This window comes from Fuscovulum ytuae, assembly GCF_029953595.1.
GTDB classification, from domain to species: Bacteria; Pseudomonadota; Alphaproteobacteria; order Rhodobacterales; family Rhodobacteraceae; genus Paragemmobacter; species Paragemmobacter ytuae.
Genome location: NZ_CP124535.1, coordinates 677,837 through 733,888, shown reverse-complemented (window position 1 = coordinate 733,888; position 56,052 = coordinate 677,837). Strand labels below are relative to the sequence as shown.

Below are 56,052 nucleotides of genomic sequence, written 5' to 3'. Positions count from 1 at the left end.
AGCGCGAACCGGGGATTTGGGTCGATTGCGTTGCCTTTTCGATGCTGCACCAGGAATGGAAAGCCCTGACATGACGCTGCGCCCTGCTTTGCCTGCCGATTTCGCCTTTATCCGCGCGCTGGCGCAGCGGCCGGATTACGGCATCTACATCACCGATGAGGATGAGGCACGGCTTGCCTTTTATGCCAGTGATCCGGGGCATCGGCTGCTGATCTGGGAAGAGGATGGCGCGCGGGCGGGCTTTGCGCTGTTTGCCGAGGTGGGTGAGCCATCCGGGGCGGTGGAGTTGCGCAGGCTGGCCTTGGATGTGGCGGGCGGTGGGCGTGGCCTTGGTTTCGTGCGGGCGCTGACTGATTACGGGTTTGCGGTCTTGGGCGCGCGGCGCGTCTGGTTGGATGCGAGCGGTGAAAATCTGCGGGCGCAGAAGATTTATGAACGGGCGGGCTATCGGCTAGAGGGGCGGCTTCGGGATCATTGGTGGCGCCCGATGCTGGGGCGGACTGTGGACCTGATGCTGTATGGAATGCTGCGGGCGGAATGGGAAACCCTTCCATCCCCTGCCCCACTTGCGGCCCCACGACCTTAGGCATACATCTTTGGTCAGGAATACCGGGGAATGACCATGGCGATTACGGCGCAGGATATCGAGAAGCTGATCCGCGAAAGCTTTCCACAGGCGAAGATCACGGTGCAGGGCGATGATGGGCAGCATTTCGCCGCCGAGGTGATTGACGCAAGTTTCAAGGGCATGAACCGGGTGCAACAGCAGCGGGCGGTCTATGCCGCGCTGAAGGGCAAGATGGATGGCGCGCATGGGGAACTCCATGCGCTGGCGCTGACGACCAAGGCGCCGGATTGAGAGGAACGGAAGAATGAGCGCGCAGGACCAGATCCGCGAGACGATCGAAAAGAATGACGTGGTGCTTTTCATGAAAGGCACCAAGATGATGCCGCAATGCGGGTTTTCGTCCCGCGTGGCGGGGGTTCTGAATTACATGGGCGTGACCTTCGCCGATGTGAACGTGCTGGCCGATCCCGATATCCGGCAGGGCATCAAGGATTTCAGCGACTGGCCGACGATCCCGCAGCTTTACGTGAAGGGCGAATTCGTGGGCGGCTGCGATATCGTGACCGAGATGACGCTGTCGGGCGAGTTGGACGCGCTGTTCGATCAGAAGGGCGTGACCTATGACAAGGACGCGGCGAACAAGATCCGCGAGGCGAATGCCTGAAGGGGTGTTCGTTTGAGGAAGGGCCCGCCATTGGCGGGCCTTCTTTGTTTCAGAGCCCGGTTACCATCAAGTCGAAAGCACGGATGATGCGATCGCGTTCGTGCGACAGGTTGGCGACGAAGGTTCCAAGCTCTCCCAAAGTCAAGGTGGCGACGACATGGGGGGCGAGACGAAGACGGATGTCACCCACCGTCAAAATCGGCGACAGAGCGGGCAAAGCAGGCACGACGGCCCCTTCGGGGATGGCAAGGCAAACGGCACGGGTGTTCAGCGCATCCAGCAAATCCGATTGAAGTACGACCACATAGTCCCCTTCGGCCATGCGATAGAGGTCATATTGTTCGGCCATCAGAATTTCCTGAAGCGGGCAAGCGGCACGCCGTTCTCTTCGATCCACTTGTTGTAAGCCGCGATGTCGGCGGCGTTGTCTTCCTTCCAGCGGCGGCTGCGTTCCGCGCGGACCTGCGCGCGGATACCTTCCTCGGCGGCGCGTGAGATGTTGAGGCCGAGCGCGCGGGCTTCGTCCAGAAGGGCGGCATCAAGGGTCATCGATGTGGCGCGGCGCGTGGTGGACATGGGTTGCTCCTTTTCCGGCCCGCACCATACCGCAAAACATACCGCTATTGAAGCGGTATGGCGTCAGCCGCTGGCCTGCGCTTCTTCCACCCTTTGGGCCAGCGCTTCGGCCTGCGCGGCGATCTCGGCCAAAGTCTCGCTGACTTGCGGTGGGATCACCGGAACCTCGACCCGGGTATCCGGCCGCGCTTCAAGTTCCGCGATGCGGGCCTTGAGGGTGCGAATCTCATCTTCGACCGCCGCCGTCTTGTCGGCCAGCATCAGCCCCGCCATCAGCAGCATCTTTGCCTCGGGCAAGCGGCCCATTGCGGCCACGATCGGCTGCGCCTCGGCATCCAGCATGGCGGCGGCGGTGCGGAGGAAATGTTCCTCGCCTTCCTGACAGGCGACGGGGAAGGACCGGCCGCCAATGGTGACGTGAAGTTCAGGCATCGGCACGCTCTTCGGTGATAAGGGGGGTCAGTTCGGAAAGAATCTCGTCCATCTCGGCCACCTCGGACAGGCGGGCGACGCGGATCGATTCCAATTCGGCCATCATGGCGCGGTTGATCTGATCGGGATCGGCAAGATTGGCCACCTGCGCACGGCGCAGGCCGCGCAGGTTTTCGCGCAACTGCACGACAGTCTTGCGCATGCGCTGCATTTCAAGGCCCTGCACATCCAATTGCGCGGTCATCTTGTCGATCCGTGCGTAAAGGGCTGCGACATCGGGGGGAAGGTCGGCAATCGCTGGGGGTGCGTCTTCCAATTCGGCAATCCGCGCGCGCAGACTGGCCGAAAGGTTGCGTTCGGCGTCCAATTCGGCCTCCAGTTCGGCGATGCGCTGGGCGGCGCCATCGTCAGACCCCAGAGCGGCCCCGTCTGGCGCCCCGTCTGGCGCCCCTTCCGCCGTCCCCGACGGGATGGCCTGCCGCGACAGCGCCTCGACCCCTTCGCCGATCCGTTGCAACGCGGCGGCGATGCGGCGTTCCAGCTCGGTCAAATCCTGCATGGGGTGCCTTTCTGTCCTGCGATAGAATTCTTCTGTTTTTGGCCGTCGGTCGGACCGATCAAGGCATCCACTTCGAATCGCCCTGCCCCGATCCTGCCTACGAGTGTAGCGCAAGAATAAGGCGCAACTCACGCCTTTGCACCCAAGGGCTTGCGCGGATTGCTTGATCTTGCCCGAGATGCGCCCTAGAGCGGGGCCAAACGAACGAAACCCATGACAGGACCACGGCCTTGGACATTCAGACGCTCCGCGCCCGCCACCCGGACCATTGGATGCGCGCCTGCGCGATCCGCACCCTGACGCTTGACGCAGTGGCAGCTGCCAATTCAGGCCATTCGGGGATGCCGATGGGCATGGCCGATGTGGCCACGGTGCTGTTTGAAAAGCATCTGAACTTTGATCCCGCCGCCCCGCGCTGGCCGAACCGCGACCGCTTTATCCTGTCGGCGGGCCACGGGTCGATGCTGATCTATTCGCTGCTGTACCTTACCGGCTATGCCGACATGACGCTGGAGCAGATCCGGAACTTCCGCCAATGGGGGGCCATTACCGCCGGACACCCGGAATTCGGCCATGTGGCAGGGGTGGAAACCACCACTGGGCCGCTCGGTCAGGGGATCGCCAATGCCGTGGGCTTTGCCATGGCCGAGGAAAACCTGCGCGCGCGCTGGGGGGCGAAGGTCGTCGATCACCACACCTATGTGATCGCGGGCGACGGCTGCCTGATGGAGGGCGTGAGCCAAGAGGCCATCGCCCTGGCGGGCAAGCAGAAATTGTCGCGGCTGATCGTGCTGTGGGATGACAACGGGATCACCATCGACGGCAAGGTTTCCATTGCCGATGTGACGGATCAAAAGGCGCGTTTCGCGGCCTCGGGCTGGAATGTGCTGTCCTGCGACGGGCATGACCCCGAGGATATCGACCGTGCGCTGGTGGCCGCGAAGGCATCCGACAAGCCCACGATGATCGCCTGCAAAACGCATATCGCGCTGGGCCATGCGGCACAGGACACGTCAAAGGGCCATGGCGCCCTGACGGATGCAGGCCAGATGGCGGCGGCGAAAGAGGCCTATGGCTGGACCCATGGGCCGTTCGAGATCCCTGCCGACATCAAAAAGGCGTGGGAAGCGAAGGGCGCCCGTGGCGCGGCAGCCCATGCCGAATGGCAGGCGCGTTTCGCGGCGCTGTCGGCGGCGAAACAGGCCGAATTCACGCGCATCTTCGCAGGCGAAGCACCGGCCAAGCTTGGTTCCGTGATCCGGGGCCTGAAGAAGGCGGCGGTCGAGACGATGCCGAAGCTTGCCACCCGTGCGGCATCGGAAAAGGTGCTGGCGGCGGTCAACCCGGTGATGACGGAAACCATCGGGGGATCGGCGGACCTTACGGGATCGAACAACACCAAGACCGCCGATCTGGGCGTTTTCACGCCCGAAGATCGCAAGGGCCGTTACGTCTATTACGGCATCCGCGAACATGGGATGGCGGCGGCGATGAATGGCATGGCGCTGCATGGCGGCGTGCGGCCCTATGGCGGCACCTTCATGTGCTTTACCGACTACGCGCGGCCGTCGATGCGGCTTTCGGCGCTGATGGGGCTGCCGGTCGTCTATGTGATGACGCATGACTCCATCGGTCTGGGCGAGGATGGGCCGACCCACCAACCGGTTGAACATCTGGCCATGAGCCGGGCCACGCCCAACACCCTTGTGATCCGTCCCGCCGATTTGGTGGAAACGGCAGAGGCGTGGGAAGTGGCACTGACCCAGAAGTCGACGCCCACCGTGCTGGCGCTGTCGCGGCAAAACCTGCCTGCGGTGCGCAAGGCGCATGTGAACCAGAACCTCGTGGCCAAAGGGGCCTATGTTCTGGCCGAAGCCACGGGCAAGCGGCAGGTGATCCTGATGGCCACCGGGTCCGAGGTGGAGATCGCGCTGAAGGCGCGCGATGCGCTGGAGGCTGAAGGGATCGGCACGCGGGTCGTGTCCATGCCGTCGATGGAGCTGTTTGCCCAGCAGGACGAGGCATACCGCAAGCGCGTGCTGCCCGGTGGCCCGGTGCGCGTGGCGATCGAGGCGGGCGTGCGTCAGGGCTGGGACCGCTGGCTTCTGGGCGAACGCGGGAAAGAAGCGAAGGCGGGCTTTGTGGGCATGTCCTCCTTCGGTGCCTCGGCCCCGATGGAACGGCTGTATAAGGAATTCGGGATTACGGCAGAACATGCCGTGGCGGTGGCGAAGTCGCTGCTCTGATCAAGAACCTTCGAAAAGATTTGGGCCGCGCCTAGGGCGCGGCCTTTTTCTTTCCGGTGATGGCGGTGATGGCCGGCCCGATGATCCGGGTCGCAATCGGGATCAGGATCACACCAAGGATAAGGCCGAAAATTCCGTCAAAGAAGGCGGTCACCAGCCATGCGACGAACCCCTGCGCCATGTTCAGGGCCGTGGCCGCGGCCTCGGCCAGATGGTGGATCGTCTCATAGGGCCAAGGCCAAAGATGCGTCACCTCCAGCCCATGGGTGACGATATTGCCGCCCACCCACAGCATGGCGGCAGTCCCGATCAGGGACAGCGCCGACATGAGTTTCGGCATCGCCTGCACCAGCCCGCGCCCCAGTGCGCGCCCTGCCCCGGTTCGGCCCGTGGCGGCCATGTGGAGCCCCACATCATCCATCTTCACGATCAGGGCCACCGCGCCATAGACGGCGACAGTGATCAGGGCCCCAACCACGGCCAGCGTGATGGCCTGCATCACAAAACTTGGGCTTTCGATGGTGGCGAGCGCGATGGTCATGATCTCGGCCGAGAGGATGAAGTCGGTCTTGATCGCGCCTGCGACCTTTTCTTCTTCCAGATGCGCGGGATCGGCGGTGTCGAAATCCTGTTCGACCACGTGATCGGCGTGGGGCGCAAGCGCGTGAACCACCTTTTCCGCCCCTTCGAAACAAAGATAGGCCCCACCCAGCATCAAAAGCGGCGTGATGGCCACGGGAAGGAAGTGGTCCAATGCCAGAAGCGCGGGCAGAAGCAGGATCAGTTTGTTCCGCATCGACCCGACCGCGATACGCCAGATCATCGGCAATTCGCGGTCGGCGGAAAAGCCGTGGACATATTTCGGCGTCACGGCGGCATCGTCGATCACCACGCCTGCGGCCTTTGTCCCCGCCTTGGTGGCGGCAGCGGCGATATCATCGACCGAGGCGGCGGCAAGTTTCGCGATGGCGGCCACGTCATCCAGCAGGGCGAGCAATCCGCTCATGCGTTATTTCCCCTTGTCCCTTTCGACGTTCCTACCCCGTGGCGCGGCTTTTGGCAAAGCCCTCAGATTGTTAGCGCAAACCTTGGATGTTTGCGGTAACATGTTGATTTTATGTCGGTTTCAGGCTTTTCGACTCTGCCCGCCTTCGCTATGCGAAATGGCATTCCACGGTATGCAGCGACAGGGAGCGGCACAGATGACCATCACCATCGGCATCAACGGGTTCGGACGGATCGGGCGCTGCACCTTGGCCCATATCGCGGAAAGCAACCGTAACGACGTGCAGGTGGTGGCGATCAATGCCACCGGGCCGATCGAAACAAATGCCCATCTTCTGAAATACGACTCGGTTCATGGGCGGTTCCCCGGCACGGTGAAGGTGTCGGATGGGATGCTCGATCTGGGGCGCGGGCCGATCCGGGTGATGTCGACCTACAATCCGGGCGAGTTGGATTGGGAAGGCGTGGATGTCGTGCTGGAATGCACAGGCCAGTTCAATGATCGCGACAAGGCGGCGGTCCATCTGGGGCGCGGGGCCAAGCGGGTGCTGGTGAGTGCGCCTGCCAAACGGGCCGACAAGACGGTTGTCTATGGTGTGAACCACCGCGCGCTGACAGCCGAGCATCTGGTCGTGTCGAACGGGTCTTGCACCACGAACTGCCTTGCCCCCTTGGCCAAGGTTCTGAATGACGCGATCGGGATCGAGTCGGGCATCATGACGACGATCCATTCCTATACCGGCGATCAACCGACGCTGGATCGGCGGCACAAGGACCTGTATCGCGCGCGCGCTGCGGCCATGGCGATGATCCCCACCAGCACGGGCGCGGCCAAAGCTTTGGGCGAAGTGCTGCCAGAGCTTGCGGGCAAGCTGGATGGCAGCGCGATCCGGGTGCCGACCCCGAATGTCAGCGCGGTGGATCTGACCTTTGTGGCGGGCAAGACGGTGACAGCGCAGGACGTGAACGACATCGTCCGCGAGGCGGCGGCGGGCTATATGGGCATGGTCTTGGCCTATGATCCGGAACCCAAGGTGTCCATCGACTTCAACCACACGCCACAATCGTCTATCTTTGCCCCGGACCAGACCAAGGTGGTCGGTGGCCGCACGGTGCGCGTGCTGGCCTGGTATGACAACGAGTGGGGCTTCTCCTGCCGGATGGCCGATGTGGCCGGGGTGATGGGGCGGCTCCTCCACTGATGGAGGGGTCGTGACAGACCGTATCGCGCTGTTCCTTGGGGTCGCCCTGATCGGGTTGATCATGGCCGATCTGACCGCCAATGGCGGCGAGGCTTTGCTTTTTCTGATGAGAAAGTTCTTCGAGTTCATCGAATTCTTGGCATTCTGGCGCTGAGCGCGCGCGAGTCGGGTTGAATTCTTGCCCGTTCTGCGGATGTTAGCGCTATCGGCGCGGCGGATTCGCCGCCCCCATCCATTTGGAGGAATTGCCATGACCGTCAAAGTCGCCATCAACGGGTTCGGCCGGATCGGCCGCAACGTGCTGCGCGGGATCATCGAGTCGGGTCGTACCGATATCGAAGTCGTGGCGATCAACGATCTGGGTCCGGTCGAGACGAATGCCCATCTCTTGCGCTTTGATTCGGTTCATGGGCGCTTTCCGGCGCAGGTGACCACGGGCGAGGACTGGATTGATGTCGGTCGCGGGCCGATGAAGGTGACCGCCATCAAGAACCCCGCCGATCTGCCTTGGGGCCATGTGGATATCGTGATGGAATGCACCGGCATCTTCACGAGCAAGGAGAAATGCCTTGCCCATCTGGAAAACGGATCAAAGCGGGTCCTGATCTCGGCCCCCGGCGATGGGGCGGACAAGACCATCGTCTATGGCGTGAACCATCACACGCTGACCAAGGATGACGTGGTCGTTTCAAACGCCTCTTGCACCACCAACTGCCTGTCGCCGGTGGCCAAGGTGTTGAACGAGGTGGTGGGGATCGAAAAGGGGATGATGACCACCATCCATTCCTATACCGGCGATCAGCCGACCTTGGACACGATGCACAAGGACCTGTATCGCGCCCGCGCGGCGGCCCTGTCGATGATCCCGACCAGCACGGGCGCGGCAAAGGCCGTGGGTCTGGTTCTGCCAGAGTTGAAGGGCAAGCTGGACGGTTTCGCGATCCGGGTGCCGACGCCCAATGTTTCGGTCGTTGACCTGAAATTTATCGCCAAGCGCGCGACCAGCGTGGAAGAGATCAACGCCGCGATCAAGGCGGCGGCGGATGGGCCGATGAAGGGCATTCTGGGCTATACGGAGTTCAAGAATGTCTCGTCGGACTTCAACCATGATCCGCATTCGTCGGTCTTCCATATGGACCAGACGAAGGTGATGGATGGGACCTTCGTGTCGATCCTGTCTTGGTATGACAATGAATGGGGTTTCTCGAACCGCATGGCCGATACCGCCGTTGCGATGGGCAAGTTGATCTGATTTCGCGCCTTTCGAGCCTATGTTGCAGGCCGGTCATGCAATGTGACCGGCCTTCGCTTTTGTTGCAGCCCTAACGGGTTATCCTTTCTTCATGGATTTGATTGTTGTCATCGCGATTCTGAGCGGGCTGTTTCTTGCCATCGCTCTGGCGGAGCCGCTTTCCACGCGGCTGCGGCTGCCTGTGCCGGTGATCCTTGTGGCGCTGGGCATGGCGATCGGGGGCGGTGCGGCATGGTTCTGGCGCACCGAGATGACCGATGCGCTGAACCCCGTGGCGCTGGCGATCCTGAGCCTGCCGATTTCGTCCGAGGTGTTCATCTATGTGCTGCTGCCCATCCTGCTGTTTCAGGTGTCGCTGACCTTGAACCTGCGGCGGCTGATGGATGACTGGGTGCCGGTCCTGTCCTTGGCGGTCATCGCCGTCTTCGTGGCGACGGTGGTGATTGCGGCGGCCTTGATGCCCTTTGCCAGCCTGCCCCTGATGGCCTGCCTTCTGCTGGGGTCCATCGTATCGACAACCGATCCCTCGGCGGTGGTCAGCATCTTTCGCGCAACCCCTGCCCCGCAGCGTCTGGCACGGATCGTGGAAGGCGAAAGCCTGCTGAACGACGCCGCCGCCATCGCGCTTTTTTCGGTGTTCCTGTCGGCCTTGGCGATGCGAGAGACGGCGCCCGAACCCGTGGCGGTGCTGGCGCAGTTGCCATGGGTGATCGGGGCGGGGGCCGTGGTGGGATGGTTTCTGGCCCGCGCGGCGATGTGGGCGATGGCGGCGATGAACGCTTGGCCCTTGGCGCAATTGTCGGTGAGTTTCGCCCTGCCCTTCGCCACATTCCTGATCGTGGACCGCATGCTGGAAGCATCGGGCGTGGTGGCGGCGGTCGTGGCGGGGATGACGGTGAATTTTCTTGCGCCGGGGCGGCTGTCGCCCCCCGCGTTGGCCTTCTTGCGCGAGGCGTGGAACCTTTTGGCCTATTGGGCGGGCGGGATGATCTTCGTTTTGGCCGCGCTTCTGGTGCCATCGGCGCTGGAACAGGCGCGGGCCGAGGATTTTCTTCTGGTCGCCGTGGTCGTCGTCGCGGCCTTTGCCGCGCGGGCGGTGATCCTGTGGGGTCTGTTGCCCCTGCTGTCCTTGGCGCGGGTGTCGCCCAAGGTGGAAGGACCGTACCGCATCGCCATCCTTTGGGGCGGGTTGCGCGGGGCGGTGACGCTGGCCCTTGCCTTGGCGGTGACGGAAAACCCGTCCATCCCGTTTGAGATCAAGCGGCAGGTCGGCATCGTGGCGACGGGCTTTGCGCTGTTTACCCTGTTGGTGCAGGGCACGACTTTGCGCCTGATGATCAGCTGGTTGGGGCTGGATCGTTTGTCGCCGCTGGACCGCGCGCTGTCGGAACAGGTGGTGGCGGTGGCCTTGCAGGATGTGCGCGAAACGGTCGCCGAAACGGTGCGCGGCTTTGACCTGACGCCCGCCATCATCCGCGAAGAGGCCGTGCGTTTCGGCGAAAGGCTGAACCAAGCGGTGGATGCGGCGGATGAGGCGAAGGATATCCTCGACAAGGACCGGGTCACGCTGGGCATGGTGGCGCTGGCGGGGCATGAGCGGGATCTTCTGCTAGATGCGTTCCGCGACGGTTTCATCTCGGCCCGCACGGCGGAACGCATGCTGGCCGATGCCGACCGCTTGATCGAGGTGACGCGCACGGCGGGCCGCGCGGGCTATCGCGCGCAGGTCCGGCGCAGCCTGCGGCGGGGGCGGTGGCTGGATCTGGCGGATTGGGCGCATAGCCGGTTCCGATGGCGCGCGGGTCTGCAAAGCCTGATCGCGGATCGCTTCGAATTTCTGGTGGCGCATCAGCAGATGATGCGCTTTCTGCGCAGCTTCGTGGACAAACGCATCCTGCGCATTCACGGGCGGCGGGTGGCTGCGCTGCTGCAAGACTTGCTGGGCTGGCGGATGGAGGAAGCGGGGCGCGAATTGGAAGGGTTGCGCATCCAGTTTCCCGGCTATGCCGAAGAGGTGGAACGGCAGTTGATCCGCCGTATCGCCTTGCGACGGGAAGAGGTGGAATATGAACAATATGTGCAGGACGGTCTGATCGGGCCGGAACTGCATCTGGCCTTGCAACAGCGCCTTGCCAAGGCGCGGGCGACCCTGTCCGTGCGGCCCAAGCTGGACCTGCGGGGGCAGCGGATCGACATCATCCGGGGCTTTGGCCTGTTCTCGGCGCTGGATGAAGGGTCGCTCAGGCAATTGGCGCGGCGGATGAAACCTGTCTACGCCTCACCCGGCGATGTGCTGGTGAAGAAAGAGGATTTGCCGGATCGCGTCTGGTTCGTCGCGCGCGGGGCGGTCGAGGCCGAGGTGGCAGGAAACCGCGTTCTCTTGGGACAGGGAGAGATGTTCGGCCATCTGTCCGTGTTGCAGAAAAGGCCGCGGCGGGCCACGGTGCGCGCGCTGTCGCATACCATGCTCCTGACCCTGCAAGAGGCAGAGTTCGTGACCCTGATGGCACAGGTGCCCGCCTTGGCCGAGGCGGTGCGGGCCAGCGCTGAGAAGCGGGGGCTGGAGGTGGCGCTGCCTGCCCCGTCAGGGCCGCAGGCAGCCCGCCACCTGATCGCAAGGCTGCGCGCAGGGTTGCGTCCGGCGGAGTAGCTATGCATCTTATGCATGACGGCAAGTCCGGCTTGGCGGTTGTTAGCGGTAACGGAAAGGGCCATTTTCACAGCATGCCGAAGGGATAACCGAGAAGCCCTTGGCAGGTTCGTGAAAGGAACAAGAGATGAAACTGATCGAAACGCTGAAGTCGGCCGCCGCCAACCGCGCGCTCTATCGCCGGACCCGCGACGAGATCGCCCAGATGCCGCGCGATGTGGCGCTGGACCTTGGGATTTACCCCGAAGATGCGCATCGCATCGCCTGGGCCGCAGTCTACGGCAAGTAGGGCCTACGCCAAATCACTCTGTCGCTGGGGGCCATCACGGCCCCCTTTTGATTCACTGATAGCGTGCCTTCAGCGCGGCCTCGACCGGGGGGGTGACGAATTTGGAAACATCCCCACCCAAACGGGCGATTTCCTTGACGAGTTTTGACGCGATGGCCTGACGGCGGGCATCGGCCATCATGAAAACCGTCTCGATACTGGCATCCAGCGCCCGATTCATGCCGACCATCTGGAATTCATATTCGAAATCCGCCACCGCGCGCAGGCCGCGCACAATGACGGTTGCCCCCACATCGCGGGCGCAATCGATGAGAAGGTTCTCGAAGGGGTGAACAACGATCTCTCCCCCAGTCTTGGCCTGAATGGCGGCACATTCCGCCTGCACCATGGCGACCCGCTCTTCGAGCGAAAACAGCGGCCCCTTGTCCCGGTTGATCGCAACACCGATCACCAGACGATCCACAAGTGCCATGGCACGCTGGATGATATCGACATGGCCCAGCGTGATGGGGTCAAAGGTGCCCGGGTAAAGGCCGATACGCATGGGTCCACTCCCCCCTCTTTCGCGGTGGAAGCACGCAACATTATTGCGCGGTTGAGTGCAAGACCCAAAGCGCCGCAGGGTTGACCAAGGTCAGAACCCCTTGATCATGCCTTCCAGCGCGTCCTTTTCCATGGCGAGTTCGGTGAGCCGCGCCTTGACCACATCGCCGATCGAAATCAGGCCGATCATCTGATTGCCATCCATCACCGGCATATGGCGGAAACGGCCATCGGTCATCTTTTGCAGCACCTCATCGGCGCTGTCATCGCGGCGGCATCCGACGATATTGGCGGTCATCACGCTGTCCACCGTTTCGGCCATGCAGGCCGGGCCACGGCGGCCAAGTTCCCGCACGATATCGCGTTCCGACACAATGCCCGACACCCGCTTGCCATCCGGTGAAACGATCAAGGCACCGATCCGGCGCGTCGAAAGCGTTTCGGCGGCCTTGGCGACAGACGTTCCCGGCGGCACGGTGACGACGCCATCATCGGCCTTGGTTTTCAGGATTTGGCTGACAAGCATGGGGTCCTCCCTCCCTAGTTGTCATTTTGATGGTGCGCGCGGTCGCGGCGTCTGTCAACGAAAGCCTGCGGCTTTACAGATCTCAGAAGGCGCAACATTCTTGGTGGCAGTGATTGGTGGAGGGTGACATGCGGTTCTTGGCCGTTCTTGTGGGACTGCTTGGTGCGGTTCCGGCTGTGGCGGATGAGATCACGGCCGCGACTCGGGCCTATGGGCGGATCGTGGCCTTTCCGATGCCCGCCGATTTTGTCGCGGTCTATGAGGCGGAAGAGGACGGCAGCTATCTTCTGGAACTGGTCCCGTCAGGCGAAGGGGTGGAGGATTGGTCGCAGATGATCACCCTTTCGGCGGCCGAAGGCTTGGCGCCACGGATCGGTGATCCGCTGGATATGGCATCGATGATCGGGGGTGGGTTCCGGGATGCCTGCCCCGAAACCTTCTGGGGTTCGGATGAAGGCGCGCAAGAGGTGGACGGGGCGGATGCCGCGCATCTGGTGGCCTTTTCCTGCGGGGACTCTGGGGGTGGGCAGGCCGAAACTGCCTTGATCCTTGTGGCGCTGTCGGGTGACGACCTCTTTACCCTGCAATGGGCGGCCCGCGGCCCCAGATCAAGCGCGCAGGTCTTGCCCGACACGGGTGATTGGCGCCCAAGGGGCGAGGCGCTGTTGCGCCTGCGCCTCTGCCCGGTGATTGAGGGTGAGGAACCGCCCTACCCGTCCTGCGTGGAATAGGCCTCAAGCCGCGCCACTTCGCGCCGAAGGCCCTGCGCCAATAGATCGGCAAAGCGGTTCAGGCGGGCCACGCGCCCGTCATCGGCATGGCGGATCAACCAGAAACTGCGAATCAGGGACAGTTGTTCAGGGATCACCCGCACCAGTTCCGGCGCGGCGGGAAGGGCGAAATCATGTACCACGCCGACCCCTGCCCCCGCGCGCAGCCAATTCAGTTGAACCGAGACAGAGTTCGACGCCAAGGCCACCGCCCCTGCCCCCAATTCGGCCAGGTAGTCCAGTTCCTTATCGTGGATCATATCGGGGATATAGCCGACAAGGCGGTGATGGCGCAGGTCTTGCGGCGCGGTCAGGGGCGCTGTGCGCGACAGGTAATCGGGATGGGCGGCCAGATGCAGGCGGTAATCCGTCAGTTTCTGCACCGTCAGGCGGCCTGCCGTCGGGCGGCTGACCGCGATGGCAAGGTCGGCCTCGCGCTTTGAAAGGTTAAAGACGCGGGGAAGCGCGACGATCTGCACCTCTAGCCCCGGATTGGCGTCGCAGATTTGGGCCAGAACCTGCGGCAGCAGGTAATTGGCGCAGCCATCAGGCGCGCCGATGCGAATCTGGCCCGACAGACCCTCGGGGCCGGAAAGCGCCTCGCGCGCGCCATCCAGCGCGGTTTCGGCGCGTTCGGCATGGGGCAGAAGGCGGGTGCCCTCTTCGGTCAGGGCATAGCCTTGCGGGGATTTGGCGAAAAGCCGCGCCCCCATCGCCTCTTCCAACCGCGCGATGCGACGGCCCACGGTGGCGGCGTCGATCTTCAGCCTTTTACCCGCGCCCGACAGGCTTTCGCTGCGGGCAACGGCAAGGAAGATACGCAGGTCGTCCCAATCCATCCGCGCCCATCCTGCATTTTTGCAAAGCCTCTTTGAATTCTTTCCTCTGTTTGCGGCATTTCCGCAAGGCTATTCTCGGCACCAGCAAATGAGGGAGACTCCCATGAAAGAGATCGGTCACTGGATCAACGGCAAGCATGTGGCGGGCACGTCGGGGCGTTTTGCCGATGTCTTCAACCCGGCCACGGGCGAGGTTCAGGCGCGCGTCGCGCTGGCCAGCAAGGCCGAACTGGATGCTGCATCGGCGGATGCGGCGCAGGCGCAGGTGAAATGGGGCGCGACCAACCCGCAGCGCCGCGCGCGGGTGATGATGGAATTCGTCCGCCTTCTGAACCGCGATATGGACAAGCTTGCCGCCGCACTGTCGAGCGAGCATGGCAAGACCATCCCCGACGCCAAGGGCGATATCCAGCGCGGGCTTGAGGTGATGGAATTCTGCATCGGTGCGCCGCATCTGTTGAAGGGCGAATTCACCGATAGCGCCGGTCCGGGCATCGACATGTATTCCATGCGCCAGCCGATCGGCGTGGCGGCGGGGATCACGCCCTTCAACTTTCCGGCCATGATCCCAATGTGGAAGATGGGGCCTGCGCTCGCGTGCGGGAATGCCTTCATCCTGAAGCCGTCCGAGCGTGACCCTTCGGTTCCCCTGATGCTGGCGGAACTGATGCAGGAGGCGGGGCTTCCTGATGGCGTGCTGCAAGTCATCAATGGCGACAAGGAAGCGGTGGATGCCATCCTCGACTCGCCCGTCATCGCGGGGATCGGCTTTGTCGGCTCTACCCCCATTGCGGAATATATCTATGGGCGCGGCTGTTCCAACGGCAAGCGCGTGCAATGCTTTGGCGGTGCCAAGAACCACATGATCATCATGCCGGATGCCGACATGGATCAGGCCGCAGATGCCTTGGTCGGCGCAGGCTATGGCGCGGCGGGCGAACGCTGCATGGCGATCTCGGTCGCGGTTCCGGTGGGCGATGCGACAGCGGATGCACTGATCGAAAAGCTGATCCCGCGGATCGAGAAGTTGAAGGTCGGCCCCTATACCGCTGGCAATGATGTGGATTACGGCCCCGTGGTGACGGCGGCGGCGAAGGCCAATATCCTGCGTCTGGTCGAAAGTGGCGTGGCGCAGGGCGCGAAACTGGTGGTCGATGGCCGGAACTTCAAGCTGCAGGGCTATGAGGATGGCTTCTTCGTCGGCCCCCATCTCTTTGACCATGTCACCCGCGACATGGACATCTACCGCAAAGAGATTTTCGGGCCTGTCCTGTCCACCGTCCGCGCCAAGACCTATGAAGAGGCCTTGGCCTATGCGATGGACCACGAATATGGCAACGGCACCGCGATCTTTACCCGTGACGGCGACACGGCGCGCGATTTCGCGGCGCGGGTCAATGTGGGGATGATCGGGATCAACGTGCCGATCCCGGTGCCGCTGGCCTATCATACCTTCGGCGGCTGGAAGAAATCGGCCTTCGGTGATCTGAACCAGCATGGCCCGGATGCCTTCCGCTTCTACACGCGGACGAAGACCATCACCTCGCGCTGGCCGTCGGGGATCAAGGAAGGCGCGGCCTTCAACTTCAAGCAGATGGATTGATCGCCGGACCTTTCGGCAAGGATGGGCCGCCCTTGGGGCGGCCCTTTTCTTTTGGCCTTGATCGGGGCATCGGCGGGCTGTTTTCTACCCCCAAGTGGTGGTGGAGGCGGTATGGATTGGATGTCGGAGATTGGGGCGATCCTGCCTGAAACGCGGGCGGAACTGGCCGCCCTGCAACGGCGTGGCTTGCCAAGGGGGTTGGATCTATTTGCGCCGGGGGATCGGGCACAGGGCTTTCCACTGGTCCTGTCTGGGCGGGTCGAGGTGTTTTTGACCGGGCCTTCGGGGCGCGAGATCCTCCTTTACGCCGTGGAGCGGGGGCAAAGCTGCATCCAGACGACGCTGGGCCTTTTGGGGGATGAACCCTATTCCGGCACCGCCGCCACGGTCAGCGACGCAGAGGTGGTGACCATCCCGAAACCCCTTTTCCTGCGGCTGATGGATCGTGATCCAGCCTTTCGCGGCTTTGTGCTGCGGTCTTTCGGGCAGCGGATGGCAGATCTCACGCGGTTGTTGGAAGCAGTGGCCTTTGGCCGGGTCGAAGCGCGGCTGGCGGGCGCGCTCCTCGATCTGGCAGAGGCGGGGGTGGTGCGGGCCACGCAATCCGAAATTGCCGCCCGGATCGGTTCAGCGCGCGAGGTGGTGTCGCGCAAGCTGGATGCCTTTGGCAAATCGGGCTGGGTGGCCACGGACCGGGGCGAGGTGCATCTGCGTGACCTCGCCGCCCTGCGGCGGGCGGCGGGGCGGTGACCGGGGCATTTGCCCCGTTTTCGCAATTGCCCGCAGGGCGCGTGACAAGATCACAGACAAGACATGCGCGATTCGCTATGTTTATATCCATGCCCCGGAGAAACCGGGCCAAGGACAGAAAGGGAACCAAGATGTTCAAGAAAAATGTCGGTGGAATTGATCGCGTGTTGCGGATCGTCGTCGGCCTTGCGCTGCTGGCCGGGTTCTTCCTGAATGCCGATGGGGCCTATCGCTGGGCCTATCTGATCGGGATCGTGCCGCTGGCAACGGGGCTGATTTCCTCTTGCCCGCTTTATTCCATTCTGGGTCTGTCGACCTGCCCGATGAAGAAGGCCTGACCCTTCGGAAAGAAGCGCCGCCCCCCAGGGCGGCGCTTTTCATTCTGCGGCCACGCGACGGGGTTTCAGCATGTCGCGCAGGTAACGACCTGTATGGCTGCGTTCGACCTTTGCCACCTCTTCCGGCGTGCCGGTCGCCACGATCTCTCCCCCGCCATCGCCGCCTTCGGGGCCAATGTCGATGATCCAATCGGCGGTCTTGATGACATCAAGGTTGTGTTCGATGACCACGACCGTATTGCCCTGATCCACCAATTCATGCAGCACTTCCAAGAGCTTGCGCACATCTTCGAAGTGCAGCCCCGTGGTCGGTTCATCAAGGATGTAAAGCGTGCGCCCCGTCGCGCGGCGCGACAGTTCCTTGGACAGTTTCACCCGCTGCGCCTCACCGCCTGACAGCGTGGTGGCCTGCTGGCCCACCTTGATATAGCCAAGCCCCACCTGGCACAGCGCATCCATCTTTTCGCGGATGGCGGGAACGGCTTGGAAAAACCCCTGCGCATCTTCGCATGTCATATCAAGAACGTCCGATATGCTTTTGTTCTTGAACTTTATTTCCAACGTTTCGCGATTATAGCGCTGGCCCTTGCAGGTTTCGCAGGTGACATAGACATCGGGCAGGAAATGCATCTCGATCTTGATGACGCCATCGCCCTGACAAGCCTCACACCGCCCGCCTTTCACATTGAAACTGAACCGCCCCGGTTGATAGCCGCGCGCCTTGGATTCCGGCAGACCTGCAAACCAATCGCGGATGGGGGTGAACGCGCCGGTATAGGTGGCGGGGTTCGATCGCGGCGTGCGTCCGATGGGGCGCTGGTCGATATCGATGACCTTGTCGAGATGTTCGAACCCCTTGATCGTCTCGCAAGGCGCGGGTGTTTCCCGTGCGCCGTTCAAGCGCATGGCGGCCGTCTTGAACAGGGTTTCGATGGTCAGCGTCGACTTGCCCCCACCCGACACACCCGTGACGCAGACGAATTTGCCCAACGGGAAGTCGACCGTGACGTTCTTGAGGTTGTTCCCAGAAGCCCCGACAACGGTAAGCTTTTTCCCGCTGCCGCTGCGCCGCGTTTTTGGCACCGCAATCTCGCGCTGCCCCGAGAGATATTGCCCAGTCAGACTGACAGGATCGGCGGCCACCTGCTGCGGTGTGCCATGGCTGACCACACGGCCGCCATGCACGCCTGCGCCGGGGCCGATGTCAAAGACATAATCCGCCTCGCGGATCGCGTCTTCGTCATGTTCCACCACCAGCACCGTGTTGCCCTGATCCCGCAGGTTTTTCAGCGTGGTCAGAAGCCTGTCATTGTCGCGTTGGTGCAACCCGATGGAGGGTTCGTCGAGAACATAAAGAACCCCCGTCAACCCCGACCCGATCTGCGACGCCAGACGGATACGCTGTGATTCACCCCCAGAAAGGGTGCCCGCATTGCGACTAAGCGTCAGATAATTAAGGCCCACATTCACAAGGAATCCAAGGCGTTCGCGGATTTCCTTAAGAATGGCGCGGGCGATTTCGTTCTTTTGATTGGTCAGGTGATCCGGCACCGTGCCGATCCAGGCATAGGCCTCTTTGATCGACATGCGGACGACCTCGCCCACATGCAGCCCCGCGATTTTCACGGCCAGCGCCTCAGGCTTCAGACGATAGCCATGACAGGTGCCGCAATTGCGGTTGTTCTGATAGCGCTCGAATTCCTCGCGCACCCAAGCGCTATCGGTTTCGCGATAACGGCGTTCCATGTTCGGGATGACGCCCTCAAAGACGCGGGACACTTCGTAGATGCGGCCGCCTTCATCATAGCGGAAGCGGATCTCCTCATCCCCGGACCCATAAAGGAACAGCTGCTGCACATGCGCAGGCAGGTCTTTCCATTTCTTCTTCGGGTCGAATTCGTAATGTTTGGCAAGAGCTTGGATCGTCTGCGTGAAGTAGGGGCTTTTTGATTTCGCCCAAGGGGCCAGCGCCCCCTGCATCAGGTTCAGCCCCTGATCGGGCACCACCAGACGGTCGTCGAAGAACAGTTCCACCCCCAACCCGTCGCAGGCCGGGCACGCCCCGAAGGGCGCGTTAAAGGAAAAGAGGCGCGGTTCAATCTCGGGGATGGTAAAGCCCGACACCGGGCAGGCGAAGTTTTCCGAATAGGTGATGCGTTCGGGATCGCCTTCGGTCGGCGCGGTTTCAAGGATCGCGATACCATCGGCAAGGTCCAGCGCGGTGCGGAAACTGTCGGCAAGCCGCGTTTCGATCCCTTCGCGCACCACGATCCGGTCCACCACCACGTCGATATCGTGGCGGAATTTCTTGTCGAGCGTGGGCGGTTCTTCAAGTTCATAGAATTGCCCATCGACCTTGACGCGCTGAAACCCCTGTTTGCGCAGGTCGATGAACTCTTTCTTATACTCCCCCTTCCGGTCCCGAACGATCGGGGCCAACAGATAGGCGCGCGTGCCCTCTGCCATGGCCATGACGGCATCCACCATGTCCTGCACCTGCATCGCGGTGATGGGCAGCCCCGTGGCCGGGCTATAGGGCGTGCCGACGCGGGCGAACAGCAGGCGGAGGTAGTCATAGATCTCTGTCACCGTGCCAACGGTAGAGCGCGGGTTCTTCGACGTGGTCTTCTGTTCAATGGAAATGGCCGGAGACAGGCCCGAAATATGATCGACATCGGGTTTCCCCATCATGTCGAGGAATTGCCGCGCATAGGCCGAAAGCGATTCCACATAGCGGCGCTGCCCTTCGGCATAGATCGTGTCGAAGGCGAGCGAGGACTTGCCAGACCCGGAAAGGCCGGTGATCACCACAAGCTGATCGCGCGGGATGTCAAGGTCGACCCCCTTCAGATTGTGCTCGCGCGCGCCGCGCACTTCGATGAACTTCTGTTCGGCCATGGCCATTCCCCCGGACGGATGGGCCAGAGATAGGGCATCGCGGCCGAGTCTCCAATCCAAAAATGTGAACAATGGGTGAACATGCGGGGCGGAAGAGCAATGTTTGCAGCATGCACCTCAGGGCCGCCAGAACACCCTTTACATATTCTATTTTTCGCATATGTATGGACGCAGATTTCTTCTGCGAAAGGTGCAGCGATGATCGCGATCACGTCGGTTCCACAGGCCATCGACCTTGCGAAGGCCGGTCAATTGATCCTCCTCGACGTGCGCGAGGCGGGTGAGGTTTCTGCCTCGGGCACGGCCAAAGGGGCGGTCCATATTCCGCTGGGCCTTTTGCCGATCAAGGCCGATCCCCGTTCCCCGGATTATGACAAGCGTTTGGCGGGCAAACCCATCGCCGTCTTCTGCGCGGCAGGGGCGCGTGCGGGCCGTGCCGTGGGCCTGTTGGAGCAATATGGGCATGAGGCCGTGAATATCGGCGGTTTCGGCGATTGGTGCGGCTGCGGCGGCGAAGTGCAGCGTCACGCCTGACGGGCGCGACGCCGGGCCTGGATGCCATGGGCCGCAATACCGCAGAGGCAAAGCGGCAGGCAAAAGGCAATCAAGCCCATGGGCCCCATCGCGCCGATCATCAGGGCCAGCACCGGCGTGCCCGTCGTGGTGCCGACATTCCCAAGTTGCGCCACCGCCCCGGAGGCGCGGGCGCGATCCTCGGCCCCTTGGTTCAGTTCGGGGATGGAGGCAAAGCTGGCCCCCTGCACGATCCCCATCGCCCCGGCAAGGCCGAAGGCCGCCACAAGGGCAAGCCCCCCCTGCCCCCAACCACCCCAAAGAACCAGCGTCGCCAGAACGCCAAGCGCATATCCCGTCTGCACCATCTGCACCGCCGTCAGATAGCGCAACCCCCAGACACCCAGCGTCAATGAAACCACGATGGAAAAAATCGGCATCCCGGCGGCAACGAGGGCACGTTCCCCTTCCGGGAAAAGCGGCGGCAAGAGCGTAAGGACCGCCACATACAGCGCCGTGTAAAACACAAAGCCAAGCGCGGGCGCCGCGATGCGCGGCGAGGCATAGATGGCCAGATGCTGCGCGATCAGGCCGTTGCCCATGGTCAGGCTTGGCGCGGGCGGATCAGGGGGCAACAAGGCCCGCAGGATAAGGGCCAGCGCCGCCATCCATGCGGCATGGGTCAGGAAAAGCGGGACAATGCTGCCTTGGGCCAGCAAGGGCGGGCCGAACAGGGCCAGAAGGGCATAGGTCACGCCGAAAAAGCTGCTCCACAGCGTCATGGCAAAGCCTTGGTAACGCGGTGCGGCAAGGCCTGCGATCATCGTGGGGCCAACGACGACGATGGACAGGTGCGAGATGCCCTCGAAAACGCGGGTAACGATCAGCGCGGCATAGGGCAAAGGCAGCACCTGCAAGGCCGAGACCCCCGCACCAAGGGCCAGCGCCGCAACAATCGCCCGACGCGGGCCAATGCGTGCCACCAAAAGCCCCGCCGTGGTGCCGAAGATCAACCCCACGATCCCGACGATCGACACGATCAACCCGATCCCCGCCGCCCCATAATCGGGATAGCGCGCAGCCATCAGGTCGAAAGACACGGACAGTTTGCCGAATTGCGCGGCAGACCCAAGCCCGGCGAGCCAAAGGGCAAACACCGTCACCACAGCCCGCATACCCTGCCCCTTCATCTTGGCAAAAATACTCTCGGGGGGAAGGGTCGCGCAGCGGCCCGTGGGGGGCAGACAGCCCCCCTGCCCCGGCCCGTCCGGGTGCCGCCTCAGAAGTGCAGCGCGCGGCCGTAGGCGTCAAGCACCGCTTCGTGCATCATCTCGGACAGGGTCGGATGCGGGAAGACGGTGTTCATCAGGTCTTCCTCGGTGGTTTCCAGCGATCGGCCCACGACATAGCCCTGAATAAGCTCGGTCACCTCGGCCCCCACCATATGCGCGCCCAAAAGCTCGCCTGTCTTGGCGTCGAAGACGGTCTTGATCATGCCTTCGGATTCACCAAGGGCGATGGCCTTGCCATTGCCGATAAAGGGGAAACGGCCAACCTTGATGTCATAGCCCGCCTCTTTCGCCTTCGCCTCGGTCAGGCCGACGCTGGCCACCTGCGGGTGGCAATAGGTGCAACCCGCGATGGAATTGGGCTTGATCGGATGCGGATGGCCACCCGCAATCAACTCGGCCACCATGACGCCCTCATGGCTGGCCTTATGGGCAAGCCAAGGTGCCCCGGCGATGTCGCCAATCGCGTAAAGCCCATCCACCCCGGTGCGGCAATATTCATCGGTCACCACATGGGTGCGGTCGATTTTCACACCCAGCGCCTCAAGCCCCAGATTTTCGACATTCCCGACGATGCCCACGGCGGAAATCACCGTGTCGAATTCATGGGTTTCGATCTTGCCGCCCATTTCGATATGGGCGGTGACACCCACGCCCGGCTTGCGGTCAAGCTTTTTGACCCCCGCCTTTTCAAGGATTTTCATCCCCTGCTTGACGAATTGCTTCTTGGCGAAGGCGCTGATCTCGGCATCTTCCACCGGAAGGATGCGGTCCATCACCTCTACCACCGTCGTATCGGCACCCAGCGTGTTGAAGAAGCTGGCGAATTCGATGCCGATTGCACCTGATCCGATCACCAGCAGCTTTTTGGGCATGCGTTTGGGTTGCAGCGCGTGCTTATAGGTCCAGACCAGATCGCCATCCGCCTCAAGCCCCGGCAATTCGCGCGCACGCGCCCCGGTGGCAAGGATGATATGCGGCGCGGTCAGGTCTTCGGCACCCTTATCCGTTTTGACCGTCACCTTGCCCTTGCCGGTGACGGTGGCCTGCCCCATCACGACGGCAATCTTGTTCTTCTTCATCAGATGGCCGATGCCAGAAGACAGTTGTTTCGCCACCCCGCGTGAACGGGCGACGACGGCGGGCAGATCATAGCCGATGCCGTCTGCCTTCAGGCCGAATTCCTTGGCGCGATGCATGAGGTGGAACACCTCGGCCGACCGCAGCAGCGCCTTTGTCGGGATGCAGCCCCAGTTCAGGCAGATGCCGCCCAGATGTTCGCGTTCCACGATCACGACCTTCAGGCCAAGTTGTGCCGCGCGGATTGCAGCGACATAGCCACCCGGACCGGCACCGATCACGATCACATCATAGGCTGCGGCCATCGGATTTCCTCCCTCACAGAAATTGGTTTGGCCTTAAACTATTTTCCGCACCCAAGCAACGAAGGCAGCGCCGGGGGCCTATGCGCCTGATGCATGGCTGTCCATGCCATCCTTCATGCGGCGCACTTCGGCACCATAGCCGCCGGAATCCAGCCAATCCTGTTCTTCCGGCGTGCTGAAACGCCCCATGGTCTGATTGCGGCCCGGAAAACGGCCAAAGCGCGCGATCACATATTGATGCACGCGGGCATGCAGCGCCATGTCAGGGTCGGACGGAAGGCGTTCTTCCATCAGTTTCACGGCAAGCGATTGATCGACGGGGTCTTCGGAATGCTCAAAAGGCATATAGAAGAATTGCCGCTCCGGTTCTGGTGCCCCCATGTCCCAACCCATTTCGACAGCGCGGCGCGCGGCGGCAAGGGCGCGGGAATCGGTGGCAAAACTCGCCGCCTTGCCGCGAAACATGTTGCGCGGCAATTGATCTGTCAGGATCACGAAGGCCAGCGTCGGGGCGGTGCCGTCGATCCAATGATCAAGATGGCCATTGCGGGCCGCCTGCCAAAGGTCCTCGAACCGCTCGCGGCAGATCGTATCGATCTCATCCCCGCCGGCATACCAGCCCTCTGGGCCAATCTCCCCCAGCCAGAAATCGAGCAGTTCGACCGGGTCCGACATGGGGTTTCCTTCCCTGTTCAAGTCGCAACCGTCGCAGGTATAGGAGGCGGGCGCAACTGCGCATCCTCCACCGTCGGTTGTTTCAGAGATCCTTTTCGATAACGGCTGTTGCCGCCACCGAAGAGGCCGTCGGAACGATGAAGGGCGACGGCGCGGTGCTTTCCGGCGCGGCGCGGCGCGTCATCCGCCAGACGGCATAACCCGTCAGCCCGGCAAACAGCACCGAGATGAACAGAAAGAACCCGCCCGGCCCCACCTGCTGCATCAACCAACCCGTGACCAGCGGGCCGAAAATCGCACCAAAGCCGTTCAGAAAGATCATCCCGGCGCTGGCAGCGGCCATGTCGTCCTTCGACAGGAAGTCGTTGGTATAGGCAATCAGCAGCGCATAGACCGGGTTGGTGATGCCCCCCAGCATGAGCGCCGCGCCCAGATAGGCATAGAAGGGCAGATCAAACAGCCCCGCCAACAGCATCGAAACCGCAGCGATCCCCGAAAGCGAGGTGATCAGAAGGCGGCGATCCATCCGGTCCGACAGCCAACCAATCGGGTATTGCAGCACAAGGCCGCCCACATAAAGCGCGCCGACGAAGATAGAGATTTCGCGGACCGAAAGCCCCTCCATCGCGCCCCAAACAGAGGCCATCCCGAACATCGCCGAGAACACGCCCCCGGTCAAAAGCATCCCCGCACATCCCAAGGGCGAAATGCGGAAAAGCTCGCGGAAGGACAGCGGCTTGGTGGATTCGAACATGGGCGCAGGCGTGGGAGCCAGAAGGATCGGCATGAAGGCCAGCGACACAAGGACAGACGGGATCACGAACAGAACGAAGCCCGACGGATCGCCCACGTTCAGGATGGCCTGACTGGCGATGATCCCCACCATCTGCACGATCATATAGGCCGAAAGCGCCTGCCCCCGGGTTTCGTTCGTGGCGGCGTTGTTCAGCCAGCTTTCGGCGGTGATATAGATGCCCGAAAAGCAAAACCCGATCAGGACGCGCAGCGCCGTCCACACAATCCAATCCGCCGCCACCGGATACACCACCAGCACCGCCGAAATCAGCGAGCCAAGCGCCGCGAAGACACGGACATGCCCCACCTTGCGGATCAAGGAAGGGGCCACTTTCGACCCGACAAGGAAGCCCGCGAAATAGGCCGACATGACGATGGAAATCTCGTAAGTCGAAAACCCCTCAATCGCCCCCCGGATGCCCAGAAGGGTGCCTTGGATGCCGTTCCCCACCATCAAGAGCATCACGCCCAGAAGCAGCGGCCAAGAGGTAGTGATGACGGGGATCATGGGGCGGCACCGGACAAGCTGACATCCAAAAGCATAGCACCCGCACCGCAAAACCAAGGAAGGAATACGACGCGGGCTATCACGCGCCCGTCAGGGGATCAGCAGCGAAGAATCGCCATAACTGAAAAACCGATAGCGGCTTTCCACGGCATGGGCATAGATGCGCCGGATGCGCTCTGGCCCCATCAGGGCAGAGACCAGCATCATCAGCGTGCTCTTGGGCAGATGGAAATTGGTCATCAGGGCATCGGTCACCCGGAAGCGGTAACCGGGATAGATGAAGATATCGGTCGGCCCCGTCCATGGCTGCATCGCGCCATCCTCGCGCGCCGCGGATTCGATCAGGCGCAGCGCGGTTGTCCCCACCGGGATAATGCGCCCCCCGGCCTGTTTCGTGGCATTGATCTCGGCCGCCGCGCCGGGGGTGATCTGGCCCCATTCGGCATGCATCTTGTGGGTCGTCACGTCATCGACCTTGACCGGAAGAAAGGTTCCCGCCCCGACATGCAGGGTGACTTCGGTGAAATCCACGCCCATCGCGGCCAGTGACCGCAAAAGCGGTTCGTCAAAATGCAAGGATGCCGTAGGGGCCGCCACAGCCCCGGCATGGCGGGCAAAGACCGTCTGGTAATCCGTGGCATCCTGCGCGTCGGGCGCGCGCTTTGCCGCGATATAGGGCGGCAAGGGCATGGCCCCCGCCTCGGCCAAAGCGGCATCAAAATCGTCGCCCGTCAGGTTGAAGGTCAGGCGCAGGTCGGTTTCGCCCTTTTCGGCCACCGTGGCAGAAAGACGGTCGGAAAAGACGATGACCTCTCCTTCATTTACCTTGCGCAGGGGTTTGGCCAGCGCGCGCCACCCCTCGGCGGCGGGTTCAAGAAGCGTGATCTCCACCTTGGCCACCGCATCGCCGCGCGTCCGGTGGCCCGTCAGACGGGCGGGAATGACCTTGGTATTGTTCAGGATCAGCCGGTCACCGGGGCGAAAAATGGACGGCAGGTCATAGACATGGCGATCCGCGATCGTGTCGCCTTCGGCCAGCAACAGGCGCGCATGGGTGCGCGGACGTGCAGGCCGGGTCGCGATCAGCTCTTCCGGCAGGTGAAAATCGAAATCCGAAAGTTTCATCCGTCAGGGTTTCCAAGTCTGGGCGGGTCACCGCGGAAAAGCTCGCGGAACATCCCCGGTGTGAGGATCGACAGCGGATTGACCGACACCTGCGCCCGATCTGCCGTTCCACGCAACTCGTAGTTGAAACCGAAAAGCCCTTCGCCGCGCCGGGTCAGCACCGATCCGATGCCGTTAAGCATGTAGATGGGCGACACCACCCCTTGCAAGGCCAGTTCCCGATTTGCCGTGCCATAGACCCCGGCCATCGTCACACCAAGCGATGCCCCGACCGCCGACCCGCGCCGAATCTCAACCGCTGCAGGGGTCAGCAGGAAATCCGCCTGCGCTTCGGAAAAGAGAAGCCCTTCGCCATTCAGCTGTTCAATGATCCCAACGACAGAGACCGCATTCAAAAGTTCAGCAAGAATCGGTGCATCCACGACGCGGATACCGCCAATCTCGGCCCGGCCATCATAGCGGCCATCGGTGCCACGTGGGCGCAGCATCAGGTCAAGTTGCCCGCCCCGCGCCGATGCGAAAACCCCCGCCGAGGCCAGAACGCCCCCGGCATTTTCCGACCGGATGCGAAAGGCGCTGCCATTCGCACTGGGAACGACGGTTCCCGTAACGGCAGCCCCATCATTCACCAGCGCCGAAAACCGCCCGCTAAAGCCCCCGCGCGACGTGAACTCGCCACGAAAGCGCGTCAGGGTAATCGAATCCGTCACCTGCAAGCGTTGCAGATTGAAGACCAGCGGAAGATCAGGGGTGGCCCCCCCGCCAGCGCCGGTATCTTCGGGTTTGCGGCGCAGGTCGGCCCGGCCGTCAAGCACGGTCACGGCCACCGACCGTCCGGCCCCACGACCGGCAACCTCGACCACCCCATCCAACCAGTCATCCAATTGGACGCGGTCAAACCGTGCGACGGAAAGCCCCCCCTGCGGCGTCAGGGTGATGCTGCCCTCGGCCACGAGGCCGGGTGCCGTTATCGACAGCCGATCCACGCGGGCGGGGCGGGCTAGCGTGGCCTGAAGGTCCAACCGCCCGGTCTGAGCGGGGGATTTGCGCCACCCCGTCCCCGGCAAGGACAGGGTCAGACGCGACAGATCGGACACCAACGTGAGGCGCGGCGCTTCGCCCTTGGGCAGCGATATGGTCACCATGGCCTGCCCGGTGCCAGAGGCAAGCGCCTCGGGCAGGCCAAGGTTGAACTCCTCAATCGTCGCCCGCGACAGTTCGACCGTGCCTTCGATGCTGGCGGGCGGGCCATCCGCGCCGAATGGTTGCAGGAAGGTGACGTCAAAGGGCACTTTGCCCACCTGCCCCGGCCCCGACACACGCAGCCCGCGCGGATCGGCCGAAAGCGAAAGGAAAGGCGCAGTGACAGTCTTGTCGACGATCAGCTTGTCCGAAGCGAAGTCGCGCACCTCGCCATTGACGCGAAAGGACACATCCCCCGCCTGAATCTTCGGCAGCAAGGGGAAACGCAGCGTCGCATCCAGCATCGCCTGCCCCTGCCCCAGATCGACCGGACGCCCCGCCTTCGTCAGAAACCCGAAAGGCGGTTCGTCCAAGAGCGACAAGGCGGCGGTCAAGGTGGAAGAGGTGCGCAGGATCACCTCGGCCTGCGCTGGCCGCTTGGTGATGTCGAGCACGGAAAAGACCGAACCCGCCATGTCGATCACCCCACCCAGCGGGGGCGTGACCGACCCACGGCTGACAACCATGGTATAGGTCTGGCCTTCGATCGTGGCATAGCCATCGGCGTCGCGGATGGGCGGCAGGGTGCGGATGAATCGCACATCGGCGGCGCGGAAATCATAGCCCATCGACAGGATCGGTTCCTTGCCCGGCGCGATGCGCAGCGCCCCCTTCACATCCGTCAACGTGCCTTCCAGCACGTTCTGTTCCAGCCAGTTGCGCGTGTTGACCACCAGATTGACCGGCCACAGGGCAAGCAGATCGGCATGACCGATCCGGTCCAGCGCAAGGTCAACAGCCGCGGTCCAGCCCCCGGCATCCGCCCCGATCATGCCCCGCGCCGAAAGGCGGCGATCCGCCTCGACCAGCGCGACCTGACCGATATCGATGCGGAACGGGTTAAGCGACAAACGCAGATCGATGGCCCCTTCGGTGAAACGCACGGGCTGCTTGAACAGCCCCGCCGGATCGACCTGCATGCCGTCGATATGGATTTGGGTCAGAAAACTGTCTGGCAGGCGGGTGCCCAAGGGGCCGGTCAGGATCGTTCCCGCCGCATCGGTGAGATAGCTGTGCCCTGTGGCCGCCAATCGCAACGTGGTGCTTTCCACGTCAAAGCGCGTCAGGTTGACCCGACCGCGCGCCGGATCATAGGCGATCTGCATCCCTGCCCGGTCAAAGGCGATGGGAACCGACGCCTCGGTCGGCCGCAGCGCACCTGCCCCGATATCAAGCTTTGCCTCAAGCGCGGTGATGCCGGGCGCGGTCAATGTGGCGGCAAGACTGCCGGATATCGCCGCATCGATCACCGCAAGGGGGGCGAGCGGCGGCAGAAGCGCCGCAAGATCCCCCGAAGGCACACGGTCCACCGTGGCGGACAGCCGCGCCTCGGCCGCGCCCTTGCGCGCGATGGCCGTCACCTGCGCCTGTGCCGGATTGCCATCCTGACCCAGCAGCGTGACACCAATCTCGGCCCGCAATTCATCCGCCCGATTGTCGATCCTGAAGCGGCCATCGCCCAGGTTCCAGACATGGCCACTGGGAAGGTCGGTAAAGGTAAGGGTCAGGGCATCCGCCTCGATCCCGCGCAGGCTGGCAAGGGCCGGGTCCGACAGCAGCGTATCTAGGCCTGCAAAAACCTCGGCCAAACCGGCGAATTCGGGCGTGGTGTCGCCGCCCAGCGACAGATCAAGCGATCCATCGGCCCGGCGGGTCAGCGACAGATTGGCCCCGATAACCGTCAGACGAAGGGGGCGCAGCTCGCCTTGCAAAAGCGCCGCGCCATCCAGCCTGATCCGCGCCTCGGGCAAAACAAGAAGCGGTGCGCCATGACGATGCAACAGCCGCGCATCTTCGATGGCCAATTGCGGAATGCCGTCCTTGTCAAAGCCGATTTGAACCCCGCCTATAGCCAGCGCAATACCGGGCTGCGTCTGGGACAGCCCGGCATTTAGCCGCGCCTCTGCTTCGGCCACCATCCAGATGGGCAGGCGCAGTTTGCCCCCGGTCACATAAATCGCGCCGCCAAGGCCCGCGAAGATGACGAAAAGAAAGGACAAGAGGGCGATAAGACCCGTGCGCCGTCTGCGGGGCCGCTTCACGGAGGCCGGGGCAGCGGATATGCCGCTGTCCCCATCCGCCTTGGGCGGGATCCCGCTTTCGCTTGCGCCTTCCGTCACTCTTGCCCCGATTCCACGCTTTCCGGCGCAAAGCCCTGATGTCGCCGGGATTGCCTTTATCTTCCCCCGAAGGCAACTAGAACGCAAAGGGTTGATCTTCAAAAGGCAAGGAGCCGCACATGATTGCCGAAGGCGCAAACGCCCCCGATTTCACCCTGCCGCGCGACGGCGGCACGACCGTTACCCTGTCAAGTTTCCGCCCCGGGAAGGTGGTTCTCTATTTCTACCCCAAGGATGACACCCCCGGCTGCACGCTGGAAGCGCAGGATTTCACCGCCCGTCTGGCTGAATTCACCGCCGCAGACACCACCGTGATCGGCGTCAGCAAGGACAGCGTGAAAGCGCATGACAAGTTCTGCAAAAAGCACGGGCTAGGCGTGATCCTCGCCTCTGACGAGGCGGGGCATACCTGCGAAGACTACGGCGTCTGGGTCGAGAAAAGCATGTATGGCAAAACCTATATGGGCGTGGAACGCACCACCGTCCTGATCGACGGCGCGGGCAAGGTGGCGCGGGTCTGGAACAAGGTCTCTGTCAAGGGCCATGCCGATGAGGTGCTCGCGACGGCCAAGGCGCTGTGATGCAGACACTGGCCGAAATGGCGGTGGAGGTTCTGACCACCGCCGATGGGCGCGCGAAGACCGCGCTGGGACGTCGCCATGCCGCCGCCTGGTTCGCCGCGCGGGCGGCGGGGTCGCCTTTGCCCATTGGGCGGGCCGATCCTCCCTTGCGCCCCTCCCGGCCAGACAAGCCCGATCTTCTGCCGCCGCGCGACGTGCCGCGGCGGCGGCCGGGAACGCCCGCCGGGCGTATCGCGCTCCTCCATGCGGTGGGGCATATCGAACTTAACGCTGTCGATCTGCATTGGGACATCATCGCCCGCTTCACCGACCATCCGATGCCCTTGGGGTTCTATGACGACTGGGTGAAAGCGGCGGATGAAGAGGCCAAGCATTTCAACCTGATCTGCGATTGCCTTGAGGCGATGGGCAGCCATTACGGCGCGCTTCCCGCCCATGCGGGCATGTGGCGTGCGGCCGAAGACACCGCGGGCGATCTTTTGGGACGTCTGGCGGTGGTGCCGATGGTGCTCGAGGCGCGGGGGCTGGATGTCACCCCCGGCATGATCGACATCTTCCGCAAGGCGGGCGAGGATGGCCCCATCGCCGCGCTTGAAACGATCTATGCCGAAGAGGTTGGCCATGTCGCCTATGGGTCGAAATGGTTCAACTGGCTGTGCGGGCGTCAGGGGCTGGACCCGAAAGAGGTCTTCCACGATCTGGTGCGCACCTATTTCCACAGCACGTTGAAACCCCCTTTCAACGAAGAAAAGCGGGCCGAGGCGGGCTTGCCGCCCGATTTCTATTGGCCCCTGACCGAGGATGCGGCGATCTGACGGCACGGCTTTGCCGGGTTTATCGGCAGGATTTTGCCGACGATGCGCAGAAATCCGGCAGGCTAGACGGGGCTGTGGTCATATCGGTTGCGGGGGTGGCGGCGGCTGGCTAACAACGTCCCATCTCCGCTTGGGAGCCTTTCGCCCGTCCCCTTTAGCAACGTACGGAACCCTGCCAAGTGCTGACGCGTGTCGCCTACCGGATCAACGCTACCCTAGAGCGTTACATTCCTGAACAACGCCTCTTTCTGAAATCCGATGCCGAAACGCGATTCATCCGCCTAAGGCCAACGACCCAGCTGATCGCCATGACGGGCGGGGCCATGTTCGTGGCTTGGACCATCGTTGCGACCGCCGTCCTGATGATGGATTCCATCGGTGCCGGGTCGTCGCGCGAACAATCGCAGCGCCAGCAAGCGATGTATGAAGAACGGCTGAACGCCCTATCGGCAGACCGTGACCTGCGCGCCGAAGAGGCGGCACGGGCGCAAGAACGGTTCAACCTCGCGCTGGCGCAGGTGGCGCAGATGCAATCGCGGCTGCTGGCCTCTGAAGATCGGCGGCGGGAACTTGAAACGGGCATCGACGTCATTCAATCCACCCTTCGGCGCACGATTCTGGAACGCGACGAAGCCCGCGCGCAGGCCGACGAGGCCAGCCTTGCCTTGGCCGCCAGCACAGGGTCGGCCCGGACAGATGAAGGGCGGGAAAAGGATGTTGCCGATACACTCGCCATCCTGACCGATGCCTTGGGATCAGCGGCACAGGAACGCGACCTGATGGAAGCCGCCGCCGAGAAATCGGCCGAACGCGTGGAAAGCGTCATCGCCGAAAAGCGCGCGATCGAACGCCAGAATGACGAGATTTTCGCCAAGCTCGAAGAGGCGGTCACCGTATCGGTCGAACCGCTGGATAACATGTTCCGCGATGCGGGTCTGTCGCCCGACGATCTGCTAAGCGCGGTGCGGAAGGGCTATTCCGGCACCGGTGGGCCCTTGTCGCCCATTTCCATGTCCACCTCTGGTGCGCGTGTCACGCCCGAGGCCGCGCGGGCCAATGCCATCCTGCAAGGCCTTGACCGGATGAACATGTATCGCATCGCGGCCTTCAAGACGCCCTTCGCCATGCCCGTGAGCACGCCCGTCCGCTTCACCAGCGGTTTCGGCGGCCGGAACGACCCTTTTGGTCGCGGCTGGCGGCGGCATGAAGGGCAGGATCTGGCCGGCGCCTATGGCAGCCCCATCCTTGCCACAGCCGATGGCGTCGTCACCTTTGCCGGCTGGGAATCCGGCTATGGTCGACTGGTCAAGATCCGGCATGAGTTCGGGATCGAAACCCGCTACGCCCATATGTCGCAAATCCGCGTAGACGTGGGCGATCGGGTATCGCGCGGCGACAGGATCGGTGATATGGGCAATTCAGGACGCTCGACCGGGACGCATCTTCATTATGAGATCCGGATCGGCGGCGAAGCAATCAACCCGATGACCTTCATAAAGGCAGCGCGAGATGTTTTCTAAGAGCCGAATCAATGAGCCGGGCCCCAAGCAGGCCGAGGCAGAAAAGCCCAAGGCACCGGAGGCCAGCAGCGTGACCAAACCCAGCAGCGATTTCGTCCCGTCTTCCCCCAAGGGCAAGGCTTCGGCCTCGGTCCTGTCGTCGGACCTGACGGTCGTGGGCAATCTGCGCACCACGGGCGATATTCAGGTCGAAGGTACGGTCGAAGGTGACATCCGCGCCCATCTTCTGACCGTCGGCGAAAGCGCCACCATCCGGGGTGAGATCGTGGCCGATGACATCGTGGTCAATGGCCGGGTGATCGGGCGGGTGCGCGGCCTGAAGGTCCGCCTCACCTCGACCGCGCGGGTCGAAGGCGACATCATCCACAAGACCATCGCCATCGAAAGCGGCGCGCATTTCGAAGGATCGGTGCAGCGTCAGGAAGACCCGCTGGCGCAAGGCCGCACCACCCCTGCCCCGACCGCTGCGGCACCCGCCGCAGCCCCGACGCCAAAGCCTGACGAGCTGTGATCTGACAGCAGTTGAAATATCAGGGCGCCCATCGCGGGCGCCCTTTTTCATTCACTGCCAGGTCACCGTGCGACGATAAAGATGCCATGTCGCATGGCCAAGCACGGGCAAGGCGATGAAAAGGCCGAAAAACCCCGGCAGCATCGCGACGAATAGGATCGTCGCGATAAAGGCCCCCCAGCCCAGCATCACCACCGGATTGTCACGCACCAAGGCGAAAGAGGTCAGCATCGCCGTCATGAAATCCACCTCCCGATCCAGAAGCATCGGCAGGCTGACCACGGTCAATGCATAAAGCACCGTGGCAAAGACCGCCCCGACCACCGTTCCGAAGGCCAGCATCGCCAAACCCTCAGGCGTCAGGAAAATCGCGATGGAGGATGACACATTCACCATCGTCGTCTTGCCCAGAAACAGCGCAAAGATCATGTGCGACAGGAAATTCCAGAACAGGAAAAACACCACGATCACCGCCGCCATGGACGGAATCTGGCGATCCTTCTGCCGCATGATCGCGCCAAGGATGGCGGCGAAATCCATTCCCTCGCCCGCCTCGCGCCGACGGCTGATCTCGTAAAATCCGCAGGCGATGAAAGGGCCAAGAATGGGAAAGCCCGCCGCTGCGGGCAAGGTCCACCAGACCTGCCCCTTGATCGTGAAGGCCAAGATCAAAAGCCAACCACCTGCCACATAGACAGCCGCAAAAAAGGCCCCATAAAGCGGCTGCGCGATGAAATCGCGCCACCCCTCGCGCAGCGCAAAGCGCAGGTCGCTGATATCAGGTTCAAGGAGTTCCGGCAGCGCCGCGGGCGGCGTGCCTGTCTGATCGGTCATCGTTCCCTCCCGTTTTGAGACAAGGCTAGCCCTGTCGGCACGGGGGTTCAAAGATGTTTTTTCCGGGAAGGATTATTCGTCGGCATTCGCCTCGGCGCGCGACTTGCCCGCGACATCCATCGCCAGCGTCGCCGCCATGAAGCGGTCAAGGTCGCCATCCAGCACCCCTTGCGTGTCCGAGGTTTCCACCCCCGTCCGCAAATCCTTCACCATCTGATAGGGTTGCAGAACATAGGACCGGATCTGGTTGCCCCAGCCCGCCTCGCCTTTGGCGGCGTGCTGGGCGTTGATCTCGGCGTTCCGGCGATCCAACTCCATCTGATAAAGCCGCGATTTCAGCGCGTTCATCGCAATCTCGCGGTTCTGGTGCTGCGACTTCATCGAAGAGGTCACGACGATGCCGGTGGGCAGGTGCGTGATCCGCACGGCCGAGTCGGTGGTGTTCACGTGCTGCCCGCCCGCGCCCGACGACCGATAGGTGTCGATCCGGATCTCGCTTTCGGGGACGACGATTTCGATATTCTCATCCACCACGGGATAGACCCAGACGGAACAGAAAGACGTGTGCCGCCGTGCGGCGGAATCGTAGGGCGAGATGCGAACCAGTCGATGCACGCCCGATTCCGATTTCAGCCAGCCATAGGCGTTCTGCCCCGAAATCTTATAGGCGGCAGAGCGGATGCCTGCCTCTTCGCCCGCGGTTTCGGATTGGAGTTCGACCTTGTAGCCCTTCTTCTCTGCCCAGCGGACATACATCCGCGCCAGCATCGAGGCCCAGTCGCAGCTTTCGGTGCCACCCGCACCCGCGTTGATTTCAAGGAAGGTGTCGTTGCCATCCGCTTCGCCATCCAGCAACGCTTCAAGTTCCTTCGCCGCCGCCACTTCGACCAGCGACTTAAGGGCGGCCTCGGCCTCGGTGACGATCTCCTGATCCCCCTCGGCCTCGCCCAGTTCGATCAGTTCGACATTGTCACGCAGCCCGCTGTCGATCATGCGATAGGTCGACACGGCATCCAGCAATGCTTGCCGCTCCCGCATCAGTTTCTGCGCCTTGGCAGGATCATTCCACAGATCCGGCGCCTCGATCATGGCGTCGAATTCTTCCAACCGATGGGGGGCGGTTTCCCAATCCATCCGTTGCGCAAGCAGTTTCAGCGATTTGGTGATCGCATCGACATTGTTCTGCGTTTCGGCGCGCATTTGCGGTCGTTCCTGTGGTGGTTATGGGGGCGGGTGATAGCCTGAGGCGGTGTCGCGGGCAAGGGTGCGGGCGCGGGTCCGCGCCCTGCCCCGCCACTAATAAAGGCCGCCGGAACTGAGCGTGCCGAAATCGGCCTTTTCCGGCAGGATGGCGGTTTCGCCTGTTGATGTGGTGACGGTGGTTTCGCCGCCACCATCGGTTTCCCCATAGGCGAACAGCGGCAGGTTCGACCCCATGGCAAAGCCGCCATCCACCATCATGTCCAGACCGATGATCCCATCTACGCCCTCGCGGAAATATTCCACCTGCACATTGGCGCCCGAAGCATCATTGGGCAGCATCGCGCCGGTGAAGCGGTCGATCTTCACCCAGCGCCCGCCTTCGGGGACGCGGAATTCCGTGCCGCCGAATTTGGCCACGGCTTGCTGCATGAATTCTTGGAACACGGGCGCGCACATACCGCCGCCCGATGCCCCGGACCCAAGGCTGCGCGGCTGGTCAAAGCCCATATAGCAGCCCGCCACGATGTTTGAGGTATAGCCGATGAACCAGACATCCTTGGCATCATTGGTGGTGCCGGTCTTGCCCGCCACAGGCACGGGCAGGTTGACGGCACGCGCCGCCGTCCCGCGCGTGACCACGCCCTCCATCATCGAGGTCAGCTGATAGGCCGTGATCGCATCCATCACCCGCTCGCGCTGCGACCGGATCGTGACACCCGCGCCGGGATCAAGGCTGGCAAGGCGGCAATCGATGCAATCGCGCTGGTCATGGCGATAGATGGTGCGGCCAAACCGATCCTGCACCCGGTCAACCAGCGTGGGTTCCACCCGCTCACCACCATTCGCGAACATCGCATAGGCGGCCACCATCTTGAACAGCGTGGTTTCCTGCGCGCCCAGCGAATTGGCAAGGAAGGGCCGCATCGGATCATAGACGCCAAAGCGTTCGGCATAGCGCGCAACCGTCTCCATCCCGATTTCCTGCGCGATCCGCACCGTCATCAGGTTCCGCGACTGCTCGATCCCCGTGCGCACCGGGGTCGGGCCGTAGAATTTGTTCGACGCGTTCTTCGGCGTCCAAAGGCCCTGCGCCGTCTCCACCTCAATCGGGGCGTCGACGACGATCGTGCCGGGGGTAAACCCGCCATCAAGGGCGGCGGCATAGACAAAGGGCTTGAAGCTGGAACCGGGCTGCCGGGTCGCCTGCGTGGCGCGGTTGAAGACCGAGTCCTGATAGGAAAAGCCGCCCTGCATCGCGATGACACGGCCGGTGAAGACGTCCATCGCCATGAACCCGCCCTGCACCTCCGGCACCTGCCGCAGCGACCAGCGCACAAAGCTGCCATCGCTGTCCGACGTGACGGGGCGCACCAGCACCACATCCCCCACCTCAACCAGATCGCCCGCCCGCCGCGCCTTGGGGCCAAGCGAGCCATCGGCATTGCGCTTGCGCGCCCAAGTCACATCTTCGGCGGGAATCCAATGGCCATCGGCATCGTCTTCCACACCTTCAATGCCGATGCGGGCGTCATTATCGCCCACCTGCAGCACCACCGCCGGGGACCATGTCGCGATATCGCGCGGCACGTCCACATCGGCCAAGGCGCTGCGCCAATCCGACAGGCCCTCTGCCGGGATCGTCTTGCCCGTCCCGCGCCAGATGCCCAAGCCACGGTCATAGCGTTCCAACCCATCCCGCAGGGCTTTGGCCGCCACGGCCTGCAATTCGGGGTCAACCGTGGCACGGATCGACAGACCGCCGCCGAAGAACTCTGCCTCACCGAAGGTCGAAGACAATTGCCGCCGAATCTCGTCGGTGAAATAGCTGCGCGGCGGTAGCGCCTCGCGGAAGGCGGCAAAGTCGCCGTTCTGCACGGTCAGAAGCGGCGTTTCCGCCTCGGCCCGCGCTTCGGCGCGCGTGATATAGCCATCCTCCGCCATGCGGTTCAGCACATAAGACCGCCGCTCCATCGCGCGGTCCTTGTTGCGGACGGGGTGCATTTCCGACGGGGCCTTGGGCAAGGTGGCCAGATAGGCCGCCTCTCCCGCCGTCAGGGCCGACAGCGGCTTGTTGAAATAGGTCTGGGCAGCCGCCGCCACGCCATAGCTGTTCTGGCCAAGGAAAATCTCGTTCAGGTAAAGCTCAAGGATCTTGTCCTTGGACAGCGTTTCCTCAAGCCGGGTGGCAAGGATGATCTCCTTGATCTTGCGTTCCCCCGTCCGGTCACCCGACAGCAGGAAGTTCTTCATCACCTGCTGCGTGATGGTCGAGGCCCCGCGCAGCTCTTGCCCGCGCGTCAGGATCGCGTCCCGAAAAGCCGCCGCCATGCCGGTGACGTCATAGCCGTGATGGGCGTAGAAATTCTTGTCCTCCGCCGCGATGAAGGCATGTTTCACAAGATCGGGAATATCCTCGATCGGAACGAAAAGACGGCGCTCCTGCGCGAATTCATCGATGATCTTGCCTTCGCCGGAATAGATGCGGCTGATCGTCGGGGGCGTGTATTGGGCAAGGCTCTCATGGCTCGGCAGGTCGCGGGAATACATGTAGAAAATCGCGCCAATGGTCAGGGCGCCGAACAGAACGCCCAGCGTGACCGCGGTAAAGATACCGCCGAAGAAACTGCCGATAAAACGAAGCACGCGCCTGCCCTGCCCAATGGAATACCCGGCTTTATACACGGCCCAAGGGGGCAAGGTCAAAACGATGGCGTGAACGCGGTGGCAATCCGCGCAGAACCGCCGGGAAACGGGGCGTCACTCGGCCCGGCGCAGATCGGCGATGGCGGCATCCTCGGCCGCCCAAGCGTGCAAGGCATCGCGTATGGCCAGCGCCATCGTCGCGCGCCAGTCGGGATCGATCAGTCGTTCCAGATCAGACGCTGACGACAGAAATCCCAGTTCCAGCAAAATCGAAGGGATATCGGGCGATTTCAGGACCGAAAACCCCGCCGATTGGATCGGATGGCGGTGCATCTTCAGGCCGGACCCTGCAATCGACTCGCGCAGTTTCAGGGCCAAGCGGTCCGTCCGGGGGCGGGTTTCCGTGCGGGCCATATCCATCAGCACGGTTGCCACAAGATCATCCTGCTCTGTCAGGTCGATGCCTGACAAAAGATCATCGCGGTCATGCCGTTCGGCCAAGGCGCGGGCGGCCTCGTCGCTGGCCTCTTCGGCAAGCGTATAGACCGTGGCCCCCACGGCCTCACCCTCGGCCAAGGCATCGGCATGCAGCGACAGGAACACATGCGCATTGGCGGCGCGGGCGATGGAGATGCGGGTTTCCAGCGGCACGAAGACATCCTCATCCCGCGTCATCACCACATTGAACCCGCCATCGCGGACCAGAAGTTCCTTCAATTCCCGCGCGAAAGTCAGCATCAATTCCGCCTCGGTATGGCCGTCCCGTTCCGCACCGGGGTCGATGCCGCCATGACCGGGATCAAGGACCACCGTCAGCGGGCCATTCCCACGCCCAAGGGGCGGCGGAAGGGCGGCAGGCTCTGGCAGCGCCCATTCGGGCGGTTCAGGTTGCCGCGCCTGCGCCGCAAAATCGGCAGGGGTCGAGGGGATCAGGCGAAGCCGCACCTTGGCCTGCGCGCCCGCCTCCGTATCGGTTTCCATGGCAGCACTGGCCACCGTCAAGGGGGCAGACAATTGCAGCACAAGCCGCGACCAGCCCGCGCGAAAGCTGCCCGCGCGCAGACCTTCCACCCGGATGCTGCTTTGCTGCATCTCGCCGATCCCTGTCCAATCCACCTCACGGAAATCAAGGATCAGGCGGCGGGGATCATCGGCAAAGCGCAGACGCCACGGCACAGGTTGGCTTAGCGCGAGGGTTATGGTGACGGCCTCGCCCTCATCCTGGATCTGCGAGGCAGCGACATCTAGCCGGGCCAGCGCAGAAAGGTCTTGCGCCGAGGCGGGGCCGAAAACGGCAGAAACCAGCATGACCAAGGCCACCAGAAACGCGCGCATCACCCCTCCTCACTGAGCAGGGGGAATATCACGGGTTGAGCCGGGCTTGTAAACTCACCCTTTGGTGGGCCGGGTGGCCATATAGGCCTGCAAGCGACGCAGGCCTTCGGTGATATCGGCCGTGGCGCGGGCATAGGAAAAGCGCAAGGTCCGCCGCCCGCGATGGGGATCGAAGTCAAGGCCCGGCGTCACGGCGACGCCCGCCTCCTGCAACAGTTCGGCGGCAAAGGCGAGGCTGTCTTCGGTCAGGTCCGACACATCGGCATAGATGTAGAACGCCCCATCGGGTGGCGCGATGCGGGTGAAGCCGGCCTTGGGCAGGCCTTCCAACATCAGGCGGCGGTTTTCGGCATAGGCCGTGCGGTTCGCCTCCAACTCCTCTGTCGCGTCAAGGGCGGCAAGGGCGGCGATCTGGCTGGCATGGGGTGGGCAGATGAACAGGTTCTGCGCCAGCCGTTCCACCGTGCGGATATGCGCCTCTGGCACCACCATCCAGCCGATCCGCCAGCCCGTCATCGAAAAGTATTTGGAGAAAGAGTTGATCACATAGACCTCATCCGACACCTCCAGCGCGGAAGTGGCGGGGTCGCCATAATGCAGCCCGTGATAAATCTCGTCCGAAATGAAGGCGATGTCACGGGCAGCGGAAGCCTGCATCAGGGCCGCCAGATGGGTCCGTGACAGCATGGTGCCCGATGGGTTGCCCGGCGATGCCACGATCAAGCCTTGCAAATCATGCCCCTCCAGATCGGCGGGAACGGGTTGCAGGCGGTTCGCTTCCGCCGTGGGTAGCCCAACAGGTTCCAAGGACAGCGCGCGCAGGATTTGGCGATAGCTGGGATAGCCGGGTTCCCCCAGACCCACACGATCCCCCGCATCAAAAAGCGCCGTGAAGGCCAGAACGAAAGCGCCAGAGGAGCCGGCAGTCACGATGACCCGATCGGGGTTCAGATCAACGCCATACCAGCGACGATAAAGCCCCGCGATCCCCGCCCGCAGCTCAGGCAACCCAAGCGCGACGGTATAGCCAAGCGCATCCCCTTCCATCGCCCGCGCCAGCGCCTTGCGCGCAAGGGCCGGGGCCGGGGTGCCGGGTTGGCCCACCTCCATATGGATGATGGACCGCCCCGCCGCCTCCAACTTGCGCGCGGCCTCGACCACATCCATCACGATGAAGGGATCGACCTGCCCACGCCTTGAATTCCGCATACCCGCCCCCTTAAGGTGTCGCCCATGCTCTGTCGCCTCTGGCAACGGAGGTCAAGCCAATGCCGTCATGGCCATCAACGGAGCCGTCCATGCGCCGCCTTCTTGCCGGAACCGCCCTCGCCCTCGCCACAGCCCTTCCCGCCGCCGCCGAAATGACCGCGGCCGAGCGTGAGGCATTCCGGGCCGAGGTGCGGGCCTATCTTCTGGAAAACCCCGAAGTTCTGATCGAGGCGATGAACGAGTTGGAAATGCGCCAGCAACTCGCCGAGGCAGAGCGGGACAAAGCCATGCTGGCCGAACAATCGGCGGCGATCTTCAACGATCCGGCGTCATGGGTGGGCGGGAACCCCGATGGCGATATCACAGTGGTGGAATTCATCGATTACCGCTGCGGCTATTGCCGCAAGGCCTGGCAAGAGGTGGATGATCTGGTCGAGATCGACGGCAATATCCGCTTTGTCCTGAAGGAATTCCCGATCCTTGGCGAACAGTCGGTGCTCTCATCGCGCTTTGCCATCGCCGTGCTGCAACTGCATGGCGGCGAAGCCTACAAAAAGGCGCATGACGCGCTGTTGTCCCTGCGGTCCGACACCACGCCCGAGGCGCTGGTGCGCGTGGCCGAAGACTTGGGGCTAGAGGCGCAACCGATCCTCGAACGGATGCAAACGGCCGAGGTGACGAAGGTCATCGAAGACAACCACCGTCTGGCACAGACCATGGACATCAGCGGCACGCCCACCTTCGTCGTGGGCGGCACGATGGTGCGGGGCTATGTGCCGCTGGAAGGGATGCAGCAGATCGTGGCCGAACAGCGCGCCGCGCAAGAGGGCTGATCGCCCCCTCCCCTATTCGGCCGCTTCGGTGGCCTTTTCGGCGGCCTCAATCTCGGCCGCCTTTTTTTCCACCAATTCAACGATGTGATCGATCATCTGATCGTTGGTCATCTTATGGCTTTGCTTTCCGGCCAGATAGACCATGCCCGACCCCGCCCCGCCGCCCGTGAACCCGATATCGGTCATCAGCGCCTCACCCGGACCATTCACCACGCAGCCGATGATCGACAGCGACAGCGACGTGGTCACATGGGCCAACCGATCCTCCAGCGCCGCCACCGTCTTGATCACGTCAAACCCCTGCCGCGCACAAGACGGGCAAGAGATGATGGTGACACCCCGATGCCGCAGGCCGAGGGATTTCAGAATCTCGAACCCGACCTTCACCTCTTCCACCGGATCGGCCGACAGCGACACGCGGATCGTATCGCCAATCCCCATCCACAAAAGGTTGCCAAGACCGATGGCCGATTTCACCGTCCCCGACATCAGGCCCCCGGCCTCGGTGATGCCAAGATGGATGGGGGCATCCGTCGCCTCGGCCAATTGCTGATAGGCGGCGGCGGCTAGGAAGACGTCGGACGCCTTCACGCTGATCTTGAATTCGTGAAAATCGTTGTCCTGCAACAGCTTGATATGATCCATCCCGGATTCCACCATCGCATCCGGGCAGGGTTCGCCATATTTATCCAGAAGATGCTTTTCCAGACTTCCCGCATTCACCCCGATGCGGATGGAACAGCCATGGTCCTTCGCGGCCTTGACCACTTCCTTCACCCGGCGCGCATCGCCGATATTTCCGGGATTGATGCGCAGACAGGCGGCCCCCGCCTCGGCGGCCTCGATCGCACGTTTGTAGTGGAAATGGATATCCGCCACGATCGGAACCGGGCTTTCGGCCACAATCTCGCGCAAGGCCCGCGTGCTTTCCTCATCCGGGGTCGAAACGCGCACGATATCCGCCCCAGCAATCGCTGCGCGCTGGATCTGTTCGATGGTCGCTGCAACATCAGTGGTCAGCGTATTGGTCATCGTCTGCACGCTGATCGGGGCGTCGCCCCCCACCAGCACCTTGCCGACCCTGATCTGGCGCGATTTGCGGCGATAGATGTTGCGCCAAGGGCGGACATGGTTCAGCGACATGGAAAACGATCCTGTTTCTGGGCGCGGCCTTGGCCGAGACATAGGCGCAAGGCGCAGACGGGGCAAGCTTGCCCCGCGCTTCTGGCATCAGATTGTAAGGAAAAGCTTACAGTCAGTCCACGGCCTGCGTGGGGTCAACCGCCGTCGTGGCCTCTGCGACATTCACGAATTTCGCAAGATCCGTATCTTCGGAAAGATCGGCCAGGGCAAAGGTCTGCGACAGAGACTCAGCCGACAAGGCCACATTCTTCACAACAGACGCACCCGGTGCCGCAGGGCCATAGGTCTGCCCGTTCACAGCGAAGTACACGGATCCGGAATTGCCTGCACGCAACACAGGCGGCTCTTCCAGCTGCGGCACGACATAGCGTTCGCCCGCATCCAGAATCTTTTCGAACAACACCGTGCCATCGGCGGATTGCACCCGCACCCAAGACGGACGGACGGCAAGCACCTCAAGCTGCGGTGCCGCATCCGCAAGCACCTGCACGCCGCTATCCAAAGCAACCGCCAGTGCATCATCCACGGCCGAAGCGATGGCCGCCGCGCCGGGCGTGGCAAGCGTTCCGGTTTCCCGTGGGTCGATGGCCGCAATCGGACCGTCGCGCGACACCATCACCGGCACATCAAGCGCCTGCGGGCGATAAAGCCGATCCATCAAATCGGGGCGGGCCGATGTATCGGCCTCTGCCATCGCGCCGTCTACCGCGTCCGTACCAGCCACGGCCGGGGCCTGCGCCACAAGCGGGGCAACCGGCTGGACACCGGCAAGCGGATCGATCTCGGCCACCACGGCGGGGGCGCGATCCACGGGGGCAAGCTGCACGCGCTGCACTTCCTGAAGCACGGACCAGCCGCCATAGCCGATCGCGCCAATCAGCGCGGCAAGCACCATGACAGATCCCACGGCCCCCGGTTCGATCCGCGCAAACAGCGTCTCACCGCGCGGCACGAAGCTGGCGTTGGGATTGGCCAGCGGATCGCCAAAATCAAGGCTGCTGCGCTTGGCCGTAATCGTGGCCGAAGAGGCCGCCGCACTCATGCCGTGGGCGACGGTGAAATTCGCCTCATGGCAGAATTTCTGGAAGGCCCAATCCGGGTCCATGCCAAGGTAACGCGCATAGGACCGAACGTATCCGGCAACGAAACCTTGGGTTTCAAAGGCCGACACATCGGCATTTTCGATGGCGGCGATATAGGTGGCCTTGATCTTCAGTTCGCGCTGCACATCCAGCAGGGATTTGCCCAGCGTGGCGCGTTCCCCACGCATGAGGTCGCCGAGTCGCAGTTCGAAATCGTCAAAACCCTTGGGCTTGTCGACCTCTGGCGTCGAAGGCTTCGACCTCCGCCCGATCATGCAAACTGCCCCATCACTGCCCCGAATCCCCAAGCCGCAAAACGCGCGACTCATGTTTCTTCCTATTGAGGATAACTTAACACGGAGCAAGCGATTCTGCATGTGCAGAAAGGGTTACGCGGAAACCTCGGCACGATTCAGCGCACATTGCCGCCAAAGCGCATCCATCGCCTTCACCAGATGGTCGATCTGTTTGGGATCATGAACGGGCGAAGGGGTAAAGCGCAGGCGTTCCGTGCCGCGCGGCACTGTCGGAAAATTGATAGGCTGGACATAGATACCATACTGGTCCAGCAGCATGTCCGACAGCATCTTGCAATGCACCGGATCGCCGACATGGACGGGCACGATATGGCTGCCATGGTCGATGATCGGCAGGCCCAACCCCTTCAACCGCATCTTCAGGATACGGGCATGCAGCTGCTGGGCATCGCGCAGATGCTGCGCGGTTTTCAGAACGCGCACCGAAGCCGCCGCCCCCGCCGCCACGCTGGGCGGCAGCGAGGTGGTAAAGATGAAGCCCGGCGCATAGGACCGGATCGCATCCACCATCTTCGCGCTCGCCGCGATATAGCCGCCGAAGACGCCATAGGCCTTGGCCAAGGTCGCGTTGATGATGTCGATGCGATGCATCTGACCATCACGCTCGGCCACCCCCGCCCCGCGCGGGCCATACATGCCCACGGCATGCACCTCGTCGATATAGGTCAGCGCGTTGAACTCATCCGCCAGATCGCAAATCTCTTTGATCGGGCCAAAATCGCCATCCATCGAATAGATCGATTCAAAGGCAATCAACTTGGGCGCCGCCGGATCGTCGCCTGCCAGCAATTCCCGCAGATGCGCCACGTCATTGTGGCGGAAGATGCGCTTGGCCCCGCCCCCGCGCCGCACCCCTTCGATCATCGAGGCGTGGTTCAGCGCGTCGGAATAGATGATCAGCCCAGGAAACAGCGTGCGCAGCGTGGAAAGCGTGGCATCATTGGCGATATAGGCCGAGGAAAAGACCAGCGCCGCCTCTTTGCCATGCAGATCGGCAAGCTCGGACTCCAGCCGCTTGTGATAGATCGTGGTGCCCGAAATGTTGCGCGTGCCCCCCGACCCAGCGCCGGTGGCATCCAACGCCTCATGCATCGCGGCCAGAACTTCGGGGTGCTGGCCCATGCCAAGGTAGTCATTGCCGCACCACACGGTGATATCGCGCTCCGACCCGTCGGGACGACGCCAAACCGCCTGCGGGAAATGGCCCTGCTTGCGCACGATATCGATAAAGGTCCGGTAGCGGCCTTCGTCATGCAGTCGTTGCAGGCTGGCATCCAGCGCAGCTTCGTAATTCATCGCGTCTCCTATCCGGCGTCCTTCCGCCGTCGTCAGTGCGCCTGTGCCCCACCCGATCTATACGGATCAGACGAGGAAACATGTTCCGGCAAAAGTCCGCCGAATTCTCGGACGAAAGTCTATTGCCGACCTTGATATGCATCAATTACCGCCCGGTTTAAGGGGCGGTCTTGGGCCGTGATGCCGCAGTCATTGCGTGATGGCAACCGTGCAATCGGTCGCGGCCTCTTGCTTGGCGGCACAGGCAGCCAGCGCCTCATCGGGTGACGCCCCAATGCCCCAGGCCCCCGTTGCGGCCGAAAGTGCAAGCGCAGCCCCTTGATTCGCAACGAAATCCTCGGTCGCCGAGGAGGACAGCTGCAAAGGCCGCGCCTCCCATCCTTCGGGCCGGACAGTCGCCACGATCACGCAATCTGCCGCACCCTTTTTCTTTGCATTGCATTGCGCCAGCGCGATCCCACTGGCCGCTTCGACGGTATGATGATTGGCGGCGGCCATAGTCGCCTCGGACATCAGACCTTCATCGGGCGATATCGCAATCGCCGCGTAATAAGGTTGATCCTTGGCCACCATGGCCAGCATCTTCGCCTCATCCTTCGGCAGCGCGCCTTCGGTGATGACCACCTCTGCCACCTTCGGCACGTAAAGCAGGGCCATCGCATCATCCCCCGTAACGGTTTGCGCCGAAACCGGCGCAGACAGAGAGAGGGCGGCAAGGCTGGCAACGGCAACCGGGCGGAACATAAGATGTGACTCCCCTGAAAGGAACGGCGCTTCGGGGAGGTGTTCTAGCGCGGACGGGCGGGTCTGGACAGGGGCAGAAGTGCTGATAGGGTCGGCGCGCGCATCACAATGAGGAGACAGACCGATGAGCCTTGACGCCGTATTGGCCCGGATAGATGCCGATCTGCCTGCGTCGCTGGATCGGTTGATGGAGGTGTTGCGCATCCCCTCCATCTCCACCGATCCGGCCTATAAGGGCGATTGCGCCAAGGCCGCGGATTGGTTGGTGGAAGACCTGCGCAGCTTGGGCTTTGACGCCGCAAGCCGCCCCACGCCGGGCCATCCGATGGTGGTGGCGCATGGCGGGACCGGAGGGCGGCATCTTCTGTTTTACGGCCATTACGACGTGCAACCCGTCGATCCCTTGGAGCTTTGGGCACGCGATCCCTTTGATCCGGCGATCGAGGATACCGCCAAGGGCAAGGTCATCCGGGCGCGCGGATCGTCGGATGACAAGGGCCAGCTTATGACCTTCCTTGAGGCCTGCCGGGCCTGGAAAGCGGTGCATGGCACCCTGCCCTGCAAACTCACGATCTTTCTAGAGGGCGAAGAGGAATCGGGTTCCCCTTCCCTGATCCCCTTCATGGAGGAAAACGCAGATGAGTTGCGCGCCGACCTTGCGCTGATTTGCGACACGGGGCTGTTCGAAGACGCGGTGCCCGCGATCACCACCATGCTACGGGGCCTGTGCAAGGCGGAATTCACCATCCGCGCCGCATCGCGCGACCTGCATTCCGGCATGTATGGCGGGCTGGCACGGAACCCGATTCATGTCCTGACGCGCCTCTTGTCGGGCCTGCATGATGACCAGGGCCGCGTGCAGGTGCCCGGCTTTTATGACGATGTGGCCGAACTGCCCGATGCGCTGCGCAGCCAGTGGCAGGCCTTGGCCTTCGACCATGGCAAATATCTCGGCGATGTCGGCCTTTCCCTGCCTGCGGGCGAGGTGGACCGTACGCCGCTTGAGATGATCTGGTCCCGCCCCACGGCCGAGGTGAATGGCATCTGGGGCGGCTATACCGGCGCGGGCTTCAAAACCGTCCTGCCGGGTGAGGCGCATGCCAAGGTCAGCTTCCGCTTGGTTTCAAAACAGGACCCGGAAAAAGTGCTGAAATCCTTCCGCGCCTGGGCCGAGGCGCAAATCCCTGGGGATTGCGAGATCATCTGGCATGACGGCATCGAAGGCTCGCCCGCATCCGTTATGGAAATCGACGATCCGGCATTCGAGGCGGCACGGCAGGCCCTGACCGACGAATGGGGGCGGTCCGCAGCCTTTGTGGGATCGGGCGGATCGATTCCGATTGCCGGCTATTTCAAGACCGTGCTGGGAATGGACGCGATGCTGATCGGCTTTGGCCGGGATGATGACCAAATCCACAGCCCGAACGAAAAATACGACCTCGACTGCTTCCACAAGGGAATCCGGTCTTGGGCGCGCGTCTTGGCGAGGCTGGCATGACCATTGTGATCCGGGATGCCGGGCCTGCCGATGAGGCGGGATGGCGCAAGCTGTGGGACCAATACCTTGCCTTCTACGAGGTGACGCTGGCCCCCGAAGTCACCAATGCCACATGGGCGCGACTGATGGACCCAGCCTCGCCCGTCAAGGCGCGGCTGGCCTTCGACGCAGGGCAGATGGTGGGATTTGCCATCCACCTGCACCACCCCTCAACCTGGGTGATCGGGGATGACTGCTATCTTGAAGACCTTTACCTCGCGCCCGAGGCGCGGGGAAAGAAGATCGGCAAGCGCCTGCTGAACGATCTGATCAAGATCGCCAAGGCGAATGGCTGGCAGCGACTCTACTGGCATACGGATGAGGAAAACGTGGTGGCGCGGCGGCTCTATGATCGTTTCGTCAAGACGGATGGGCATGTCCGCTATCGCATGAAACTCTGATCCGCCCTTCATCCCCCGTTAAGGTTAACGTGACAGCAGCGTGCGCTGCGTGCCCACAGTTTGCTGCACAAAACCCGGCACAAAACAGGGCACAGGCGTTATCGGCCAAATCCTTGAAAAGGCGCAGGATTAATCCGCCGCACGGCCCTAGCTGCGCGCCAGGGCCATCCGCGCCAGCTTGGCCAGCAGGATCGCCCATGGCAAGGCATGCAGGGCAAGGTCAAAGATATCAATCGGACGGCTCAGCGTGCCACCGGCCAGCATCTTCAGCTTTTCCCAGATATGCGGTTCGGGAAAAAACGGCGCGAGGCCAAGCGTCAACGCCGCCAGAAGCGCGACGGAAAAGGGAACTTGGTCAAGCCATTGCATGGAACACCTCATCTTTGCGATGGGCGTAACACGCATTCATCTTCTTGCATCTGTGGTGAAGTGGCGCGGTTGACGGGGCTCGAACCCGCGACCCCCGGCGTGACAGGCCGGTACTCTAACCGACTGAGCTACAACCGCGCTGGTCACATTCGGGGAAGCGGGCGGTGGCGCGGTTGACGGGGCTCGAACCCGCGACCCCCGGCGTGACAGGCCGGTACTCTAACCGACTGAGCTACAACCGCGTGTCCACCGCCCGGCTTCCCGAACGTGTGGGGGTATTACGGAAGGGCGCGGGCGGCGTCAAGCGAGGATTGGGGAAATTTCAGGGTGAAGTGCGGGAACCGAAATCTGGCGCAGATTTCGCAGCGATTTTTGTACGCAAAAAACGGCCGGAAACGCAGGAGGCTTCCCGTCTCAGACCTGCCAGATCGCCACGCCTAACATACGGAATTTGTGTCAAATTCCGTTGCGGTTTCTGCGTCAGAAACCGCTTACGGCGCCGGAATGAATTCCGCGTCATCCCCCGGTGGCAGGCGGAAACGCCCATGCGCCCAGTCGCCGGCGCGCCACGCCTCTTTCGCAGCCTCGATCCGTTCCTTGCTTGAGGCGACGAAGTTCCACCAAATATGGCGCGGTCCATCCATCGTGGCCCCACCCAAAAGCATGATCCGCGCCCCCTCAGCGCCCGCCTTGACCGAGACTCGGTCACCCGGCCGGAAGACCAGCATTTGCCCTGCGGGGAAGGTCTGTCCCCCCACCGTCACCTCTCCCGACAGAATATAGATCCCGCGATCTTCGTGATCGTCCGGCAACGGGAGCGCCGCGCCGGGCGCAAGGGTGGCATCTGCATAAAATACTTCCGAAGGCGTATCCACCGGCACCCGTTCCCCCCATGCATGGCCAAGGATCAGGCGCACCTGTTTTCCTTCGCCCTCAAGCTCTGGCAACAGCGCGGCAGGCGCATGCAGGAAGGCCGCCGGGTCATCTTCGTTCTTTTGCGGTAAGGCCAGCCATGTTTGCAGGCCAAACATGGCATGGGGCCTCGTGCGCATCTCACCATCCGTGCGTTCGGAGTGGGTGATGCCATGGCCTGCCATCATCAGGTTCACCGCCCCCGGCTCGATCCATTGATCGGTGCCAAGGCTGTCACGGTGATGCATGCGGCCCTTCAAAAGATAGGTGACCGTGGCCAGCCCGATATGCGGGTGGGGGCGAACGTCGATCCCCTGCCCTGTCAGAAATTCAGCCGGACCCATCTGATCGAAGAAGATAAACGGGCCGACCATTTGCCGCTCGACCGATGGCAGCGCACGGCGCACCTCAAACCCGCCCAAATCGCGGGCGCGCGGGACGATGACAGCCTCGATCGCATCGACGGCGTCGCCAATCGGGATGGTGGGGTCGAGGGCGGGGTTCCAGCTCATTGCGGCCTCCGGGCTTTGCAGGCCTCAAGGATAGGTACTGTGCGCCGCTGCGTCACCCCTTGGTGGCGCGCGGGGTCTGTGCAGTGCGGCACAGGTCAAAGGCCGCGGTTCAGGATCTTGGAGAGGCGATCAAGGAAAAACGCCGCGTTGTCTTCCGAAAAGACAAGAGGGGGGCGGATCTTGAGCGTGTTGCCCTCAGCCCCGGTGGCGGAAATGAGGATGCGTTCCTCGCGAAGGGCATTCACGAGAAGCGCGGCGCGGGCGCGGTCGGGCTGGCCATCGGTCACGATATCAGCAGCGAGGAAGAGACCCGCGCCGCGGATATCGCCAAGGGCGGCGTAGTCTTTTGCCAGTGCCTCAAGTCCTTTACGGAACATGGCCCCGGTCTGGGCGGCGTTCTGCATAAGGCCTTCGTCCTCGATCACCGACAGCACGGCCATAGCCGTGGCGGCAGCGACGGCATTGCCGCCGAAGGTGTTGAAATAGCGCGCCGCCCGCCCGAATTCGGCGATGACGGGTGGTTGCAGGACAAGCCCCGCGACGGGGTAGCCATTGCCCATGGGTTTGCCCAAGCTCACCATATCGGGCAGGACGCCATGCCTCTGAAAACCCCACATAGCCGCGCCCATGCGCCCAAAGCCGGGCTGCACCTCATCGGCAAGGAAAAGCCCACCAGCGGAACGAATGGCGGCGGCGGCGGGGGCAAGGACCGTGGTGGGGTCGGTGAAAAGCCCGTCAGAGGAAAAGACCGTGTCCACCATCAGGAGGGCGGGTTTGATGCCGTGGCGTTGAAGATCGTCAATGGCGGCCTGCACATCGGCAGCGAAGGTGGCAGCGGGATCGGCGGCATGGGGATTTGGTGCGGGGATCGCCCGGACATGGGGGCCAAGTGGCACGCCGCGCCCCAATGAGGGGGAGCATTCGGCCACGCTGGCCGTAACCCCATGATAGGCGTTTGCCGTGACGATCACCCCGGTACCTCCAGTGGCCGCACGGGCGATGCGCAGGGCCAGATCATTCGCCTCGGACCCTGTGCAGGTGAACATCACATGCGTCAGGGGCGCCGGGAAATGCCCAAGCAGTCGCTCTGCATAGGCCAGCACTCCGTCATGCAGATAGCGGGTATGGGTCGCGAGTGTCGCAGCCTGTTCCGCCATCGCGGACACCACGCGGGGATGGGCATGGCCCACGCTGGCCACGTTGTTATAGGTGTCCAAATAGGCATTCCCATCGGGATCATAGAGCCAGACCCCCTGCCCCCGCACCAGATGGACGGGGGTTTCGTAAAACAACCGATACGCGGGCCCAAGGAGGCTTTGACGGCGGGCGACCATGGCAGTTTCCACCGGCCCCAAGGCACCCTGACCGGGGACAAAGGCATTGGGCATCGGGTCGGATGTTCCGGGATCGCGGGTCATGTCTGGGTGTCCAGTTCAAGCAGAGGGGCAAGCGCCACCAGCCCCACCGTGGCAGAGGGTGCGTTGCGTAGGATATAGGCAGCGTTTTCGGGATAGCGGGCGGCACGAAAGGCCGTGATGGCCAGTGTCGTTACCATCCGCGACGCAACCATCAGGGGCAAGAGCGTGGCCTCTTGATCGGTGAAGGGGTCGATTTCGGCCCATGCTTCGCTGAAGGCGGCAAGGCTTTCCTCGGCACGGTCAGCGTCGATCTGATAGGCGGCGGCGATGGCAGCATCGCAAAGGCGAGGGGTGCGGACCATATCGCCAAAATCAAGGATGCCGGTTACCTGATCCGGAGCAGAAGGATCACCCAAAAGGTTATGCGGATTAAGGTCGCCATGGATCACCTGCCATGGCAGATGGGGTAAGGCAGGGATCACCCGCGCCTCAAAGGCGTCAAGCGTGCGGCTACAAAGACCACGAAGACGCAGATCGGCCACATGCGGCAGCAGCGGGCGCAGGCGCAGGGCGTGACGAATGTCCCATTGAAGGATGTGGTCAGCGGCGGGGTCTGTGAAGCCACGCAGTGCGCGGGCCAGCCCTGCGCCTAACCGGGCGACGCCCACGGCCTGCGCGGGGCTGTATGGAAGGCCTGCGAGCGGCGCGCCGTCCAGCCAAGTCAGAACGCGCATCACCTCGCCCCCGGGCAGGCGGATGTCATCCGCCCCTTGCCCCGTCGCCACTACGCGTGGGATGGGCAGCGAAGGGTCGGCAGCGGCGGCATGGCGGAGGGCGCGGGTTTGCATGCGCGTCACGGCAGGGTCTTCGGCGCGGTTTCCGATCTTGACCACGAAACGGCCATGCGGCGCGTCAAGGCGATGGTTCAGGTCGCGTTCCGAAGTCAGCGGTGAAAGCGCCCCGGTCAGGTCCCAATGCCGCAACAAAAGCGCCGCCACATCAGCCACATCCATCACGGGCGGGGGGCTGTCGAGAAGCGGGCCAAGGGCGGTGTCGGTCATCAATCTGCCTGCGCGAAGTCGCGGCAGTATCAACCGGCCGTGGGGGAAAAGGAAAGGGGTGGATGGTGGGTGGTGAGGGACTCGAACCCCCGACATTCTCGGTGTAAGCGAGACGCTCTACCAACTGAGCTAACCACCCGTGCGGACAGGGCTTTAGCCGAAAGGCAGCAGGGGCGGCAAGGGAAAAGGCAGCCCCCTGTCCAGACGCAAAGCGAAAAGGCGTCGCTTGCGCGACGCCTTTTGCCGGAAAACGATGGTGGGCGATAACGGATTTGAACCGCTGACATCTTCGATGTGAACGAAGCGCTCTACCGCTGAGCTAATCGCCCAATGGCGGGGTGTTTAGTCGTCTTCGCCTGCCTCTGCAAGGGCCTGTTTCGGGCCTTTGGATGCATTTTTCTCGCCTGCGCCGCGCAGTTTGACGGTCATGGAAGACGTCTTTCCTTCGCCTTTTTGCCGCGCGATGCGGGCGCGTCCAAAGGGGGGAAGGTTGAGGGATTCGCCATTGGCCAGCGCTTCGCCCAAGGCGGCAAGGGTGGCCTCGACGATCTCCTTCACCTGCCCTTTCTTCTTGCCGTCCATTGCGGCAACGACACGGGCGATCAAGTCTTTCTTCTTCAACTGAGGCGCTGCGGATTTGGGTTCAGCTTCGACGGCCTCGACCGAGGCCTCGGCGACAAGCGAAGGCATGTCGGGGACCGCCACTTTGGGGGCCGAAATGATTGCCTTCACGGTTGGTTTGGCTGTGGGGGATTTCGGGGTGGAGGATTTCTTCTTGGCGATACTGGTGGCCATGAACGGAACTGCCCTGCTGGAATAGCCGGCGCCTGCCGCCGGTTGGATCAGGTTAGCCGGGATGGGCGGGCAATGCCACAGTGACGATTGGAGAGTGTGCGAAAAGGGCGGGCCTTGCGGCCCGCCCTTCGCTTTATCGTGCAAGACGGGCGGTATCGCCCATCCTACGGGATCAGTGTGCGACCTGCGAAGGCGCGGCATCGGCTGCGGCCTTGGCCGCCGCTGCCGCCGCCTCTTCTGCGGCCTCGTCCCATTCCACCGGTTCGGGGGCACGGACAAGGGCGTGGTGCAACACCTCTTTGACATGGCTGACCGGAATGATGGTGAGCCCTTCGCGCACATTTTCCGGGATTTCGGGAAGATCCTTGGCGTTCTCTTCCGGGATCAGCACCGTCTTGATCCCACCCCGCAGCGCGGCGAGCAGTTTCTCCTTCAGCCCACCGATGGCCAACGCATTGCCACGCAAGGTGACCTCGCCCGTCATGGCGATATCCTTGCGCACCGGAATGCCCGTCAGGACCGACACGATGGAGGTGACCATCGCCAGACCCGCCGAAGGCCCGTCCTTGGGGGTGGCCCCTTCCGGCACGTGGACATGGATGTCGATGGTTTCAAATTTCGGCGGTTTCACCCCCAATTCGGGGCTGATGGAGCGGACATAGGATGCCGCCGCCTCGATTGATTCCTTCATCACATCGCCAAGCTTGCCGGTGGTTTTCATCCGCCCCTTGCCGGGGAGTTTGAGCGCCTCGATCGACAGAAGGTCACCGCCGACCGAAGTCCATGCAAGGCCCGTGACGACGCCGACCTGATCTTCCTTCTCGGCCAAACCATAGCGGAAACGCTTTACGCCCAGATAATCTTCAAGCTTTTCGGGCGTGACCTCGACGGCCTTGCCCTGTTTCTTGACGATCTCGGTCACCGCCTTCCGGGCCAGTTTCGCAATTTCGCGTTCAAGGTTCCGCACCCCTGCCTCACGGGTGTAGGTGCGGATGACTTCGGTCAGCGCCGTGTCGGTCACCTTGAATTCGCCCTTGCGCAGGCCGTGTCCTTCGATCTGCTTCGGGATCAGGTGCTGCTTGGCGATCTCGCGTTTTTCATCCTCGGTATAGCCCGCAAGCGAAATGATCTCCATCCGGTCCAGCAGGGGGCCCGGCATGTTGTAGGAGTTCGCCGTAGTGATGAACATCACGTTCGACAGGTCATATTCCACTTCAAGATAGTGGTCCACGAAGGTCGCGTTCTGTTCGGGGTCCAGCACCTCAAGCATCGCGCTGGCCGGGTCACCGCGGAAGTCCTGACCCATCTTGTCGATCTCATCCAGCAGGATAAGCGGGTTGGTGGTCTTGGCCTTCTTCAGCGCCTGGATGATCTTTCCGGGCATAGAACCGATATAGGTGCGGCGGTGGCCCCGGATTTCGGATTCGTCCCGCACACCGCCCAGCGAGATGCGGATGAATTCCCGCCCCGTGGCCTTGGCCACAGAACGACCAAGCGAGGTCTTGCCGACGCCCGGAGGGCCGACAAGGCAGAGGATGGGCCCGCGCAGCTTGGTGGACCGGGCTTGCACAGCAAGGTATTCGACGATGCGTTCCTTGACCTTTTCCAGTCCGTAATGGTCCTTGTCCAAAACGGCCTGCGCCTTGAAGAGGTCCTTCTTCACACGCGACTTCACGCCCCACGGCACACCCAAGAGCCAATCGAGGTAGTTGCGCACCACGGTGGCCTCAGCCGACATGGGCGACATGGACTTGAGCTTTTTCAGCTCTGCTTCTGCCTTTTCCCGGGCCTCTTTCGAGAAGGCCGTCTTGCGGATACGCTCTTCGAGTTCAGCGATTTCGTTCTGGCCGTCTTCGCCATCGCCCAACTCGCGCTGGATCGCCTTCATTTGTTCATTGAGGTAATATTCCCGCTGCGTCTTTTCCATCTGGGTCTTGACGCGGGATTTGATCTTCTTCTCGACCTGCAGGACCGACATTTCGCCCTGCATATGGCCATAGACCTTTTCGAGGCGTTCGGCCACGTCAAGCGTTTCCAGAATGTCCTGTTTCTGGCCGACATCCACACCCAAATGACCCGCGACAAGATCAGCCAGCCGCGCGGATTCGCGCGTTTCGGCCACGGCGGCAAGCGCCTCTTCGGGGATGTTCTTCTTGATCTTGGCGTAGCGTTCGAATTCCTCGCCCACCGCACGGATCAGCGCCTCGACCGAGGACGGGTCGCCGGGGGTTTCGGTCAGAGGCGCCGTGCGCGCCTCAAAAAAGCGTTCGTTCGACAGGAACTCTGTGATCCGGACGCGGTTTTTGCCTTCGACCAGAACCTTAACCGTTCCGTCGGGCAGTTTCAGAAGTTGCAACACATTGGCAAGGACGCCGACGCGGTAGATGGCATCGGTGCCGGGGTCATCAACAGAAGGGTCTATCTGCGACGACAGCAGGATCTGCTTGTCATCGGCCATAACCTCTTCCAGAGCCCGCACGGATTTTTCACGCCCGACAAAAAGCGGCACGATCATATGCGGGAAGACCACGATATCGCGGAGCGGAAGCACCGGATAGCTGGGGGAGAGAGTATCGCTCATTATCTTTCCTTGTCTGGCAGGAAGGCACTGGCCCCGGTCATCGGCAGCGCGCGGCCTTCCCCTGTTCGGCATCCATATCTGGTGGTCCGTCGGGGGCGAGTCAACCACGCCTTCACGTCATCCTTGCCTCCATACTGCGCCTCTCCCCGGACAGGGGCAAGCGGGCTTTGGTCTGACGGATCTGCGACAGGTGGCCCGTCCGGATGTAACCCGTTTGCATAAAGCGTGCCGACGACAGCTGCGAGGGGCCTGATCAAGCGGCGCTGCGGTCGCCCTGCCCTGCCATCGGCGCGGTTATCTGCCAATCGCGGAAGGCCGCGCTGGCGCCCTGACACGCCCCGTCGATCTGGTCGAGCGCGCCGAAGATCGCCTGTTGCAAATCGTCGATGCGCCCGATGATGGTCTCCAGACCTGCCGATTGCTGGCGCAACATCCCACTTTCCACACGGCAGGCGATGCGAACGGTGGAAAGGCCCACGACCTGACGGCGCAGGAACTCAACATCGCGACGCAGATGCCGCGCCTCTTGACCAAGGTCTTCCAGCGCCGGGCGGGCCTCATCGGCATAGCGGGTGGCGACAGCGGCAAGGATCGCGGCCTCGGCCCCATGATCCACGCCTTCCAGCGCGGCCGGAGCGTTTTGGAAATCGGTGCAAACCTGATCCATCAGCCGCGCAGCGCAAAGAAGGAAAAGCGCCCGCTCCTCGGGGCAGGCGGCATGTTGGCCTTCGGGGCGCGCCAAAGCGGCAAGCCCTGCGACATGGGCCTGCATCTCATCCAACGCGATGCCATAGCTGCGGGCAATTTCGCCAATCGTTTGGCGGCCTTCGGCCAGTTTGGCCGCAACAAGCCGCATATTGGCCGTAAGCAGCCCCGCCCCGCGCAAGATGCGGTGCAGCGCTGCCACCTCATCGCGCAAGGCGCGCAGGGCGGCCCCCATGCGATGCAGCGCCTCAAGCCCACGGTCGGGGCCTTGGCTTTGCGCGGCGCGGCGGGCCTGCATTTCGCGCAACAGCGCCTCGGTCTGGAAGGCCGCATGGCTGGGAAAGCCTAGGGTGGCAAGGCGTGCGCAGAGGGTGGCGGCAGAGTCGGCGGGTG

Annotated in this window: 53 protein-coding genes and 4 tRNA genes (2 of these 57 only partly in view); 22 read left to right on the top strand and 35 right to left on the bottom strand. The window is 62.7% G+C overall.

Features of this window, described 5'->3' with window-relative positions; genetic code table 11:
* The 4 genes in view from QF092_RS03615 to grxD are tightly spaced (at most 36 nt apart) and all read left to right on the top strand, a layout consistent with a single transcriptional unit that may run on beyond the window.
* Nucleotides 1-74, top strand: partial view of a GNAT family N-acetyltransferase gene (locus QF092_RS03615; RefSeq protein WP_281467732.1) — the 3' end only. 391 nt of this gene lie to the left of the window's left edge; the window shows 74 of its 465 coding nt (coding positions 392-465); its start codon lies beyond the left edge, outside the window; the stop codon is at nucleotides 72-74.
* Entirely contained in the window at nucleotides 71-586 is a 516-nt protein-coding gene (locus QF092_RS03610) for a GNAT family N-acetyltransferase (protein ID WP_281467730.1), read from the top strand. The genes QF092_RS03615 and QF092_RS03610 overlap by 4 nt, the downstream gene beginning before the upstream one ends.
* 36 nt (nucleotides 587-622) lie before the next feature.
* Nucleotides 623-859, top strand: coding sequence for a BolA/IbaG family iron-sulfur metabolism protein (locus QF092_RS03605; RefSeq protein WP_281469740.1), 237 nt, complete (start codon nucleotides 623-625; stop codon nucleotides 857-859).
* Between the two features lie 13 nt (nucleotides 860-872).
* On the top strand, nucleotides 873-1,232 hold the full coding sequence (grxD, locus tag QF092_RS03600; protein ID WP_281467728.1) for a Grx4 family monothiol glutaredoxin: 360 nt from the start codon (nucleotides 873-875) through the stop codon (nucleotides 1,230-1,232).
* Between the two features lie 49 nt (nucleotides 1,233-1,281).
* Here grxD and QF092_RS03595 read toward each other — a convergent pair whose 3' ends face one another.
* From QF092_RS03595 to QF092_RS03580, 4 genes are all read right to left on the bottom strand, one after another.
* Entirely contained in the window at nucleotides 1,282-1,581 is a 300-nt protein-coding gene (locus QF092_RS03595; protein WP_281467726.1) for a CcdB family protein, read from the bottom strand.
* Complete coding sequence (locus QF092_RS03590) at nucleotides 1,581-1,808, bottom strand: type II toxin-antitoxin system CcdA family antitoxin (protein ID WP_281467724.1); 228 nt, start codon at nucleotides 1,806-1,808, stop codon at nucleotides 1,581-1,583. The genes QF092_RS03595 and QF092_RS03590 overlap by 1 nt, the downstream gene beginning before the upstream one ends.
* 63 nt (nucleotides 1,809-1,871) lie before the next feature.
* The gene (locus tag QF092_RS03585; protein WP_281467722.1) at nucleotides 1,872-2,240 is read right to left on the bottom strand and encodes a cell division protein ZapA; all 369 of its coding nucleotides are present in this window, start codon (nucleotides 2,238-2,240) and stop codon (nucleotides 1,872-1,874) included.
* A complete protein-coding gene (locus tag QF092_RS03580) occupies nucleotides 2,233-2,799 on the bottom strand; it encodes a hypothetical protein (RefSeq protein ID WP_281467720.1) in 567 nt (188 codons plus the stop codon). The genes QF092_RS03585 and QF092_RS03580 overlap by 8 nt, the downstream gene beginning before the upstream one ends.
* Before the next feature lie 230 nt (nucleotides 2,800-3,029).
* Between QF092_RS03580 and tkt the strand changes: the two genes are divergently transcribed.
* The gene (tkt, locus tag QF092_RS03575; protein WP_281467717.1) at nucleotides 3,030-5,045 is read left to right on the top strand and encodes a transketolase; all 2,016 of its coding nucleotides are present in this window, start codon (nucleotides 3,030-3,032) and stop codon (nucleotides 5,043-5,045) included.
* 31 nt (nucleotides 5,046-5,076) lie between these two features.
* On the opposite strand, the gene QF092_RS03570 is transcribed toward tkt, so the two are convergent.
* Nucleotides 5,077-6,051, bottom strand: coding sequence for a DUF808 domain-containing protein (locus QF092_RS03570; RefSeq protein WP_281467715.1), 975 nt, complete (start codon nucleotides 6,049-6,051; stop codon nucleotides 5,077-5,079).
* 196 nt (nucleotides 6,052-6,247) lie between these two features.
* Between QF092_RS03570 and gap (QF092_RS03565) the strand changes: the two genes are divergently transcribed.
* The 5 genes from gap (QF092_RS03565) (at nucleotide 6,248) to QF092_RS03545 (ending at nucleotide 11,443) form a co-directional block, all read left to right on the top strand.
* A complete protein-coding gene (gene gap, locus QF092_RS03565) occupies nucleotides 6,248-7,252 on the top strand; it encodes a type I glyceraldehyde-3-phosphate dehydrogenase (RefSeq protein ID WP_281467713.1) in 1,005 nt (334 codons plus the stop codon).
* 10 nt (nucleotides 7,253-7,262) lie between these two features.
* Nucleotides 7,263-7,406: a hypothetical protein gene (locus QF092_RS03560; RefSeq protein ID WP_281467711.1), complete on the top strand. Its 144-nt coding sequence runs from the start codon at nucleotides 7,263-7,265 to the stop codon at nucleotides 7,404-7,406.
* A gap of 96 nt (nucleotides 7,407-7,502) precedes the next feature.
* Nucleotides 7,503-8,504, top strand: coding sequence for a type I glyceraldehyde-3-phosphate dehydrogenase (gap, locus tag QF092_RS03555; RefSeq protein WP_281467709.1), 1,002 nt, complete (start codon nucleotides 7,503-7,505; stop codon nucleotides 8,502-8,504).
* 91 nt (nucleotides 8,505-8,595) lie between these two features.
* The gene (locus tag QF092_RS03550) at nucleotides 8,596-11,154 is read left to right on the top strand and encodes a cation:proton antiporter (protein ID WP_281467707.1); all 2,559 of its coding nucleotides are present in this window, start codon (nucleotides 8,596-8,598) and stop codon (nucleotides 11,152-11,154) included.
* 127 nt (nucleotides 11,155-11,281) lie between these two features.
* On the top strand, nucleotides 11,282-11,443 hold the full coding sequence (locus QF092_RS03545) for a hypothetical protein (RefSeq protein WP_281467706.1): 162 nt from the start codon (nucleotides 11,282-11,284) through the stop codon (nucleotides 11,441-11,443).
* Nucleotides 11,444-11,495: 52 nt separating this feature from the next.
* Here the strand turns inward: QF092_RS03545 and coaD are convergent, their stop codons facing one another.
* Nucleotides 11,496-11,987 (bottom strand): pantetheine-phosphate adenylyltransferase, encoded by a 492-nt coding sequence (gene coaD / locus QF092_RS03540; RefSeq protein WP_281467704.1) that lies wholly within the window; start codon nucleotides 11,985-11,987, stop codon nucleotides 11,496-11,498.
* Between the two features lie 90 nt (nucleotides 11,988-12,077).
* The gene (locus QF092_RS03535) at nucleotides 12,078-12,512 is read right to left on the bottom strand and encodes a CBS domain-containing protein (protein WP_281467702.1); all 435 of its coding nucleotides are present in this window, start codon (nucleotides 12,510-12,512) and stop codon (nucleotides 12,078-12,080) included.
* A gap of 128 nt (nucleotides 12,513-12,640) precedes the next feature.
* On the opposite strand from QF092_RS03535, the gene QF092_RS03530 reads away from it, so the two are divergent.
* Nucleotides 12,641-13,243, top strand: a complete 603-nt coding sequence (locus QF092_RS03530; RefSeq protein ID WP_281467700.1) for a hypothetical protein — start codon at nucleotides 12,641-12,643, stop codon at nucleotides 13,241-13,243.
* On the opposite strand, the gene QF092_RS03525 is transcribed toward QF092_RS03530, so the two are convergent.
* On the bottom strand, nucleotides 13,222-14,121 hold the full coding sequence (locus QF092_RS03525; RefSeq protein WP_281467698.1) for a LysR family transcriptional regulator: 900 nt from the start codon (nucleotides 14,119-14,121) through the stop codon (nucleotides 13,222-13,224). The two genes, QF092_RS03530 and QF092_RS03525, sit on opposite strands and share 22 nt — an antisense overlap.
* Before the next feature lie 103 nt (nucleotides 14,122-14,224).
* On the opposite strand from QF092_RS03525, the gene QF092_RS03520 reads away from it, so the two are divergent.
* From QF092_RS03520 to QF092_RS03510, 3 genes are all read left to right on the top strand, one after another.
* Nucleotides 14,225-15,724 (top strand): CoA-acylating methylmalonate-semialdehyde dehydrogenase, encoded by a 1,500-nt coding sequence (locus QF092_RS03520; protein ID WP_281467695.1) that lies wholly within the window; start codon nucleotides 14,225-14,227, stop codon nucleotides 15,722-15,724.
* 111 nt (nucleotides 15,725-15,835) lie between these two features.
* A complete protein-coding gene (locus QF092_RS03515; RefSeq protein ID WP_281467693.1) occupies nucleotides 15,836-16,474 on the top strand; it encodes a Crp/Fnr family transcriptional regulator in 639 nt (212 codons plus the stop codon).
* Between the two features lie 131 nt (nucleotides 16,475-16,605).
* Nucleotides 16,606-16,812, top strand: a complete 207-nt coding sequence (locus tag QF092_RS03510; protein ID WP_281467691.1) for a YgaP family membrane protein — start codon at nucleotides 16,606-16,608, stop codon at nucleotides 16,810-16,812.
* 39 nt (nucleotides 16,813-16,851) lie between these two features.
* On the opposite strand, the gene uvrA is transcribed toward QF092_RS03510, so the two are convergent.
* Nucleotides 16,852-19,710, bottom strand: coding sequence for an excinuclease ABC subunit UvrA (gene uvrA / locus QF092_RS03505; protein WP_281467689.1), 2,859 nt, complete (start codon nucleotides 19,708-19,710; stop codon nucleotides 16,852-16,854).
* 198 nt (nucleotides 19,711-19,908) lie between these two features.
* On the opposite strand from uvrA, the gene QF092_RS03500 reads away from it, so the two are divergent.
* Nucleotides 19,909-20,244, top strand: a complete 336-nt coding sequence (locus tag QF092_RS03500; RefSeq protein ID WP_281467687.1) for a rhodanese-like domain-containing protein — start codon at nucleotides 19,909-19,911, stop codon at nucleotides 20,242-20,244.
* On the opposite strand, the gene QF092_RS03495 is transcribed toward QF092_RS03500, so the two are convergent.
* From QF092_RS03495 to QF092_RS03470, 6 genes are all read right to left on the bottom strand, one after another.
* Nucleotides 20,235-21,386, bottom strand: a complete 1,152-nt coding sequence (locus QF092_RS03495; protein ID WP_281467685.1) for an MFS transporter — start codon at nucleotides 21,384-21,386, stop codon at nucleotides 20,235-20,237. The genes QF092_RS03500 and QF092_RS03495 overlap by 10 nt on opposite strands.
* A gap of 116 nt (nucleotides 21,387-21,502) precedes the next feature.
* On the bottom strand, nucleotides 21,503-22,897 hold the full coding sequence (gene lpdA / locus QF092_RS03490) for a dihydrolipoyl dehydrogenase (protein ID WP_281467684.1): 1,395 nt from the start codon (nucleotides 22,895-22,897) through the stop codon (nucleotides 21,503-21,505).
* 78 nt (nucleotides 22,898-22,975) lie between these two features.
* Entirely contained in the window at nucleotides 22,976-23,572 is a 597-nt protein-coding gene (locus tag QF092_RS03485; RefSeq protein WP_281467681.1) for a DUF924 family protein, read from the bottom strand.
* A gap of 82 nt (nucleotides 23,573-23,654) precedes the next feature.
* Entirely contained in the window at nucleotides 23,655-24,875 is a 1,221-nt protein-coding gene (locus tag QF092_RS03480; RefSeq protein WP_281467679.1) for an MFS transporter, read from the bottom strand.
* A 90-nt stretch (nucleotides 24,876-24,965) separates the two neighbouring features.
* Nucleotides 24,966-26,000, bottom strand: a complete 1,035-nt coding sequence (gene queA, locus QF092_RS03475; protein WP_281467677.1) for a tRNA preQ1(34) S-adenosylmethionine ribosyltransferase-isomerase QueA — start codon at nucleotides 25,998-26,000, stop codon at nucleotides 24,966-24,968.
* Entirely contained in the window at nucleotides 25,997-29,284 is a 3,288-nt protein-coding gene (locus tag QF092_RS03470; RefSeq protein WP_281467675.1) for a hypothetical protein, read from the bottom strand. The genes queA and QF092_RS03470 overlap by 4 nt, the downstream gene beginning before the upstream one ends.
* Before the next feature lie 197 nt (nucleotides 29,285-29,481).
* Here QF092_RS03470 and QF092_RS03465 point away from each other — a divergent pair, with 197 nt between their 5' ends.
* The 4 genes from QF092_RS03465 to QF092_RS03450 all read left to right on the top strand — a co-directional run bounded on the left by QF092_RS03465 (nucleotide 29,482) and on the right by QF092_RS03450 (nucleotide 32,789).
* The gene (locus QF092_RS03465; RefSeq protein WP_281467673.1) at nucleotides 29,482-29,943 is read left to right on the top strand and encodes a peroxiredoxin; all 462 of its coding nucleotides are present in this window, start codon (nucleotides 29,482-29,484) and stop codon (nucleotides 29,941-29,943) included.
* Nucleotides 29,943-30,758, top strand: coding sequence for a ferritin-like domain-containing protein (locus QF092_RS03460; protein WP_281467671.1), 816 nt, complete (start codon nucleotides 29,943-29,945; stop codon nucleotides 30,756-30,758). The genes QF092_RS03465 and QF092_RS03460 overlap by 1 nt, the downstream gene beginning before the upstream one ends.
* A gap of 179 nt (nucleotides 30,759-30,937) precedes the next feature.
* Nucleotides 30,938-32,278: a M23 family metallopeptidase gene (locus tag QF092_RS03455; protein WP_281467669.1), complete on the top strand. Its 1,341-nt coding sequence runs from the start codon at nucleotides 30,938-30,940 to the stop codon at nucleotides 32,276-32,278.
* Nucleotides 32,268-32,789 (top strand): bactofilin family protein, encoded by a 522-nt coding sequence (locus QF092_RS03450; RefSeq protein WP_281467667.1) that lies wholly within the window; start codon nucleotides 32,268-32,270, stop codon nucleotides 32,787-32,789. The genes QF092_RS03455 and QF092_RS03450 overlap by 11 nt, the downstream gene beginning before the upstream one ends.
* A 51-nt stretch (nucleotides 32,790-32,840) precedes the next feature.
* Here the strand turns inward: QF092_RS03450 and QF092_RS03445 are convergent, their stop codons facing one another.
* The 5 genes from QF092_RS03445 to QF092_RS03425 form a co-directional block, all read right to left on the bottom strand.
* The gene (locus tag QF092_RS03445) at nucleotides 32,841-33,623 is read right to left on the bottom strand and encodes a DUF2189 domain-containing protein (RefSeq protein WP_281467665.1); all 783 of its coding nucleotides are present in this window, start codon (nucleotides 33,621-33,623) and stop codon (nucleotides 32,841-32,843) included.
* A gap of 72 nt (nucleotides 33,624-33,695) precedes the next feature.
* Nucleotides 33,696-34,823 (bottom strand): peptide chain release factor 2, encoded by a 1,128-nt coding sequence (prfB, locus tag QF092_RS03440; RefSeq protein ID WP_281467663.1) that lies wholly within the window; start codon nucleotides 34,821-34,823, stop codon nucleotides 33,696-33,698.
* Nucleotides 34,824-34,919: 96 nt separating this feature from the next.
* The gene (locus QF092_RS03435; protein ID WP_281467661.1) at nucleotides 34,920-37,469 is read right to left on the bottom strand and encodes a penicillin-binding protein 1A; all 2,550 of its coding nucleotides are present in this window, start codon (nucleotides 37,467-37,469) and stop codon (nucleotides 34,920-34,922) included.
* A gap of 114 nt (nucleotides 37,470-37,583) precedes the next feature.
* The gene (locus QF092_RS03430; RefSeq protein ID WP_281467659.1) at nucleotides 37,584-38,804 is read right to left on the bottom strand and encodes an N-acetylmuramoyl-L-alanine amidase family protein; all 1,221 of its coding nucleotides are present in this window, start codon (nucleotides 38,802-38,804) and stop codon (nucleotides 37,584-37,586) included.
* 54 nt (nucleotides 38,805-38,858) lie between these two features.
* Nucleotides 38,859-40,013, bottom strand: coding sequence for a pyridoxal phosphate-dependent aminotransferase (locus tag QF092_RS03425; protein ID WP_281467657.1), 1,155 nt, complete (start codon nucleotides 40,011-40,013; stop codon nucleotides 38,859-38,861).
* A gap of 89 nt (nucleotides 40,014-40,102) precedes the next feature.
* Between QF092_RS03425 and QF092_RS03420 the strand changes: the two genes are divergently transcribed.
* Nucleotides 40,103-40,846, top strand: a complete 744-nt coding sequence (locus QF092_RS03420) for a DsbA family protein (protein ID WP_281467655.1) — start codon at nucleotides 40,103-40,105, stop codon at nucleotides 40,844-40,846.
* A 12-nt stretch (nucleotides 40,847-40,858) separates the two neighbouring features.
* Here the strand turns inward: QF092_RS03420 and ispG are convergent, their stop codons facing one another.
* The 4 genes from ispG to QF092_RS03400 all read right to left on the bottom strand — a co-directional run bounded on the left by ispG (nucleotide 40,859) and on the right by QF092_RS03400 (nucleotide 45,428).
* The gene (gene ispG, locus QF092_RS03415; protein ID WP_281467653.1) at nucleotides 40,859-41,989 is read right to left on the bottom strand and encodes a flavodoxin-dependent (E)-4-hydroxy-3-methylbut-2-enyl-diphosphate synthase; all 1,131 of its coding nucleotides are present in this window, start codon (nucleotides 41,987-41,989) and stop codon (nucleotides 40,859-40,861) included.
* Between the two features lie 112 nt (nucleotides 41,990-42,101).
* On the bottom strand, nucleotides 42,102-43,346 hold the full coding sequence (locus QF092_RS03410; RefSeq protein ID WP_281467651.1) for a helix-turn-helix domain-containing protein: 1,245 nt from the start codon (nucleotides 43,344-43,346) through the stop codon (nucleotides 42,102-42,104).
* 114 nt (nucleotides 43,347-43,460) lie between these two features.
* Nucleotides 43,461-44,684: a 5-aminolevulinate synthase gene (hemA, locus tag QF092_RS03405; protein WP_281467649.1), complete on the bottom strand. Its 1,224-nt coding sequence runs from the start codon at nucleotides 44,682-44,684 to the stop codon at nucleotides 43,461-43,463.
* A gap of 189 nt (nucleotides 44,685-44,873) precedes the next feature.
* On the bottom strand, nucleotides 44,874-45,428 hold the full coding sequence (locus QF092_RS03400; protein WP_281467647.1) for a 5-aminolevulic acid synthase: 555 nt from the start codon (nucleotides 45,426-45,428) through the stop codon (nucleotides 44,874-44,876).
* A gap of 124 nt (nucleotides 45,429-45,552) precedes the next feature.
* On the opposite strand from QF092_RS03400, the gene QF092_RS03395 reads away from it, so the two are divergent.
* Together QF092_RS03395 and QF092_RS03390 are read left to right on the top strand one after the other, a co-directional pair.
* Nucleotides 45,553-46,926, top strand: a complete 1,374-nt coding sequence (locus QF092_RS03395) for a M20/M25/M40 family metallo-hydrolase (protein ID WP_281467646.1) — start codon at nucleotides 45,553-45,555, stop codon at nucleotides 46,924-46,926.
* Complete coding sequence (locus QF092_RS03390; RefSeq protein ID WP_281467643.1) at nucleotides 46,923-47,366, top strand: GNAT family N-acetyltransferase; 444 nt, start codon at nucleotides 46,923-46,925, stop codon at nucleotides 47,364-47,366. The genes QF092_RS03395 and QF092_RS03390 overlap by 4 nt, the downstream gene beginning before the upstream one ends.
* A 147-nt stretch (nucleotides 47,367-47,513) precedes the next feature.
* On the opposite strand, the gene QF092_RS03385 is transcribed toward QF092_RS03390, so the two are convergent.
* From QF092_RS03385 to QF092_RS03335, 11 genes are all read right to left on the bottom strand, one after another.
* A complete protein-coding gene (locus tag QF092_RS03385) occupies nucleotides 47,514-47,735 on the bottom strand; it encodes an RND transporter (protein WP_281467641.1) in 222 nt (73 codons plus the stop codon).
* Between the two features lie 61 nt (nucleotides 47,736-47,796).
* Nucleotides 47,797-47,873, bottom strand: a tRNA-Asp gene (locus tag QF092_RS03380).
* A 27-nt stretch (nucleotides 47,874-47,900) separates the two neighbouring features.
* Nucleotides 47,901-47,977: transfer RNA gene (locus QF092_RS03375), tRNA-Asp, on the bottom strand.
* Between the two features lie 249 nt (nucleotides 47,978-48,226).
* Complete coding sequence (locus tag QF092_RS03370; RefSeq protein ID WP_281467639.1) at nucleotides 48,227-49,159, bottom strand: pirin family protein; 933 nt, start codon at nucleotides 49,157-49,159, stop codon at nucleotides 48,227-48,229.
* Between the two features lie 95 nt (nucleotides 49,160-49,254).
* Entirely contained in the window at nucleotides 49,255-50,577 is a 1,323-nt protein-coding gene (locus QF092_RS03365; protein WP_281467638.1) for an aspartate aminotransferase family protein, read from the bottom strand.
* Nucleotides 50,574-51,578, bottom strand: a complete 1,005-nt coding sequence (locus tag QF092_RS03360) for a phosphotransferase (RefSeq protein ID WP_281467636.1) — start codon at nucleotides 51,576-51,578, stop codon at nucleotides 50,574-50,576. The genes QF092_RS03365 and QF092_RS03360 overlap by 4 nt, the downstream gene beginning before the upstream one ends.
* Nucleotides 51,579-51,641: 63 nt before the next feature.
* A tRNA-Val gene (locus QF092_RS03355) sits at nucleotides 51,642-51,717 on the bottom strand.
* A 115-nt stretch (nucleotides 51,718-51,832) separates the two neighbouring features.
* Nucleotides 51,833-51,907, bottom strand: a tRNA-Val gene (locus QF092_RS03350).
* 13 nt (nucleotides 51,908-51,920) lie between these two features.
* A complete protein-coding gene (locus QF092_RS03345) occupies nucleotides 51,921-52,373 on the bottom strand; it encodes an HU family DNA-binding protein (RefSeq protein ID WP_281467634.1) in 453 nt (150 codons plus the stop codon).
* A 172-nt stretch (nucleotides 52,374-52,545) separates the two neighbouring features.
* A complete protein-coding gene (gene lon / locus QF092_RS03340; protein ID WP_281467632.1) occupies nucleotides 52,546-54,954 on the bottom strand; it encodes an endopeptidase La in 2,409 nt (802 codons plus the stop codon).
* Nucleotides 54,955-55,207: 253 nt separating this feature from the next.
* On the bottom strand, nucleotides 55,208-56,052 hold the 3' portion of the coding sequence (locus tag QF092_RS03335) for a PAS domain-containing protein (RefSeq protein ID WP_281467630.1). 436 nt of this gene lie beyond the right edge of the window; only the last 845 of its 1,281 coding nucleotides appear in the window; its start codon lies off the right edge, out of view; its stop codon occupies nucleotides 55,208-55,210.

Bases quoted from the DNA above. Each gene is read 5' to 3' on its own strand.
- QF092_RS03610 (WP_281467730.1), top strand. From the start codon at position 71: ATGACGCTGCGCCCTGCTTTGCCTGCCGATTTCGCCTTTATCCGCGCG.
- QF092_RS03605 (WP_281469740.1), top strand. From the start codon at position 623: ATGGCGATTACGGCGCAGGATATCGAGAAGCTGATCCGCGAAAGCTTT.
- grxD (WP_281467728.1), top strand. From the start codon at position 873: ATGAGCGCGCAGGACCAGATCCGCGAGACGATCGAAAAGAATGACGTG.
- QF092_RS03595 (WP_281467726.1), bottom strand. From the start codon at position 1,581: ATGGCCGAACAATATGACCTCTATCGCATGGCCGAAGGGGACTATGTG.
- QF092_RS03590 (WP_281467724.1), bottom strand. From the start codon at position 1,808: ATGTCCACCACGCGCCGCGCCACATCGATGACCCTTGATGCCGCCCTT.
- QF092_RS03585 (WP_281467722.1), bottom strand. From the start codon at position 2,240: ATGCCTGAACTTCACGTCACCATTGGCGGCCGGTCCTTCCCCGTCGCC.
- QF092_RS03580 (WP_281467720.1), bottom strand. From the start codon at position 2,799: ATGCAGGATTTGACCGAGCTGGAACGCCGCATCGCCGCCGCGTTGCAA.
- QF092_RS03570 (WP_281467715.1), bottom strand. From the start codon at position 6,051: ATGAGCGGATTGCTCGCCCTGCTGGATGACGTGGCCGCCATCGCGAAA.
- gap (WP_281467713.1), top strand. From the start codon at position 6,248: ATGACCATCACCATCGGCATCAACGGGTTCGGACGGATCGGGCGCTGC.
- gap (WP_281467709.1), top strand. From the start codon at position 7,503: ATGACCGTCAAAGTCGCCATCAACGGGTTCGGCCGGATCGGCCGCAAC.
- QF092_RS03550 (WP_281467707.1), top strand. From the start codon at position 8,596: ATGGATTTGATTGTTGTCATCGCGATTCTGAGCGGGCTGTTTCTTGCC.
- QF092_RS03545 (WP_281467706.1), top strand. From the start codon at position 11,282: ATGAAACTGATCGAAACGCTGAAGTCGGCCGCCGCCAACCGCGCGCTC.
- coaD (WP_281467704.1), bottom strand. From the start codon at position 11,987: ATGCGTATCGGCCTTTACCCGGGCACCTTTGACCCCATCACGCTGGGC.
- QF092_RS03535 (WP_281467702.1), bottom strand. From the start codon at position 12,512: ATGCTTGTCAGCCAAATCCTGAAAACCAAGGCCGATGATGGCGTCGTC.
- QF092_RS03530 (WP_281467700.1), top strand. From the start codon at position 12,641: ATGCGGTTCTTGGCCGTTCTTGTGGGACTGCTTGGTGCGGTTCCGGCT.
- QF092_RS03525 (WP_281467698.1), bottom strand. From the start codon at position 14,121: ATGGATTGGGACGACCTGCGTATCTTCCTTGCCGTTGCCCGCAGCGAA.
- QF092_RS03520 (WP_281467695.1), top strand. From the start codon at position 14,225: ATGAAAGAGATCGGTCACTGGATCAACGGCAAGCATGTGGCGGGCACG.
- QF092_RS03515 (WP_281467693.1), top strand. From the start codon at position 15,836: ATGGATTGGATGTCGGAGATTGGGGCGATCCTGCCTGAAACGCGGGCG.
- QF092_RS03510 (WP_281467691.1), top strand. From the start codon at position 16,606: ATGTTCAAGAAAAATGTCGGTGGAATTGATCGCGTGTTGCGGATCGTC.
- uvrA (WP_281467689.1), bottom strand. From the start codon at position 19,710: ATGGCCGAACAGAAGTTCATCGAAGTGCGCGGCGCGCGCGAGCACAAT.
- QF092_RS03500 (WP_281467687.1), top strand. From the start codon at position 19,909: ATGATCGCGATCACGTCGGTTCCACAGGCCATCGACCTTGCGAAGGCC.
- lpdA (WP_281467684.1), bottom strand. From the start codon at position 22,897: ATGGCCGCAGCCTATGATGTGATCGTGATCGGTGCCGGTCCGGGTGGC.
- QF092_RS03485 (WP_281467681.1), bottom strand. From the start codon at position 23,572: ATGTCGGACCCGGTCGAACTGCTCGATTTCTGGCTGGGGGAGATTGGC.
- QF092_RS03480 (WP_281467679.1), bottom strand. From the start codon at position 24,875: ATGATCCCCGTCATCACTACCTCTTGGCCGCTGCTTCTGGGCGTGATG.
- queA (WP_281467677.1), bottom strand. From the start codon at position 26,000: ATGAAACTTTCGGATTTCGATTTTCACCTGCCGGAAGAGCTGATCGCG.
- QF092_RS03465 (WP_281467673.1), top strand. From the start codon at position 29,482: ATGATTGCCGAAGGCGCAAACGCCCCCGATTTCACCCTGCCGCGCGAC.
- QF092_RS03460 (WP_281467671.1), top strand. From the start codon at position 29,943: ATGCAGACACTGGCCGAAATGGCGGTGGAGGTTCTGACCACCGCCGAT.
- QF092_RS03450 (WP_281467667.1), top strand. From the start codon at position 32,268: ATGTTTTCTAAGAGCCGAATCAATGAGCCGGGCCCCAAGCAGGCCGAG.
- QF092_RS03445 (WP_281467665.1), bottom strand. From the start codon at position 33,623: ATGACCGATCAGACAGGCACGCCGCCCGCGGCGCTGCCGGAACTCCTT.
- prfB (WP_281467663.1), bottom strand. From the start codon at position 34,823: ATGCGCGCCGAAACGCAGAACAATGTCGATGCGATCACCAAATCGCTG.
- QF092_RS03430 (WP_281467659.1), bottom strand. From the start codon at position 38,804: ATGCGCGCGTTTCTGGTGGCCTTGGTCATGCTGGTTTCTGCCGTTTTC.
- QF092_RS03425 (WP_281467657.1), bottom strand. From the start codon at position 40,013: ATGCGGAATTCAAGGCGTGGGCAGGTCGATCCCTTCATCGTGATGGAT.
- QF092_RS03420 (WP_281467655.1), top strand. From the start codon at position 40,103: ATGCGCCGCCTTCTTGCCGGAACCGCCCTCGCCCTCGCCACAGCCCTT.
- ispG (WP_281467653.1), bottom strand. From the start codon at position 41,989: ATGTCGCTGAACCATGTCCGCCCTTGGCGCAACATCTATCGCCGCAAA.
- QF092_RS03410 (WP_281467651.1), bottom strand. From the start codon at position 43,346: ATGATCGGGCGGAGGTCGAAGCCTTCGACGCCAGAGGTCGACAAGCCC.
- hemA (WP_281467649.1), bottom strand. From the start codon at position 44,684: ATGAATTACGAAGCTGCGCTGGATGCCAGCCTGCAACGACTGCATGAC.
- QF092_RS03400 (WP_281467647.1), bottom strand. From the start codon at position 45,428: ATGTTCCGCCCGGTTGCCGTTGCCAGCCTTGCCGCCCTCTCTCTGTCT.
- QF092_RS03395 (WP_281467646.1), top strand. From the start codon at position 45,553: ATGAGCCTTGACGCCGTATTGGCCCGGATAGATGCCGATCTGCCTGCG.
- QF092_RS03390 (WP_281467643.1), top strand. From the start codon at position 46,923: ATGACCATTGTGATCCGGGATGCCGGGCCTGCCGATGAGGCGGGATGG.
- QF092_RS03385 (WP_281467641.1), bottom strand. From the start codon at position 47,735: ATGCAATGGCTTGACCAAGTTCCCTTTTCCGTCGCGCTTCTGGCGGCG.
- QF092_RS03370 (WP_281467639.1), bottom strand. From the start codon at position 49,159: ATGAGCTGGAACCCCGCCCTCGACCCCACCATCCCGATTGGCGACGCC.
- QF092_RS03365 (WP_281467638.1), bottom strand. From the start codon at position 50,577: ATGACCCGCGATCCCGGAACATCCGACCCGATGCCCAATGCCTTTGTC.
- QF092_RS03360 (WP_281467636.1), bottom strand. From the start codon at position 51,578: ATGACCGACACCGCCCTTGGCCCGCTTCTCGACAGCCCCCCGCCCGTG.
- QF092_RS03345 (WP_281467634.1), bottom strand. From the start codon at position 52,373: ATGGCCACCAGTATCGCCAAGAAGAAATCCTCCACCCCGAAATCCCCC.
- lon (WP_281467632.1), bottom strand. From the start codon at position 54,954: ATGAGCGATACTCTCTCCCCCAGCTATCCGGTGCTTCCGCTCCGCGAT.